Origin of the sequence: Fusobacterium sp., assembly GCF_029258315.1 — a bacterium.
Classification (GTDB): Bacteria; Fusobacteriota; Fusobacteriia; order Fusobacteriales; family Fusobacteriaceae; genus Fusobacterium_B.
This window is the reverse complement of record NZ_JARHZE010000041.1, coordinates 1-57,671: the sequence shown is the minus strand read 5'-3', so window position 1 is coordinate 57,671 and position 57,671 is coordinate 1. Positions and strand designations below refer to the sequence as shown.

The 57,671-nt window shown below is 27.7% G+C and carries 54 protein-coding genes and 1 pseudogene (1 of these 55 running past the window's edge); 15 read left to right on the top strand and 40 right to left on the bottom strand.

Annotation, left to right across the window (positions count from 1 at the left end):
* From Q1J48_RS03225 to Q1J48_RS03210, 4 genes are all read right to left on the bottom strand, one after another.
* Window positions 1–35, bottom strand: partial view of a hypothetical protein gene (locus tag Q1J48_RS03225; protein WP_300329365.1) — the start only. 244 nt of this gene lie to the left of the window's left edge; only the first 35 of its 279 coding nucleotides appear in the window; it begins with the start codon at window positions 33–35; the stop codon falls past the left edge of the window.
* 24 nt (window positions 36–59) lie between these two features.
* Complete coding sequence (locus tag Q1J48_RS03220) at window positions 60–947, bottom strand: YegS/Rv2252/BmrU family lipid kinase (RefSeq protein ID WP_300361170.1); 888 nt, start codon at window positions 945–947, stop codon at window positions 60–62.
* A gap of 162 nt (window positions 948–1,109) precedes the next feature.
* Window positions 1,110–1,895, bottom strand: a complete 786-nt coding sequence (locus tag Q1J48_RS03215; protein WP_300361167.1) for a type III pantothenate kinase — start codon at window positions 1,893–1,895, stop codon at window positions 1,110–1,112.
* Between the two features lie 23 nt (window positions 1,896–1,918).
* The gene (locus Q1J48_RS03210) at window positions 1,919–3,226 is read right to left on the bottom strand and encodes a hypothetical protein (protein WP_300329356.1); all 1,308 of its coding nucleotides are present in this window, start codon (window positions 3,224–3,226) and stop codon (window positions 1,919–1,921) included.
* Between the two features lie 192 nt (window positions 3,227–3,418).
* On the opposite strand from Q1J48_RS03210, the gene pssA reads away from it, so the two are divergent.
* Window positions 3,419–4,141: a CDP-diacylglycerol--serine O-phosphatidyltransferase gene (gene pssA / locus Q1J48_RS03205; RefSeq protein WP_300329353.1), complete on the top strand. Its 723-nt coding sequence runs from the start codon at window positions 3,419–3,421 to the stop codon at window positions 4,139–4,141.
* 124 nt (window positions 4,142–4,265) lie between these two features.
* Here the strand turns inward: pssA and Q1J48_RS03200 are convergent, their stop codons facing one another.
* The 12 genes from Q1J48_RS03200 to mutL all read right to left on the bottom strand — a co-directional run bounded on the left by Q1J48_RS03200 (window position 4,266) and on the right by mutL (window position 17,519).
* On the bottom strand, window positions 4,266–4,922 hold the full coding sequence (locus Q1J48_RS03200) for an amino acid ABC transporter ATP-binding protein (protein WP_300361165.1): 657 nt from the start codon (window positions 4,920–4,922) through the stop codon (window positions 4,266–4,268).
* Window positions 4,922–5,548, bottom strand: coding sequence for an amino acid ABC transporter permease (locus Q1J48_RS03195; RefSeq protein WP_300329347.1), 627 nt, complete (start codon window positions 5,546–5,548; stop codon window positions 4,922–4,924). Before Q1J48_RS03195 ends, Q1J48_RS03200 begins: the two co-directional genes overlap by 1 nt.
* Window positions 5,549–5,569: 21 nt before the next feature.
* Window positions 5,570–6,331: an amino acid ABC transporter substrate-binding protein gene (locus tag Q1J48_RS03190; RefSeq protein WP_300329344.1), complete on the bottom strand. Its 762-nt coding sequence runs from the start codon at window positions 6,329–6,331 to the stop codon at window positions 5,570–5,572.
* A gap of 161 nt (window positions 6,332–6,492) precedes the next feature.
* On the bottom strand, window positions 6,493–7,101 hold the full coding sequence (locus Q1J48_RS03185; RefSeq protein ID WP_300329342.1) for a copper homeostasis protein CutC: 609 nt from the start codon (window positions 7,099–7,101) through the stop codon (window positions 6,493–6,495).
* Between the two features lie 21 nt (window positions 7,102–7,122).
* Complete coding sequence (locus Q1J48_RS03180) at window positions 7,123–8,685, bottom strand: ClC family H(+)/Cl(-) exchange transporter (protein ID WP_300361163.1); 1,563 nt, start codon at window positions 8,683–8,685, stop codon at window positions 7,123–7,125.
* 112 nt (window positions 8,686–8,797) lie between these two features.
* A complete protein-coding gene (gene recJ / locus Q1J48_RS03175; RefSeq protein WP_300361160.1) occupies window positions 8,798–11,377 on the bottom strand; it encodes a single-stranded-DNA-specific exonuclease RecJ in 2,580 nt (859 codons plus the stop codon).
* 68 nt (window positions 11,378–11,445) lie between these two features.
* Window positions 11,446–12,942, bottom strand: coding sequence for a lysine--tRNA ligase (gene lysS, locus Q1J48_RS03170; RefSeq protein WP_300329694.1), 1,497 nt, complete (start codon window positions 12,940–12,942; stop codon window positions 11,446–11,448).
* Between the two features lie 19 nt (window positions 12,943–12,961).
* Complete coding sequence (locus tag Q1J48_RS03165) at window positions 12,962–14,392, bottom strand: tetratricopeptide repeat protein (protein ID WP_300361157.1); 1,431 nt, start codon at window positions 14,390–14,392, stop codon at window positions 12,962–12,964.
* 16 nt (window positions 14,393–14,408) lie between these two features.
* Complete coding sequence (locus Q1J48_RS03160; protein ID WP_300361154.1) at window positions 14,409–14,780, bottom strand: DUF1934 family protein; 372 nt, start codon at window positions 14,778–14,780, stop codon at window positions 14,409–14,411.
* Window positions 14,780–15,115 (bottom strand): DUF1292 domain-containing protein, encoded by a 336-nt coding sequence (locus Q1J48_RS03155; protein ID WP_300329704.1) that lies wholly within the window; start codon window positions 15,113–15,115, stop codon window positions 14,780–14,782. The genes Q1J48_RS03160 and Q1J48_RS03155 overlap by 1 nt, the downstream gene beginning before the upstream one ends.
* 25 nt (window positions 15,116–15,140) lie before the next feature.
* A complete protein-coding gene (rlmH, locus tag Q1J48_RS03150) occupies window positions 15,141–15,608 on the bottom strand; it encodes a 23S rRNA (pseudouridine(1915)-N(3))-methyltransferase RlmH (protein WP_300361151.1) in 468 nt (155 codons plus the stop codon).
* 12 nt (window positions 15,609–15,620) lie between these two features.
* Complete coding sequence (mutL, locus tag Q1J48_RS03145) at window positions 15,621–17,519, bottom strand: DNA mismatch repair endonuclease MutL (RefSeq protein WP_367181831.1); 1,899 nt, start codon at window positions 17,517–17,519, stop codon at window positions 15,621–15,623.
* 153 nt (window positions 17,520–17,672) lie between these two features.
* Here mutL and Q1J48_RS03140 point away from each other — a divergent pair, with 153 nt between their 5' ends.
* The 5 genes from Q1J48_RS03140 to Q1J48_RS03120 all read left to right on the top strand — a co-directional run bounded on the left by Q1J48_RS03140 (window position 17,673) and on the right by Q1J48_RS03120 (window position 22,158).
* Entirely contained in the window at window positions 17,673–18,332 is a 660-nt protein-coding gene (locus Q1J48_RS03140; protein WP_300329710.1) for a toxin-antitoxin system YwqK family antitoxin, read from the top strand.
* Between the two features lie 66 nt (window positions 18,333–18,398).
* Window positions 18,399–19,250, top strand: coding sequence for a KH domain-containing protein (locus tag Q1J48_RS03135; protein WP_300361149.1), 852 nt, complete (start codon window positions 18,399–18,401; stop codon window positions 19,248–19,250).
* Complete coding sequence (locus Q1J48_RS03130; protein WP_300361146.1) at window positions 19,243–19,665, top strand: phosphohydrolase; 423 nt, start codon at window positions 19,243–19,245, stop codon at window positions 19,663–19,665. The genes Q1J48_RS03135 and Q1J48_RS03130 overlap by 8 nt, the downstream gene beginning before the upstream one ends.
* Before the next feature lie 18 nt (window positions 19,666–19,683).
* Window positions 19,684–21,465 (top strand): TIGR03960 family B12-binding radical SAM protein, encoded by a 1,782-nt coding sequence (locus Q1J48_RS03125; protein ID WP_300361143.1) that lies wholly within the window; start codon window positions 19,684–19,686, stop codon window positions 21,463–21,465.
* An 18-nt stretch (window positions 21,466–21,483) separates the two neighbouring features.
* Window positions 21,484–22,158 (top strand): uracil-DNA glycosylase, encoded by a 675-nt coding sequence (locus Q1J48_RS03120; protein WP_300329721.1) that lies wholly within the window; start codon window positions 21,484–21,486, stop codon window positions 22,156–22,158.
* A 238-nt stretch (window positions 22,159–22,396) separates the two neighbouring features.
* On the opposite strand, the gene Q1J48_RS03115 is transcribed toward Q1J48_RS03120, so the two are convergent.
* The gene (locus tag Q1J48_RS03115) at window positions 22,397–23,068 is read right to left on the bottom strand and encodes a hypothetical protein (protein ID WP_300329724.1); all 672 of its coding nucleotides are present in this window, start codon (window positions 23,066–23,068) and stop codon (window positions 22,397–22,399) included.
* Window positions 23,069–23,124: 56 nt separating this feature from the next.
* On the bottom strand, window positions 23,125–23,931 hold the full coding sequence (locus tag Q1J48_RS03110; RefSeq protein WP_300361140.1) for a Cof-type HAD-IIB family hydrolase: 807 nt from the start codon (window positions 23,929–23,931) through the stop codon (window positions 23,125–23,127).
* A gap of 216 nt (window positions 23,932–24,147) precedes the next feature.
* Between Q1J48_RS03110 and Q1J48_RS03105 the strand changes: the two genes are divergently transcribed.
* Window positions 24,148–24,312 (top strand): hypothetical protein, encoded by a 165-nt coding sequence (locus tag Q1J48_RS03105; protein ID WP_300329728.1) that lies wholly within the window; start codon window positions 24,148–24,150, stop codon window positions 24,310–24,312.
* Between the two features lie 40 nt (window positions 24,313–24,352).
* Here the strand turns inward: Q1J48_RS03105 and Q1J48_RS03100 are convergent, their stop codons facing one another.
* The 10 genes from Q1J48_RS03100 to ylxM form a co-directional block, all read right to left on the bottom strand.
* Window positions 24,353–25,546: a coenzyme F420-0:L-glutamate ligase gene (locus tag Q1J48_RS03100; protein ID WP_300329730.1), complete on the bottom strand. Its 1,194-nt coding sequence runs from the start codon at window positions 25,544–25,546 to the stop codon at window positions 24,353–24,355.
* Between the two features lie 191 nt (window positions 25,547–25,737).
* Entirely contained in the window at window positions 25,738–27,807 is a 2,070-nt protein-coding gene (gene glyS / locus Q1J48_RS03095; RefSeq protein WP_300361137.1) for a glycine--tRNA ligase subunit beta, read from the bottom strand.
* Between the two features lie 44 nt (window positions 27,808–27,851).
* Window positions 27,852–28,727, bottom strand: coding sequence for a glycine--tRNA ligase subunit alpha (glyQ, locus tag Q1J48_RS03090; RefSeq protein WP_300329736.1), 876 nt, complete (start codon window positions 28,725–28,727; stop codon window positions 27,852–27,854).
* A 31-nt stretch (window positions 28,728–28,758) separates the two neighbouring features.
* Window positions 28,759–29,220, bottom strand: a complete 462-nt coding sequence (lspA, locus tag Q1J48_RS03085; RefSeq protein ID WP_498040966.1) for a signal peptidase II — start codon at window positions 29,218–29,220, stop codon at window positions 28,759–28,761.
* 13 nt (window positions 29,221–29,233) lie between these two features.
* Complete coding sequence (gene ileS / locus Q1J48_RS03080; RefSeq protein ID WP_300361131.1) at window positions 29,234–32,011, bottom strand: isoleucine--tRNA ligase; 2,778 nt, start codon at window positions 32,009–32,011, stop codon at window positions 29,234–29,236.
* A gap of 2 nt (window positions 32,012–32,013) precedes the next feature.
* A complete protein-coding gene (locus Q1J48_RS03075; protein ID WP_300329742.1) occupies window positions 32,014–34,413 on the bottom strand; it encodes an ATP-binding protein in 2,400 nt (799 codons plus the stop codon).
* Between the two features lie 27 nt (window positions 34,414–34,440).
* Window positions 34,441–36,609, bottom strand: coding sequence for a Tex family protein (locus tag Q1J48_RS03070; protein WP_300361127.1), 2,169 nt, complete (start codon window positions 36,607–36,609; stop codon window positions 34,441–34,443).
* 135 nt (window positions 36,610–36,744) lie between these two features.
* A complete protein-coding gene (rpsP, locus tag Q1J48_RS03065) occupies window positions 36,745–37,005 on the bottom strand; it encodes a 30S ribosomal protein S16 (RefSeq protein WP_300329747.1) in 261 nt (86 codons plus the stop codon).
* Window positions 37,006–37,058: 53 nt separating this feature from the next.
* On the bottom strand, window positions 37,059–38,411 hold the full coding sequence (gene ffh, locus Q1J48_RS03060) for a signal recognition particle protein (RefSeq protein ID WP_300361124.1): 1,353 nt from the start codon (window positions 38,409–38,411) through the stop codon (window positions 37,059–37,061).
* An 8-nt stretch (window positions 38,412–38,419) separates the two neighbouring features.
* Complete coding sequence (gene ylxM / locus Q1J48_RS03055; RefSeq protein ID WP_300329752.1) at window positions 38,420–38,731, bottom strand: YlxM family DNA-binding protein; 312 nt, start codon at window positions 38,729–38,731, stop codon at window positions 38,420–38,422.
* 312 nt (window positions 38,732–39,043) lie between these two features.
* Between ylxM and Q1J48_RS03050 the strand changes: the two genes are divergently transcribed.
* Entirely contained in the window at window positions 39,044–39,511 is a 468-nt protein-coding gene (locus tag Q1J48_RS03050) for a CAP domain-containing protein (RefSeq protein ID WP_300361122.1), read from the top strand.
* Window positions 39,512–39,632: 121 nt separating this feature from the next.
* On the opposite strand, the gene Q1J48_RS03045 is transcribed toward Q1J48_RS03050, so the two are convergent.
* The 3 genes from Q1J48_RS03045 to Q1J48_RS03035 are packed head-to-tail and all read right to left on the bottom strand — an operon-like array spanning window position 39,633 to window position 41,824.
* Entirely contained in the window at window positions 39,633–40,358 is a 726-nt protein-coding gene (locus Q1J48_RS03045; RefSeq protein WP_300329759.1) for a basic amino acid ABC transporter substrate-binding protein, read from the bottom strand.
* 31 nt (window positions 40,359–40,389) lie between these two features.
* Window positions 40,390–41,118 (bottom strand): amino acid ABC transporter ATP-binding protein, encoded by a 729-nt coding sequence (locus tag Q1J48_RS03040; protein ID WP_300329763.1) that lies wholly within the window; start codon window positions 41,116–41,118, stop codon window positions 40,390–40,392.
* Window positions 41,111–41,824 (bottom strand): amino acid ABC transporter permease, encoded by a 714-nt coding sequence (locus Q1J48_RS03035; RefSeq protein WP_300329765.1) that lies wholly within the window; start codon window positions 41,822–41,824, stop codon window positions 41,111–41,113. Before Q1J48_RS03035 ends, Q1J48_RS03040 begins: the two co-directional genes overlap by 8 nt.
* Window positions 41,825–42,358: 534 nt before the next feature.
* Between Q1J48_RS03035 and Q1J48_RS03030 the strand changes: the two genes are divergently transcribed.
* Together Q1J48_RS03030 and Q1J48_RS03025 are read left to right on the top strand one after the other, a co-directional pair.
* Window positions 42,359–43,396 (top strand): threonine aldolase family protein, encoded by a 1,038-nt coding sequence (locus Q1J48_RS03030; protein ID WP_300361120.1) that lies wholly within the window; start codon window positions 42,359–42,361, stop codon window positions 43,394–43,396.
* Window positions 43,397–43,405: 9 nt separating this feature from the next.
* Entirely contained in the window at window positions 43,406–44,047 is a 642-nt protein-coding gene (locus Q1J48_RS03025) for an NUDIX hydrolase N-terminal domain-containing protein (RefSeq protein WP_300361117.1), read from the top strand.
* 186 nt (window positions 44,048–44,233) lie between these two features.
* Here the strand turns inward: Q1J48_RS03025 and Q1J48_RS03020 are convergent, their stop codons facing one another.
* From Q1J48_RS03020 to Q1J48_RS03000, 5 genes are read right to left on the bottom strand one after another with little or no spacing between them, the layout of a single operon-like run.
* Window positions 44,234–44,995 (bottom strand): ABC transporter ATP-binding protein, encoded by a 762-nt coding sequence (locus tag Q1J48_RS03020; protein WP_300329773.1) that lies wholly within the window; start codon window positions 44,993–44,995, stop codon window positions 44,234–44,236.
* Entirely contained in the window at window positions 44,970–45,944 is a 975-nt protein-coding gene (locus tag Q1J48_RS03015; RefSeq protein ID WP_300329775.1) for an ABC transporter ATP-binding protein, read from the bottom strand. Before Q1J48_RS03015 ends, Q1J48_RS03020 begins: the two co-directional genes overlap by 26 nt.
* A gap of 7 nt (window positions 45,945–45,951) precedes the next feature.
* Window positions 45,952–46,767, bottom strand: coding sequence for an ABC transporter permease (locus Q1J48_RS03010; RefSeq protein ID WP_300329778.1), 816 nt, complete (start codon window positions 46,765–46,767; stop codon window positions 45,952–45,954).
* A gap of 10 nt (window positions 46,768–46,777) precedes the next feature.
* Window positions 46,778–47,677, bottom strand: a complete 900-nt coding sequence (locus Q1J48_RS03005) for an ABC transporter permease (RefSeq protein ID WP_300361114.1) — start codon at window positions 47,675–47,677, stop codon at window positions 46,778–46,780.
* A 13-nt stretch (window positions 47,678–47,690) separates the two neighbouring features.
* Window positions 47,691–49,157, bottom strand: a complete 1,467-nt coding sequence (locus tag Q1J48_RS03000; RefSeq protein ID WP_300345092.1) for an ABC transporter substrate-binding protein — start codon at window positions 49,155–49,157, stop codon at window positions 47,691–47,693.
* Between the two features lie 614 nt (window positions 49,158–49,771).
* Here Q1J48_RS03000 and Q1J48_RS02995 point away from each other — a divergent pair.
* Both Q1J48_RS02995 and Q1J48_RS02990 read left to right on the top strand, forming a co-directional pair.
* Entirely contained in the window at window positions 49,772–50,491 is a 720-nt protein-coding gene (locus tag Q1J48_RS02995) for a ParA family protein (RefSeq protein WP_300361112.1), read from the top strand.
* Window positions 50,492–50,493: 2 nt separating this feature from the next.
* Window positions 50,494–51,159, top strand: coding sequence for a hypothetical protein (locus tag Q1J48_RS02990; RefSeq protein ID WP_300329792.1), 666 nt, complete (start codon window positions 50,494–50,496; stop codon window positions 51,157–51,159).
* A gap of 153 nt (window positions 51,160–51,312) precedes the next feature.
* Here Q1J48_RS02990 and groL read toward each other — a convergent pair whose 3' ends face one another.
* Window positions 51,313–52,923: a chaperonin GroEL gene (gene groL, locus Q1J48_RS02985; RefSeq protein ID WP_300361109.1), complete on the bottom strand. Its 1,611-nt coding sequence runs from the start codon at window positions 52,921–52,923 to the stop codon at window positions 51,313–51,315.
* Window positions 52,924–52,938: 15 nt separating this feature from the next.
* On the bottom strand, window positions 52,939–53,211 hold the full coding sequence (locus tag Q1J48_RS02980; RefSeq protein WP_300329798.1) for a co-chaperone GroES: 273 nt from the start codon (window positions 53,209–53,211) through the stop codon (window positions 52,939–52,941).
* A 189-nt stretch (window positions 53,212–53,400) separates the two neighbouring features.
* On the opposite strand from Q1J48_RS02980, the gene Q1J48_RS02975 reads away from it, so the two are divergent.
* From Q1J48_RS02975 to Q1J48_RS02965, 3 genes are all read left to right on the top strand, one after another.
* Window positions 53,401–54,273 carry a YitT family protein gene (locus Q1J48_RS02975; protein WP_300361108.1) on the top strand — a complete coding sequence of 291 codons (873 nt, stop codon included), beginning with the start codon at window positions 53,401–53,403 and terminating at the stop codon, window positions 54,271–54,273.
* Window positions 54,274–54,282: 9 nt separating this feature from the next.
* On the top strand, window positions 54,283–54,474 hold the full coding sequence (locus Q1J48_RS02970) for a hypothetical protein (protein WP_300329804.1): 192 nt from the start codon (window positions 54,283–54,285) through the stop codon (window positions 54,472–54,474).
* A 63-nt stretch (window positions 54,475–54,537) separates the two neighbouring features.
* Complete coding sequence (locus Q1J48_RS02965; protein ID WP_300361106.1) at window positions 54,538–55,329, top strand: 5'-methylthioadenosine/adenosylhomocysteine nucleosidase; 792 nt, start codon at window positions 54,538–54,540, stop codon at window positions 55,327–55,329.
* 154 nt (window positions 55,330–55,483) lie between these two features.
* Here Q1J48_RS02965 and brnQ read toward each other — a convergent pair whose 3' ends face one another.
* Entirely contained in the window at window positions 55,484–56,758 is a 1,275-nt protein-coding gene (gene brnQ / locus Q1J48_RS02960; protein ID WP_300329809.1) for a branched-chain amino acid transport system II carrier protein, read from the bottom strand.
* Between the two features lie 306 nt (window positions 56,759–57,064).
* Window positions 57,065–57,671, bottom strand: a pseudogene (locus Q1J48_RS02955) (penicillin-binding protein 1C); the annotation flags it as partial.

Sequence of the window (57,671 nt, the reverse complement as noted above, 5' to 3'; positions counted from 1 at the left end):
TTATCTGTTTTTTTAAAGTTTTTTAATTTTCTCATTTTTCCTCCAAGTAAATCTTTATATTACACCCAACCTAATACTTTTAAACTATTTTTTTCACAAGTTATTTTTATTGGGAACTTAGGACCTTCTTCTCCATCTACATCTGTTACATATTCATCAGGATTTTTTACATCTATCTCTATCTCATCAGCCTTAAAATGAATTATCCCTTTTGGATAAGACACTGGATTTTTAGTTAAAAGATGAGGAAGAATTGACAATTTTTCTAAAAAATTATCCCCTGGTATTATCAATATATCCAATAATCCATCATCCACTGTTGAATCGTGAGCAAGTCTTAGATTTCCAGCTGTTCTTCCATTGAAAACGAAAAATATTATTGATGAACCTTCATAAACAAAATCCTTTGTTTTTATTTTTAAATCCAACATTTTAAATTTAGGCAACTCTTTTATACCTGTAAAATAATATGCTAATTTTCCAAAAGTATTTTTATACTCTGTAGGTGTTTTCTGTGAAACATCTGTAAAAAGTCCACAACTAAATATATTTATAAAATATTTTCCATTGGCTTTTCCTAAATCTATTGTTGATGGTTCACTATTTAGTATCATATCAATTGAGTATCTGATGCTTTGAGGCATACCTATTAAATGTGCAAAATCATTGGCCGTTCCTCCAGGGATAACCCCTATCGGTAAATCTATATTTAACTCTTTCATAAGATTTACTATCTGGTTTATAGTTCCATCTCCACCAGATGCTAATATATGATCATAAGTTTCATCTATATCATCAAATATATTTGTTATATCAGAATCAAAAGAAAGTCTATAAGGAATTATCACAAAACCTTTTTTCTGATAAGCATGAATAATATAATCTAAATATTTTAGGATCTCTTTCTCTCCTGAAAAAGGATTATATATAAATTTAACTTTTTTCATTTGACCTCCTAAGAAAATAAAATTTATAAATATTTATATTATTAATTATAACATTTTTTTTATAAAAATCAACTCTACCCTTTATAAATAGAAATTTTATAAATATTTAATAAAATATTTTTTAAGCTTAAATCAAAATAAAAAGCTAAAGGGTTTTCCCCTCTAGCTCTCTTTCTTACTTTTATTCATCTTATAAAGAGTGTATATACCTCTTATACTTAATTTTGAACTGCACTTGTCAATCTCTTCTACATGTTCTCCTATAATCTTACTATATCCACCTGTGGCTATTACAAAGCAATCTTCCCCAACTTCCTCTTTTATTTTTTGGATAAGATATTTTACCTGTCCTATATATCCATTAAAAGTGGCAGCTTGTATTCCATCAACTGTATTTTTTCCAAGTACAGTATTTTTTTCATCAAACTCCACTTTAGGAAGTCTTGCAGTTGTTCCAAAAAGTGAATTTATATAAGTTCTTGGTCCTGGAAATATTCCTCCACCTATATAGACCTCTTTTTTTAGCACCTCATATGTTGTTGCTGTACCAAAGTCAAAAATAACTAAATTTTTATCTGGATACTCTTTCAATGCTTGTACTATATTTATTATTCTATCAGCTCCCATATTTGAGCCATCAACTCCTCTTTTAAATTTAAAAGGAACTTTCTTTTTAATATTTACAACAAAAGCATCTAAATTAAAATATTTTTTTGCAAATCTCTGTAACATTGTTGTTATAACTGGTACAACTGATGAAATCATTATCCCTTGAATATCCTTAACTTCTATATTATGAATATCCATCATACTTTTAAAAAATCCCATAAACTCATCTTCTGTCATACGGTCATTGGTTCTATTTCTAAAAGTTTCTTGAACCATTCCATCTCCATCTAAAATACTTGTTACTATATTGGTATTTCCAACATCAAAAACTATATACATCTCTTTCTCCTTGCCCTGCTAGTTTAGTTCTTTTTAAAAACATTTATAAATTCTTCTAATTTATATTTTAACTCTTCTTTTTTCTGATTGATCTTCTCTCCATATTTATCTTTAAAATCATTTTTCATTTTTTCAAACTCACTTGAGTCCTCTCCTAAATAAAGAGCCACTTTTTTAGCTATATTACTATTTACAAATACCCTGTTAAAACTTGGATTATAATTATATTCAACTTTTAAATCTCTTATTGGTTCATTTGCATCTCCAACTATTACATTTAAAGCATCTCTATCTTTTAAGAAATACTCTGATACATTTTCTTTATTAATATCCATTTGAGGAATATCCAATCTACCTATAACACTTATTTTTTCCTCATCAAGAACTATTTTTTGTACAAGGTTTGCTTTAGCAGAGATTAAATCTTTTATCTCCATAAAACTATTTACATCAACATTTTCAAATTTTGCATCAATTTCACCTTTAAATGTTGCTATATTTAAAACTCCCTCTATTAAACTATTTTCCTCTCCAGCAACAGAAGTTAATTTAAAAGGAATATCTTTATTCATTTTTACCTTATCAGTTGTAATTCCTTTAACTACTCCCTCTAATTTTCTTCCTAATAATCCAGTTTTTACTGTTAAATCAGAAATTTCAACTACCCAGTCATCTTCTTTCATATTACTTTGTGTTTCTTTAAAGTTATTTTTCATTGAGTCATATTTTTTTACAATATCATTCATATATCCAGTGGCTATATCTGAAAGTTTATAATCTATATATTTATCAAGCATAGGTATAGTTGCTCCGATAAATATAGATTTTATTCTTTTATTTTTTTCTATATTATCACTACCTAAATTTTGTAAAAAGTTTTGATAATCATTTACTAAACTTTGGCTTATTCTTTGCATATCCTCTTGACTTATTTTTCTTTCATTTACTACCATTGCAGTTTCTTCAACTTGTTGATTTGAAATATTTGTATTTTTTCTCTTTGTTTTTTTATCTATCTCTATATCTTTTATCTCTAAATTTTGTAAAGATATTTTTTTATTAAATATATCCTTTAATTTTATATTTGTTGTTACTCTATTAATATATATTGCATCTAAAGAAGTATCATCTTTATTTTCTATCCCTATCCCTTTAAGTTCTAATTTCTCTTTAAAAATATAATAATCAACTCCATATATTCTTACTTTACTTTCAAGTGATGCTGATAATTCTTTTTCTAAAACTTTTTGAATCGCTATATCTTTTAATCCAAAAATTACTACTCCTATTAAAATTACAATAAACATCAATCCATTTACTACTTTTTTCATTAGCATTCCTCCTTCTTGTATCTCCCCTTCTAAATTATAACATAGAAGTTGAGAATCCCCAAAAATTTATTTTATTTAGACACAATTTTTTTATATTTTTTCTTGAATATTCAAAAAAAATTGAAAAAAATAAAGTTATATGTTAAAATATAATGTAATATCTAAACTTAAAAGAATTGGAAGTGATTTATAATGGTTGAAAAAAAATATCTAGCACCTAATGGAATTACAGCAGCAAATATGCTTCTTGGTTATCTAAGTATTACAGCATCAATTAGATCAAACTATACTCACGCTATTTGGTTTATCTTCTTAGCTATGGTTTGTGATGGATTAGATGGAAAAGCTGCTAGAAAATTCGATGCTTTTAGTGAGTTTGGTAAAGAATTCGATTCTTTCTCAGATGCAATTTCTTTTGGAATAGCACCTAGTATTTTAGTTTATTCTATACTTTCTGAATCAGCAAAATTTGCAACAATGGCAATCCCAGTAGCATTTATCTATGCTCTATGTGGAGTAATGAGACTTGTAAAATTTAATGTTGTTACTGTTGCTTCTGACAAAAAAGATGACTTTAGTGGAATGCCTATCCCTAACGGAGCTGGTTCTGTAATATCTTACTTACTTATCTGTGATTCACTAGGAAAGCATTTTGACTATCAGTTTTTAAATATTGAAGTATTTATTTCCATAACTATAATAGCTGCTATTCTTATGGTATCAACTATTCCATTCCTTACACCAGATAAGGTATTTAAAGTTCCTAAAAAATTTATGGTACCTTTCATTATCGGTGTTTTGATAACTTTAAAATATAGTATGTTTGTGATTTCTTTCTATTATATTATTTACAATTTAGTTCAATATCATTTATATAGAAAAGAAATTAAAAATTCTGAAAACGATTCTGAATAAAAATTTAAGCACGAGTCATCGTGCTTTTTTAATACCAAAATTGAATTATCTTTTAAAATAAAAAAACTGATCTTATAGCTATTGAAATTTAATCCAACTTTTAAGATCAGTTTTATTTTTTATTTTAATAATTTTTTCTATTTTCTAAATTATTAATTATATCTTTTACTTTTCCTTTTTCAAAAACAAATATTCTATCTGATACCTTGTTTACAAAATTCATCTCATGACTTACTATTATCATAGTTATATTTTTATTTTCTTCTCTAAGACTTTCTATAACATTTAATACTTCATTAACCATTTCAGGGTCTAAAGCCGAAGTTGGTTCATCAAATAATAAAACTTCTGGATTTCTTGCTAAAGCTCTAGCTATGGCAACCCTTTGCTTTTGTCCCCCTGATAAAGTTTTAGGATATACATCTGCTTTCTCTTTTAGCCCAACTTTTTCTAATAAGTTTTCTGCTATCTTTCTAGCCTCTTTCTTATCCATTTTATCTACAACCACCAAAGATTCCATAATATTTTGAGCTGCTGTCATATGTGGGAAAAGATTGAATGCTTGGAAAACCATTCCCATTTTATTTTTTTCTGGAAGAGTTATCTCTCCTTTATCTATTGTTTCTAAATCAATAAGGCATCTTAAAAATGTTGATTTTCCTCCACCTGATGCTCCAATTATTGAAACAACCTCTCCTTGATTTATATCCAAATCTATTCCTTTTAATATTTCATCTTGTCCATAACTTTTATGTAAATCTCTTACTGAAATATATCCCATTATATCATCACCTTTTGCTCTAATTTTTTAAATAACATTATTATAACAACTGACATCAAGAAATATAAAACTCCACAAATTGCAAATGGAAGTATAGAGAAATCTCTAGTTACTAACTCTTTTGAATTTCTTAATATCTCAGCCATTCCAATTACTGATACCAATGATGTATCTTTTACAAGTGCTATTGCTTCATTTGAAAGTGGTGGTATAGCTGTTATTAAAGATTGAGGAATTATTATTCTTATCATAGTTTGCCAATAACTTAATCCTAATACTTTTGAAGCTTCATACTGCCCTTTATCTATTCCTAATATGCTCCCTCTAAATATTTCACAAAAATAAGCTGCATAGTTTATAACAAAAGTTATTACAGAAGCTGAAAAAGCTGTTAGTGTTATTCCAACTATTGGAAGTCCATAATATACAAAGAATAATTGTAATAATAATGGTGTTCCTCTGAATACAGAAGTATATATTACTATAATATTATTTATTATCCCTTTATTTTTTAATCTTCCTAAAGATAAAATTATCCCAAGTGGTAATGATAGTGCTAAAGTAAGCACATATAATTTTATTGTAAGTCCCATACCTTGTAGTATAAATAAAATATCGTTTTGCATTGTTTCCTATCTCCTAATTTTTTATTTTCCAAACCATTTAGCTACGATTTGATTATATGTTCCATCATTTTTCATTTCATCTAATTTTTCTTGAACCTTATCTCTTAAAGCTTTGTCTTGTTTTCTAAAAGCTACTCCATAATACTCTTTTGTTAAAGATTCTTCTGAATAAGCTAAGACATCTTTCTTAGAATTATAATACTTTCCATTCACTGCGTCAACTACAACTGCATCTAATCTTCCAGCTTCTAAATCCATTAAAGCTTCAACATTTGTAGAATATTTTTTTATCTCTTTTATTTTTCCAAAGACTGAACTTTTTTGAACAGCTATATCCGCTGAACTTCCAAGTTGAACTCCAACTATTTTTCCTTCAAGTTCATTAACTTTATTTATTTTATTTTCTTTTTTAGAAAATATCATCTGTCCATCTTCGAAATATGGTTCTGAAAATAATGCTTGTTTTTTTCTACTATCAGTCATTGTCATTCCATTCCAAACCATATCTATTTTTTTACTTCTAAGATCAAATAAAATCCCATCCCATTCACAAGGTTTAAATTCTACTTGAACATTCATTCTCTTAGCTACTTCTTTTGCCAAATCTATATCAAAACCAACTAACTCTCCATTTTCATCTCTGTATCCCATTGGAGCAAAAGTAGCATCTAATCCAACTACCATTTTTCCATTTTTTTCTACATCTTTTAAAGAATTGTCAGCACCAAAACACATATAAGTCATACCTAATAATAAAGTGATAATTGTTAATAATTTTTTCATAAAATTTCCTCCCTTTTGCTTTCTCTCTCTATTTAACTAAAGTAATATTTTTTAAAAATAAACCATTTAGTAAAAACTAAATGGTTTTACTTTGTTACTTCAGTCTACTAAATTTTTTGTATGACATACTATAACACTTTATTATTCTTTTGTCAAGCTTTTTAGACAATTTTTTTCCCGTGATATTCAGAACTTACAATCTCTTTAGAAATTTCTTCTAAATTTTTAGAAGTTATTCCACCTGCTACAATAATTGTAATATCCTCTCCAGCTTCCTCTATCATCTTTTTTAAAACTTCTTTACCATCAATCGCCTTTGCTTTTGTTCCAGAAGATAATATTCTCTTTACCCCTGAATCAGCCAATTTTTTTATCTCTGATAAAGGATTTTCAAGTTCGTCTATTGCTTTATGAAAAGTTACTTCCATTGGAGATGCCAAATTAACTAACTCTTTTAGTAAAGGATAATCTATCTCAGAATTTTTATTAAGAACTCCTAAGACAATCCCCTTAACTCCTAAAGATTTACACATCTCTATATCTTGTTTCATTATCTCTATCTCATTTCTGTTGTAACAGAAATTTTCTCCTCTAGGTCTTATCATAACAAATACTGGTATTTTTATCTTTTCTAAAGTTGTTTTTATAGTTCCATAAGAAGGCGTAGTCCCTCCTTCTGATAAATTATCACAAAGTTCTATCCTATCTGCTCCTCTTTTTTCCGCTATGACAGCTTCTGAAAATGATTCTACACAAGCTTCTTTTATCATATAAACCCCTTTCTTTATTTTTTAAGCACCTTCTCCCATTTTCAAAAGAATAGGAGTTACTTTATTAGCTGTGTTTTCATTCATTAAAATAACTAATAAATCTCCACTTTGAATTATGGTATCTCTTGTTGGAGTTAAACACTTATCTCCTCTTTCTATATCTACAATGATACATCTTCCAGGCCATTTAATATCTTTAATATAAATATTATCAAATTCTGAATCTGGACCTATTGGTATTTTTACTAAAGTTTTCTTCTCTTCGTCCCCTGTGATTTCATCTTTTTTAGGTAACATATTCTCAAGAAGTAAATCATAAATCGGTTTTATTCCTATTAATTCTGACATTAAAAATGTTGCCATGCAAGCTGTCACTACTGGGAAGAAGTGGTAAAAAGATCCTGTCATCTCCAATATCAAAATTGTTCCAGTAAGAGGTGATTTTACAACAGTTGTCAGTAATGTTGCCATTCCTATTATAATAAAATATACATCATATGTTTCTGTTAATCCAAAAAGATCTATAACAAACATTCCATATATTTTTCCTATTATAGCTCCAATAACAAGCATTGGTAAAAATATTCCCCCAGGAATACCTGTCGAATAGCAAATCAATGTAAATATAAATTTTAAAACCAATAAAACTATCAATGTCTTATATGAAAAACTTTCATGTATTACTCTCTCTGCTAAACTATGTCCTCCACCTGTTACATCAAAGAAGAAAAGTCCCATTATAATTGTAATGGCTACTACAACCATCGGCTTTATAACTGGATTTATTTTTATACCTTTATATAATTTTTGAAAATATAAAATTCCATCACTAAAAAGTTTACCTATAAAAGTGATTATTATAGCCAAAAGAACTATTAGTAAATAATCTTTTAATTGATAAAATCCCTCTACTTGTATATTAAAACTTGGTGAAAATCCAAAGAAATTTTTAGATACAAACTCTGCTGAAACTGATGCTATCAGTACACAAGTAACAAGCAGTGGAGACATAAATTTATGTAACTCCTCAATGGCAAATATTGTTCCTGCAATAGGAGCACCAAAGGCTGCTGAAAGTCCAGCACTAGCTCCACAAGTTATCAAATATTTTTTATCATATTCTTTTCTTTTAAAAATTTTAAAAATACCACTTCCAACTTCTGCACCTAATTGAACTGATGGTCCTTCCCTACCAAGTGACATCCCTGCTACAATAGCAAGAACTCCACCGAAAAATTTAGCTCCTATTTCCCTAGCCCAATTAAAGTTCATTTGTCTAGCAATTATACCTTTAACCTGTGGTATTCCACTACCTTTAACCATTGGAATTTTTACAATTATCCAACCTAAAATAAGTGAAATTACAATTCCAAAGATCAATAACAATAATAAGACTTTAATTCCAAAATTTTCTCTAGCATAAGTATAAAATCCTCTTCTAAAACTGTCAGCATAAGAAAGAGAAACTCTATATGCAACAGCTACTACCCCAGAAAAAATTCCAACTAGGAAAGCTAAAAAATAAAGATCCATATGAGATTTCATATGGGATTTTAATGCACTAGCTCCCGTCTCTTTTTCCATAAAACTCTCCTTAAATTTTTTAAAAAAACTAATTAATTATACTCTATTTATATAAAAAAATCAAGTTCATTTATTACTCATTATATTTATATCTATCTTTATTTAGTTATAATTATAAAATTTCTTTTATATCTTCTGTACCAAAGATTTTCATCCCTTCTTTCATAAGAGATTTTAATTTTATCTTTCTTTCAAATGACATTTTTTTTGTCCAAAACATAGTAAAATCTTTAATTAAATCCATATCATTAACTATCTCTATATTATCTGGTATTTCAAAACTATCCTCTATTATTTTTATATTTTTTTCAAAATCTATTTTTTCTTTCTCATTAAATAAAATTAAATATTTTTCTGGCAATATTTTATCCATTTTATCTAGATAGATATAAAAATCATAATTTTCTTTATAATTTTTTGAAACCTCTATATAGTTTTCTATATCATTTTTTATATTTTTTTCTGTTATTAATAAAGATTTTTTACCAATAGTTTTATAAAATAATCCTATTGTTTTTATAATTGTTCCCACCCCTCTATTTTCTTTATAAAGTCCAATACAATTTATCTTATTTCTAAATACAGAGGCTAGTATTCTTTTTTGGAAACCATTATAATCTAATCTATCTATTAAATATTCTTTTATCTCTTTAAAGATCTCTCCCTCTTTTAACTTATATGATTCAAAAGAAAAATCTCTATAAATATTTATATAGATATTAAAATTTTCATCTGTTTCTTCTATATTTTCAACATCACAGATAAATTTATAATTAAATTTATTTTTTAAATTCATTAAAAGATAAGCTGTAGCCTCATCAATTTCACCAACTACTGTTTTTCCCTCTCTCACATAAATTTTATTCTCATAGAATGCTAAACTTAATTTTTCTTTTACCTTTTTTCTTGTATAAAAAATTGTTTTTATAGGAAAAATAGTATCATACATATCTATCTCTTCCAAAAGTTTTCTTTTTTCTTTATCCTCTTCTTCAGTTTTTAGTTTTATATCTTCTACAAATATTTTATACTGATATTTATCTCTAAAGACTTCCATTTTTAATTTAAAAGCCACATCGATTAGAGAAGATTTTGAAATTTCCTCAAAGGTATCTGCTCCGCTAAACCAAACACAGTTTTTTATCTCAACACCATTTTTTATAATATTCATCATAAGATGAGTCTGATCTTTTCCTATTTTTCTTATATTTGAAAATTTACAATCTTTCATAGAAAATATAGGGGTTGAATTTCCAAATCCAAAAGGCTCTATTTTTGAAATCTCTTCTAAAAATCCATAGGAAATTTTTTCAACTCTTATCTCTTTATCAATTTTTATAGGTTTTAAAAAATTATCCTCATTTAATTTTAAGTTAATATACTCTTCCAGTCTTTCTTTTAACTCTGGGATTCTATCTATCTCTATACTAAAACCAGCTGCTCCAGAGTGTCCCCCATATTTTGTGAAAACATCTCTAGTATAATTTAATGATTCTATTATATTAAATCCCTCTATACTTCTACAAGAGGCAACACCTATCCCCTCTTCTGGTTTTATATCAATTATTATTGTTGGTTTATAATATTTATCCACTATTTTAGAGGCTACTATTCCAATTACTCCACTATGAAGTTTTTCTTTTGCTACAATAATTATTCCTTTTTTATCCAGTCCTTTTTCTTCTATCTCTTCAGTTGCTAGATTTAAAATTTCATTTTGTATATCTTTTCTATCCTCATTTTGTTTTATAAGTTCATAGGATAAGACATCACAAACTTTATTATCCTCACTTATTAATAATTCAACACTTTTTTTAGCATCTTCTAATCTTCCAGCAGCATTAAAAATAGGAGCTATTATAAATCCTATATCATAGGTATCATAAGTTTTTTCCTTAAAATCTTGATACAATTTTCTTAAAAGTACATTAAGTCCATTCCATCTTGTTCTTTTTAATTGCTCCAAACCTTTTTTTACAATTATTCTATTATCTTCTATCAAAGGAACTAAATCTGCCACTGTCCCAATAGCCACAATATCTAAATATTTATAAGCCTTTATTTCTATATCTAGTTTTCTATATAAAGCAAGAACTAACATAAAAGCTGTTCCAACTCCAGAGATACCTGTAAAGTCATAAACATTATCTTTTCTTTTTACATTTATTACGGCTTTCGCTTCTGGTAATTCATTATTTATTTCGTGGTGATCTGTGATTATCATATCTATCCCAATCTCATTTGCATATCTTACCTCTTCCACAGAGGATATTCCACAGTCAACTGTTATGATAAGATCTCCACCCATCTCTTTTATTTTTTTTATAGCATCTTTATTTAAACCATACCCCTCATCTCTTAAAGGAATATAATACTCACACTCTATTCCTATTTCATGAAAAGCTCTATATAAAAGTGATGTGGAAGTTATACCATCTACATCATAATCTCCATATACCCATATTTTTTTATTTTTTTCCTTAAAATCTAAAATAATTTCAACAGTTTTTTCCATATCTTTTAAATCATATGGATCTCTTAAATCTTCTAAATCTCCATTTAAAAATTTTTCAATCTCCTCATCAGTTTTTATGCCTCTGTTTTCCAAAATTTTTATTAAATCCTTACTGTATTTAGAATTATTTTTTTCTGTTGATACTTCACCTTTGTACATCCATTTTGTATTTCTCAAATTCGCCCTCCTTAAAAACAAAATCCCTTCAGTTAAAAAACTGAAGGGAGATTTTTAATCATCTTAAATTATTTTAAATTTTTTAATGTTGGGAATAAGATTACATCTTTTATTGTAGGACTTCCTGTTAATAACATAACAAGTCTGTCAATTCCTATTCCTAATCCTCCAGTTGGTGGAAGAGCTGCCTCTAGAGCTTCGATAAATGAATCGTCTATTTCTGGAGTAGCCTCATCATTTCCTAATTCAGCCTCTTCTATTTGAGCTTCGAATCTTCCTCTTTGATCTGCTGGGTCATTTAACTCAGAGAAAGCGTTTGCATATTCTCTTGAATCGATAAATAATTCAAATCTTTCTGTAAATCTTGGATCATTAGGGAATCTTTTTGATAATGGAGAAATTTCTACTGGATGTCCATAAATAAATGTTGGTTGAGTTACTTTTGACTCACATTTATCTTCAAAGAATTGGTTTATAATATGTCCTACTCCAGTCATATGAGGTAAAACTTCAACTCCGTGCTCTTTTGCTATTGCTTTAGCTTCTTCGAAAGTCATCTCTTTCCAGAAGTCAACTCCTGTAACCTCTTTTATTATGTCAACCATATGTACTCTGTGGAATTTAGATAGATCTAAATCTTTTCCATTGTATTGTATTTGTAATGTTCCTAAAACTTTTTTAGCAACGTGTTGGAATATTGCCTCAGTTAAATCCATCATTGATTGATAATCAGCATAAGCCATATATAGCTCTATTGATGTAAATTCTGGGTTATGTCTTGTAGAGATTCCTTCGTTTCTGAAACATCTATTGATTTCATATACTCTGTCAAATCCTCCAACGATTAATTTTTTAAGATATAATTCTGGAGCTATTCTTAAGTATAGTGGCATATCCAATGCATTGTGGTGAGTTATGAAAGGTTTTGCAGCTGCTCCACCAACGATTGGGTGTAACATTGGAGTTTCAACCTCTAAGAAATGTCTTTCATTTAAGAAACTTCTTATTTCACTTATGATTCTAGTTCTTTTTATGAAAGTATCTTTTACTTCTCTATTCATTATTAAGTCTATATGTCTTTTTCTATATCTTGTTTCAATATCTGTTAAACCGTGGAATTTTTCTGGTAATGCTTTAACGTTTTTAGAAAGTAAAGTGAACTCACTTACTCTTAAAGTTTTTTCTCCAGTTTTTGTTACAAATAGAGTTCCTGTGATACCAACTATATCTCCAACTCCACATTTTTTTATTAATTCCCATACTTTTTCATCTTCAAAAGAATCTTTTCTAGCATAGAATTGAATTCTTCCTGTTTGGTCCTCTAAATGAGCAAATCCAGCTTTACCTTGGATTCTATATCCCATTATTCTTCCAGCAGTTTTATATACTGGTTTTACCTCTGCATCTTCAGCAGGAACATCTTGAGCTAAGATATCTCCTATCATAAATTCTTTGTCATATTTCTTTCCAAATGGATCAAATCCTAATTCTTTAATTTCAGCAACTTTTTGCCATTGTTCTGCTAAAAGACGATCTTCAGCAACCATATCAGCATATCTTTTCATTAATCTATCTCCTTTATTTTTATTTTATCTTTCTTAAATATATTATACTTCTTCTTCCCCAAATTGTAGAGCCATATTCTGCACTAACATCATTAAATATTTTTTCAGCTTTACTTTTATTTCCTTGTTTAAAAGCAATTTCTCCTAATTTATATGCAACCTCAGGATAATTTTTACTTTCTTTTGTAATAGCTTCAAAATTTTCTTGAGCTTTTTCATAATTATTAGTTAAGTAATATGAATTACCTAATAAATAATACAAGTTTTGATTCTCTGTCAAATCTCCTTTAAGTTGTTGTTTTGCTTTTTCTAAGACAAGTATTGCTTCTGCATAACTTTCTGTACCATAATAATCAAGTCCACTTTGATAAAGTCCTTTGAATCCATTACCAAGATCCCCTGTTATTATTTCTTCCACCTGTTTTGATTCATTTTTTATAAATCTATCTGTATAAGTATTTATCCTATCTTTTAAAGCCTTTGGTAAAACTCCCATCTTATTTTCTGAATAATGAGTTCCCTTGTCTATATTTCCATTTCTAAAATAGAAAACTCCCAAAGCATCAGCTAACTCTCTACTTGGTTTGTTTGCATAATACTCTTCAAGGAAAACTAATTCCTCATTTGTTGGTTTCCCTCTTTTTATAACATTATTTTTTATAATTTCATTAAGTTCAGGTCCATTTTCTGAAAAAGTTAAATATTTTTGACTTAAAACATAATCATTTTGTAAAGCCTGTTCTTTTCCTAAAACTAATTTTATTTTTTCTTCTGGAGATAAATTAAAATTTTCTTCTAAGAAATTAGCCTCACTATTTACTACTTGCTTATCACTGTTCATAACAGCTTGATTAAATAATAACATTGAAACATCTTTTATCTTTGGATTTTCAGGGAATAATATTTTAAATGCTTGAACACTATTTTTTAACTTCCCTAAATCTTTTTCCTCTGCATTTTTTAAAATAAGATTATTTAAATCAAAAGCAGATACTCTATAACGAGATTTATTATTTATAACAATAGTTTGTGCTGGCTCTCCATATTTCTCTAAAGAAAAACCATACTTTCCTTGATATAAACTTCTAAAATAAAAAACTCCACCTCTTATAAAAGCTTCAAAAGATTTTTCCTTTGGTGCTGTAAGTACTGAAACATTGTATGCCCCAGTTGGTATTGCTACATATTCACCTAGATAAATATCAACTGCATTTCCATTTAAATAACTTCTTGTAACATTATTTTTAACATTTCCAGAAACCATATCTAAAAAATATGCTACTCCTGTATCACTTAAAAAGAAACTTTCTTGAGTAAGTTCTTTATCCTTTTCAACTTGTGCATTTAATCCTGCATTATATGACTGTGTTCCATTATTTACTAATGGATTTAAACTTTGACAACTGTAAAAAAGATTTGCCAAAATAGCAATAAATATAAACTTTTTCATTTGTTCCTCCTACTTTTTAGGAAAGCTCTTCCACTGAAATAATAATTTTATTTATTATTTCTTTTCCTTGATAAATTGTATATTCAGTTTTAAATCCCTCATTATGAATATCTAATTTTTTAGTGAATATAGTTAATCTCATATCTAAATATTGATTCTTATACTCTAAATCTGTCTCACAATTTTTTTTCAATAAAACTGTACTTTTAACTTGTCCACTTCTTTCTATTATAACAGAATCTTTAAAAATTTTTATAATATTTTTTCCAAATTCGTCTACATAAATATAAGATATATATTCTCTCTCAATTTTTTTTAATGCTTTTACTATTTTATCTAACAACTCTTTTTGGTTCTCAAAAGTTTTAATTTTTAAAGAAACTTTCATTAATAATCCTCTTCATCGTGATAGTCTTCATTGTCATATCTATCTCTTGAGCTACGAGCATCATCTCTATCATAATATTCATCATCTTCCCAATCGCCTATATCTTCTCCACTATCATATTCATTTTCCCAATATTCAACGATTTCTTCAACTTGATCTTCATCATCTATATATTCTAAATCTTCTTCATCATTAGCTAAGAATACATATCTTTCTCCATCTCCACTTTCAGCAATAACATAATCATCATTGTCATAAGTTAATGTTGCCACTATTTCAAATTCAATTTCTTCTCCTAAAACCATTTGCCTAAAATAGTCCCCAGGTAAATACATAAAAAATCCCTCCTATTTACTTTTACTATTTATGATACTTTATATTATTTATTATACTAAACCATCTATAAATTTGTTCAGACAATATAAGTCTCATCAATTGATGAGGAAATGTCATCTTTGAAAAACTTAAAGATAAGTTTGATAACCCTCTTATCTCATCAGAAACTCCATAAGAACCTCCAATGATAAAATTTATTGTGCTATAACCTTTCACACATATCTCTTCGATCTCTTTAGCCATTTGCTCTGATGAAAAATTTTTTCCACCAATATCAAGTAGAATGTTATATCCTTTATTTTTATCCAAAGCCTCAATTATACTTTTAGCTTCTTTTAAAATAGATGAATTTCTATCCGAATCATTTCCAAACTCCTTTAATTCAACTATCTTGAATTTTCCAAAAGCCTGCATTCTCTTACTAAACTCTGCTATTCCATCTAAAATATATTTTTCTTTTATTTTCCCTACACAAATTATATTTATATTCAAAGTAACTCCTTATTATTTACTCCCTAGACGACCAAAATGTCTTTCTATGTCATTTAAAGACATTTTTAAAAGAATCGGTCTTCCGTGAGGACAAGTGTATTCTTCGATTTCAAATAATTTTTCTAATAATATTTTCATCTCTTCCATTGTAAGTTTTTGATTAGCCTTTATAGCTCCCTTACAAGATGACATTATTATACTTTCTTCCAAAAGAGTATTTCTTACTTTTGAATTTTTTAAATCCTCTATTATCTCTTTTACTAATTCTTCCACACTACAAAGAATTTTAAAATTAGGTATCCCTCTTATAAGGATATCATTTTTATCAAAAAAATCAATATCAAATCCAAAAGTTTTTAAAATTTCTATATTTTCCTCAACTAACTCTTTCTCTTTATTTGATATTCTAAACTTAACAGGAACTAAAAGTTGTTGAGTTGTGATCTCTTTATTATAATATAATTTTTTATATTTTTCATATAAAATTCTTTCATGTATAATATGTTGATCATAAATTTCAAGATTTTCATTTCTTTCAATTAAAATATAAGTATCTGCTAATTGTCCTATTATTTTAAAATTTTCCTTTGAAACATTTTTTGATATTATATCCCTTTTTTCAGAAAAATCAATTATTTTTTTTATTTCCTCTTCACTACTCTTTAGTTTATCAGTTTTTTCGTTATTTGCAAAGATTTTTTTTGTATTTTTTTCTTTTTCTTGAAAAAAATTATTAATTTTCAAAAGTTTGTCTTCTGCTTTTTCCTCTTCATTTTTTTCTTGAATTGGTTCTGCTACTTGAAAAATCTCTTCTTCTTTTCTCTCTTCCACCTCTTTTTTTGAAAAATTTTCAAAAAAATTATCTAAAGAAATTTTTTCAGCCTCTATTTTTTCTTTTTCGAAACTTTTAGCATTTTCTACTTTCTCTTCTTGTTCTTTTGGTTTTATAACTGGAGCTATAAAATCATCATCTCCAAAAAGTTTTTTATTAACCTCTTCAAAAATATAATTGTATATATAATTCTCATCTGAAAATTTAACTATTTTTTTAGTTGGGTGTACATTTACATCTACTTCTCTTGGATCTAGTTCTAAAAATAAAATGGCAAATGGATATCTTCCTTTCATAAGTTTTGTATAGTATCCATCTATCAGAGCATTCTCTATTATTTGAGATTTAACTGGTCTCCCATTTATAAATATAAAAATAAAATCTTTATTTGAACGATTTAAAGATATATTTCCAAGATAACCTAAAGGAAATGAAACTATATTCTCTAAAGTATTTTTTCCAAAAAGCTCAAGAATTGTATTTTTTATCCCCTTACCACTTGTTTTTAAAACCTCTTTATCATCATTTAACAAAGTGATAGATATATTGGGATTTCCCAAAGCCTCCATTAAAACAGCATCTTTAATTGCCCTAAACTCTGTTGTTTCTTTTTTTAAAAACTTAAGTCTTGCTGGTGTATTAAAAAACAAATCTTTTACTTCTATCTCTGTCCCAACTTCTCTCGAAACTTCTTGAATATTTGTAATTTTTCCCCCTTGAGACATAAGAATAGTACCCTTTTCACTTTCTTTATCTCTTGAGCTGATAGTTAATTTTGAAACTGCACCTATTGAGGAAAGTGCCTCTCCTCTAAATCCATAAGTCATAATATTAAAAAGATCATCTTTTGTAGAAATTTTACTTGTGGCGTGTCTTTCAATACAAAGTAAAAGATCTTCCTTTGACATTCCTACCCCATTGTCACTTATTTTCACATATCTATTATTTTTTTTTACATTGATTATAATTTTCGTGCTTTTAGCATCTATTGAGTTTTCTAAAAGTTCCTTCACCATATTAGCTGGTTTTTCTACAACCTCTCCAGCTGCTATCATATTAGAAACTTTTTCATCTAAAATATTTATAATTCCTATTTTCTTTACCTCCTATAAAAAATTATAGTGATACTAAATTATACTTCATATAAAAAAATTTTTCTATATTATTTTTTATTTTTGTGAAAAGTATGTTATAATATTCAAAGATTAAAAAAATATATGGGAGAAAAATTTATGAAAAAATTTTTTATTTTAGCCATAACAACTTTTATTATTTCTAGTTGTTCTTCGACACAAAAACAAACTGCTCCAATAACTCCTCAACTTACTGAGGTTGTTATGCAATCTGAAAAGGAACTTAATAAGGAACTTCGTGAAGTCCCTATAAAAAATAAAATTTATAAAAATAGACTGGCTTATGTTGAAGGGGAAGATGTTCCTTTCACAGGGGTTTTTACCAATAGATATATTGGACATCTACTTTATTTTGAAGAATATAAAAATGGACTTCTTAATGGATCTAAGATGTGGTTTGGTGATGATGGGTCTATCGGTATGAAAAAAAGTTTTATAGACGGGAAAGAAACTGGAGAGCAAATCACTTACTATCCAAATGGTAATATCCGTTCAGTTTTTCCTTATATAAATAATAAAATCGAGGGAGTTATTGAATGGTATACTCCTAGTGGTTTCCTTTTTGATTCCAGTGAAATTATAAACGGAAGTGGTAGATATGTAGTTTACTGGGATAATGGTAATGTAAAAATGACTGGTACTTTAACTAATAATTTAAAAACTGGTACTTGGAAAGAATTTAGTCCAAAAGGAGAGATTGAAAAAGAGATTACTTATTCAAATAGAGGAACTATACTTAAAGAAAAATGGTATAAATAGTTGAGTCTATTAAGTAATTATGATATAATTTAATTGTATGTAAATTTTATTTTTGAAAGAGGAAATATGGATATAAGATCTTTAGAAAAAACTAATAAAATAGGTTATATCTTTGATATATTTTATAATGGAAAATACTTTGATTCCTTTGATGAAATCAAAAATAAAGAAACTGTAAAAGGTAAATTTAAAACTATTATGAATTCCTTAGGTTTTACTTGGGCTAAAGGGATTCAACAAGGAGGAAGAACAGATGCTAAAGTTTCCGGAAGTAATTGTCTTTATGTTAGTAGTACTTTCAACAGAAATATTCAGAAAATAATTGATGAATTTAATATCTTAGCTGAAGGAAAGATGAAAATAACTCGTTATAGAAAAACATTTCCAAACCTTTCCTTTCCAGACTATGTGGAACAAAGAAAATATATTTATAAGTATCCTGAAAAACTAATAACTTCTTCTAAAGAGGAGATAGAAAAGCTTTGTAAAGAGCTTAGCGGGACTTATGATGTAAGTGTATTTTCTGATTCTAAGGGAGAGAAATTAAAAGAACATATAAGAACTGTTAACATTTCTTTTGAAAATAATGCTTTAACTTTTTTAGGAAATTCTTTTATGCCAAAACAAGTTAGAATAACAAGTGGTTATATCCTGACTGGAGAGAAAACTCCACTTCCTGGAAAATATCTAACTCTTGAAAGTGTTATTTTAAAAAAAGAGCTTCTCGATAATATTTTTGTTGAAGATGATTCTTTAAAAATTGAAAATGTTATTAAGATAGAAAAAAATATAGCCAATAATATCCATATACTTTATGTGGATCCTTTAAAAAGAGGAGAGGTTATTGGTAAAAGAGGAAGTAATATAAAAAAATTAAGACAACAGCTTGGAAATATTATAGTGAGAGATTATGATTAAATCTAGAATTAAACAAGTTTACACATATATTTTTTGCAGTTATTCTGATGAGTTTGATTTATTGGTAAAAAATATATTGACTGATGAAGAATTTAAAATTTTTAATGAAATGAGTGAATATGACAAACTTCACTCTTTTAATTTATATAAATTAGTTAAAGAGAATAAAACTCTTTCCACTGATATAAATTATTTAAAACTTGCTCTACTACATGATTGTGGAAAGGAAAACTTTTCACTTTTAAGAAGGATAAAAAAAGTTTTAATCGGTGATAAAAAAATAGAAAATCACCCAAGTCTAGCTTATAAAAAGCTTGAAAATATAAATAAAATTGTTGGAGAATTAGCTTTAAAACACCATCTTCCACCTTTTGATGAAAAGATGAAAATTTTTCAACAATTAGATGATAAATAAAATTTAAAGAGGTAATTAATGAAAGTAAATATAAACGAATATCTTTTATCTGTTGAGAAACCTGCTCAATATCTTGGAAATGAAATCAATAGTTGTCATAAGGAAAAATGGACTAGCAATATGTGTTTAGTTTTCCCAGATATTTATGAGGTAGGTATGTCTAACCTTGGTATAAAAATTCTTTACACTCTTATGAATAAAGTTCCTAACTTTTATTTAGAAAGAGCTTTTATGCCTATGGATGATATGGAAGAAATTATGAGAACAAACAATATTCCTATGTTCTCTCTTGAAACTAAAAGTGAATTAAAAGATTTTGACGTGGTTGGATTCTCTCTTTCTTATGAGATGTGCTATCCTAATATGTTAAACGCTCTTTCTTTAGCTGGTATTCCAATAAGAAGAGAGGATAGAGGAGAAAATGATCCTCTTGTTATGGCTGGAGGTACTTGTGTTATGAACCCAGCTCCACTTAAAAAGTTTGTTGACTTTTTAATGGTTGGTGATGGTGAAGAAAATATGCCTGAACTTGCAAGAATACTTGTTGAAACAAAAGGAAAGTCAAAGGCTGAAAAATTACAAGCTCTTTCAAAAATAGAGGGAATTTATATCCCTTCTCTTCATGATGAAAATCAAAAAATAAAAAGAGCCATTGTTCAAGATTTAAATAAATGTGACCTATATGATGAGCAACTTATACCTTATATGGCTATTGTTCATGACAGAGCTACAGCTGAAATCCAAAGAGGTTGCACAAGAGGTTGTAGGTTCTGCCAAGCTGGGATAGTTTATAGACCTGTTAGAGAGCGTAGTCTTGAAAAAAATATTGAACTTGTTTCTAAATTAATAGAAAATACAGGACACTCTGAAATTTCACTTTCATCTTTAAGTAGTAGTGACTATACAAATATAGATTCTCTTATTGAAGCTATAAAGTCAAAATATTCTTCTGACAGTGTTGGAGTTTCTCTTCCATCACTTAGAATGAATACTCACTCTGTTGAAGTTGCTGAAATTATCAGTGGAGGAAAAAGAACAGGATTTACTTTTGCCCCAGAAGCTGGTAGCCAAAGAATGAGAGATATTATAAATAAAGGTGTTACTGAACAACAAATAATGGATACTGCTGAAGCTGCTGTTAAAGCTGGTTGGATGTCTTTAAAATTCTATTTTATGATAGGACTTCCTTTTGAAACAATGGAAGATGTTCAAGGAATTTATGAGCTCGTTAAAAAAGTTTCTATTATGTGTAGAAAAATTGATAAGAGAATAAATATAACTGCCAGTGTTTCTAACTTTGTTCCAAAGCCTCATACCCCATTTGAATGGTGTAAACAGATGTCTATGGATGAAATGGTTGAAAAGCATTCTTTCTTAAGAGAACTTTTCTCAGGATTAAAAGGAGCAGCTTTAAAAATTCACCCACCTAAGAAATCTTTACTTGAGGGACTTATTTCAAGAGGAGATGAAAGAACTGGAGATTTAATAGAACTTGCATTTAAAAAAGGTGTTAAACTTGATGATTATAGAGATAACTATAATCTTTGGATGGAAGCACTTTCTGAACTTGGAATGGATGTAAACTATTATTTAGGTGAAAGAGATTTTGATGCAACTCTTCCTTGGGATATTATAGATATTGGAGTATCTAAAGAATTTTTAAAGAGAGAATACCATTTAGCTGAAAAACAATCTCTTTCTCATGATTGTAGACTTGGTTGTCTTGGTTGTGGAATGAAAAATAGAATCCCACAATGTGGTTCTATTGTTGATAGCAAAAAAGATTTTTGTGCAAAATAATTAAGAGGTGATTAGCTCATGATAAATATTGGAAATGATTGGGACGAACTATTAAAACCTGAATTTGATAAAGAATATTATCAAGAATTAAGAAAATTTTTAGTCAATGAATATAAGACTCAAAAAATTCATCCAGATATGGACGAAATTTTTTCTGCTCTAAAACTTTCGAGTTATAAAGATACAAAAATTTTATTACTTGGTCAAGATCCATATCATGGAGAGGGGCAAGCTCATGGATTAGCTTTTTCTGTTAAACCGGGAATAACTCCTCCACCATCTCTAAAAAATATGTATAAAGAGATTGAAAGTGAACTTGGAATAAAACCACCAAACAACGGATATTTAGTTTCTTGGGCTAAACAAGGTATACTTATGATAAATACTGTTCTAACTGTTAGAGATGGACTTGCTAACTCTCACAAGGGAAGAGGTTGGGAAATTTTTACTGATAGAATTATTGAGCTTTTAAATGAAAAAGATGAACCTGTAATATTTATTCTTTGGGGAAATAATGCAAAAACTAAAAAAAAATTAATAACAAATAAAAATCATTTTATAATTGAAGGGGTACATCCTAGCCCTCTTTCTGCCAGTCGTGGATTTTTTGGTTGTGGGCATTTTAAAAAGGTTAATGAAATTTTAAAATCTCTTGGAAAAAAAGAAATTGACTGGAGTATTCCAAATTTATAATTAAAGGGGGACAGTTATGAATAATAAAATCTTATTAATTATGAACATTGTTTTATTTCCAATTACTCTTGGAATTATATTTTGGTTTCTTACAAAAAGGAAAAAATAATTAGATTACACCTTTAATGGTGTAATTTTTTTATTTTAATCTTTTTATTTTTAATTCCCATTTAATTTATAATTCTTAGACAATAATAAAAGAGGAGAAAATTATAAATCTCTCCTCTTTTTTATCATTTTATATTACTTCTTTCCAAAACTTTTTATTTCCTCTGAAAATATCCCTTCTATAAATTAATAGAATAGCTATATAATACATTAAACTTTTCTTGTAATCCTTAAAATATTTGTCTAAATTTAATGGCTCTTTTGTAAATCTCTGTAATCTTAATATATCTTTATAAAGTCCTAATTTGCTAAAAAATGATCTCCTAAACTTACTATCGATCATTACCATTCCAGAATAAGTTTTCACAAAATTTTCTGGTTTACAATCACCATGATAGTGTTTTAATTTATGAAGCTTTAATAAAGTTTTCATAATCTCTTCATAATCTTTAGCAGTCTTAGGCTCCTCACCTTTTATATAATCAGTTATATATATCATTTCTGACTTAAAAAGTCCTAGTTTTTTTTCTATTATAACTTTTATATTATATGTATTATAAAATCCTTTTGAATTTAAATCTTTTATATTCTTATACATCATTTTTATATTATTATTTAAACCAAAGAAGTTCTTAGAAATCTCTCTTTTTACTACATATTCTTTTCCATCAATATTTACTAAGGTAACTTCTCTATTGTATTTTTTAGTAAGAACAGCTTCTTTGATATATTTATTTTCTAATAATTTACTTAAAATATTTTTATTCTCTTCAGTTTCATCATAAAAAATCTTAAATTCCATAACTCTCTCCCCTCTATTATAAAATATAAATTTTTTATTTAAACAAAAATCCATTCTTAATTAAAAATTTTTTCTAAATATTTTGCTTCAGCATCTTCATCATTAGTACCAATTACTTCTAAATTTGGTAACGCTTTTTTTAATTTTTCACTAGCATTTCCCATTATCAATCCTTTTCCAACTGTACTTAGCATCTCTGCATCATTTAATCCATCTCCAAAAGCTATAACCTCTGAAAGATCTATTCCCTCTTCATCCAATATCTCTTTTAAAGTTTTCCCTTTTGTAGTATTCTTTTTCATTATCTCCAAACAAATATCCAATGATGCTGTTATTTCTATATTTTCTGCTAAAAATTTATTATTTTTAATTTCTTTCTCTAAATCCTCAATCTTTTTAGGATCTCTTGCTATATAACAAAATTTTAAAATATCATCTCTTTTAAAATTTTTAAAATCTACAACTTCTGGAGCAAATCCAGAATCCTTATGATATTCCTTAAATTCTGGTAATAATTTATCTACACACCACCCATTACTTGTAAAAACATTCACTGATATATCCTTATCTATATCCAATTTTAAAATACCATCTATATATTCTTTTTCAAGATAGTGTTCTGTTAAAATTTTTCCAGTATTTGTGTGAGCATTAGCTCCGTTTGAAGATATTAAATAAGTTTCTGATTCAAGTTGTTTCATAAAACAAGAGGCATCTATATAATGTCTTCCTGTTGCAATTATAAATTTTACACCCTTAGTTTTTATAATATTTTTTATAACTTCTTTTGTATATTCTGAAATTCTATGATTTGAATTTAATAGAGTTCCATCTAAATCACTTATTATTGCTTTATATTTCACTTTCCCTCCTAATTTTAAATTTGATAAAATTTCTTTATATATGATATAATAATATAAAAAAGAAAGGAGGATATTATGGCAGAGATTAGTATTAATAAAAAAATAATTAACCATATTAAAGAAAATAATTTAATTGGTATCGCTTTAAAAAGAGAATCTTTAAACTTTGGCTGAGCTGGATGTCGTGATGTAATTCAGGGTGAATTCATAAAAGATATGACTCAAATAGAAGCTAAAACTCTTGAATATGATATTCAAGAAATTGAAGGAATAAAAGTGTTTATTCCAACTTATTTAAAAAATTTAAAAACAATAAATATTAAATCAAATTTCTTTAGCCTATTTGCTAAAAAAATGATAATTGATATTGAAGCTGAATAAATTTTTAGAGGATAATCTTAGATTATCCTCTAATTTTTAATTAGTCATCTATGTAGTTATCAAAGTAACCTTGAATTAATATAATTGGTGTTCCTTTATCTCCACTTCCTGAAGTTAAGTCACAAAGTGATCCGATAAGGTCAGTTAATCTTCTTGGAGTAGTTCCTTGAGTTATCATTTGTCCTTTTAAATCAGAATCTTTACTTTTTATTGCTTCTGCAACAGCTTTATTTAATTCTTCACCTTTAAGATCAGCAAGATCATTATCAGCTAAGTATTTTAATTTTATTTCGTTTGGTGTTCCTTCTAATCCATCTGTATATCCAGGAGATACTACTGGGTCAGCAAGTTCCCATATTTTTCCAACTGGATCTTTGAAAGCTCCGTCTCCATATACCATAACTTCTATATTTTTTCCTGTAGCTTCTTTTAACATAGATTGGATTTTTACAACTATATCTTTACAGTTACGAGGGAATAATTTTACTGTATCTTCAGTAGCTTTATTAGATCCTAATAATCCATAAGCTTCATTATATCCACTTCCATTAACAGATGCTGTTAATATTTCGTCCATTCCATAAACTATTTTAGCTCCAGCATTTTTTAATAATTTTTTAGTTCTCATACGAGTATGAATATCACAGTTTAATACACAGTCAGTATATTTTAAGATAGCTGTTGGATTGTTTGCAAAAATAACTTCTACTTCTGCTCCTTGCTCTCTGATTAATTCTGAATAGTATTCGATATAATTTACTCCAGTGAAAACGTGGATTGGATTTCCAAATTTTTCAGTGAATTCTTTTTCTGTAAGAACATCTGTCCAAGGATTTACCCCTTTTTCATCTAATAAATCATAATCTATAAAGTGATTTCCTACTTCGTCTGAAGGGTAGCTAAACATTAAAACTATTTTTTTAGCTCCTCTTGCAATTCCTTTTAAACAAACAGAAAATCTGTTACGGCTTAGAATAGGGAACATTACTCCTATTGTATTTTCTCCATATTTAGCCTTTACATCAGCAGCGATATCATCTATGCTAGCATAGTTTCCTTGTGCTCTTGCAACAATTGATTCTGTTATTGCTACAACATCTTTATCTCTTAAAGCTATATTTTCACTTTTTGTAGCTGCTAAAACTGCATCTACTGTAAAAGTAGTTATATCGTCACCACTATGTATAATTGGTGCACGAAGTCCTCTTGAAATAGTACCTACTAATCTTCCCATATTTTTTCTCCTTTAACATAAGTTTTTCTATTAACGTTTAATTATAATATTTTTTAAAGCATTTGTCAATAAAAAAATATTAACTAACAACTTGCATTTTTTCTTTCAAGATATTTTATTTTAAAAATAAGAGAGAGCTATCTTGTGATAGCTCTCTCCCTAAAGTGTTAAAAGGTTATAAACTATCCCTTTTATCCTTCTATACAGTTTAAATCAGCCATTTTTTCATAAATATCATCTAATCTCTTCATTTGAGATAATCTGTTATTTTTAATAGCTTCATCTTTATCATTAATCATTACTGTATTAAAGTAATTATTAATAATTTCTTCTCCCTCTACTATTGCTCCTAAATATCCTTTATAATCTTTTTCAGAAAGTAATTTTTCAGTTGCTTTATCTAGATCTTCAACATAAGAGTATAATGCTTTTTCAGCATCCTCTTTAAATAAATCAGAACTTATAGCTATGTCTTTATGATCTTTAACTATATTTCCAACTCTTTTTATAATTCCTATAAGTTTTTTGAAGTTTTCCTCTTGAACAGCTTCACCTAAAACTTCTATTTCAGCCTTAGTTTCAATTACATTATCCCAAGATTTTTCAACAACAGCAGAAATTATATCTCTTCTATATCCTAAATCTGTAAACACATTGATTACTCTTTGTTTTAAGAATTCTAGAACTTCTTTTTTTAGTTGAGCTTCATCTTTCTTTAATACTCCATCTTCTCTTAAAACTTCTATACTCTTATCAACTAAAGCTTCTAATGAAAGATTTAAGTTTGAATTTATAATAACATTTACTATTCCTAATGCTGCTCTTCTTAAAGCAAATGGGTCTTTAGAACCAGTTACTTGGATTCCAACACCTAGGCATCCTACTAATGTATCTATTCTATCACAGATTCCTGTAACTATTCCCTCTTTAGTTGTTGGTAAGTTATCTCCTTTAAATCTAGGGAAATAATGTTCTTGAATTCCTAAAGAAACAGTTTCTTTTTCTCCAGATTTTAAAGCATAGTTTGCTCCCATTAATCCTTGTAATTCAGTAAATTCTTTTTCATTTATCATATTTGTAACAAGGTCTGCTTTACAAAGAGTTATAGTTCTTTGAATATCTTCTCTTTCAGCTTGATATCCTAAAGTATCTATTAAAGAATCTGCAACTTTTGAAACTCTTCTCATTTTTGCAGCTATTGTTCCTAAATCTTTTTGGAATACAACAGTTTCTAATTTTTTAACATTTTCTACTAAAGGTTGTTTTAAGTCTTCTTGATAGAAGAATCTTGCATCTGCAAGTCTAGCTGATAAAACTTTTTCATTTCCAGCTTTTACTTTATCAGAATACTCAATACCATTTCTTACAACTACAAATTTTGGTAATAATTTTCCATTTTTATCTAAAATTGGGAAATATCTTTGGTGAACTTCCATTGATATAATTAAAACTTCTTGAGGTACTTCTAAGAAATCTGAATTGAATGTTCCAACTATTGGATATGGATACTCTACTAAGTTAGTTACTTCGTTTAAAAGATTTTCATGAATTAATACAACTTCATTTTCTCCTGTACAATTCTTATCGATCATCTCTCTTATCATTCTTTTTCTTTCTTCTATATCTATGATAACATTGTTTTCTCTTATTTTAGCAAAATAATCATCTACACTAGAAACAGTAAATCTTTGTCCAAAGAATCTATGTCCTCTTGATTCTAATCCACTTTCTATTCCTTCGATTTCAAATTTTACTAATTCGTTATCAACAACTGCTAAGAACCATTGAATTGGTCTTGCAAATCTGAATTTTCTATCTCCCCATTTCATTGATTTTGGGAATTCTAATTCTAATACAAGATTTTTTAATATATCTGATAATAAAGATTTTGTAGCTACCCCTTCAGAGAATTTTCTAACAGCTATATATTCTCCTTTTGGTGTATCTATTATTTCTAAATCTTTAGCTTCTACTCCTTGAGATTTAGCAAATCCAAGACCTGCTTTTGAAATCATTCCATCTTCACCATAAGCAACTCTTTTTGCTGGTCCCATATTTAACTCATTTAAGTCATTTTGTTTTTCAGCTAATCCCTCTACTAAGATTACTAATCTTCTTGGAGTTCCAAAAGTTTTTATACTATCAAAATCTATTCTTTCATCTTTTAATTTTTTTGTTAAATTATTTTTTAAATCATTTAAGGCATTTACTAAAAATCTTGCTGGATTTTCTTCCATTCCTATTTCAAATAACAACTTCATATTTTTTTCTCCTTTTTCACTAATTTAATTTCCAATTATTAAAATTATATTTTTTTCTTTAATAAAGGATATCCTAAGTTCTTTCTATTTTCTACATAAATTTCAGCACATTTTTTTGCTAATTCTCTTACTCTTAAAATATATGCCATTCTTTCTGTTGTAGAAATAGCCCCTCTTGAATCTAGGACATTAAATGTGTGAGAACATTTTAAAACATAGTCATATGCTGGTAATACTAATCCTGCATCTAATATTTTTTTAGCTTCTGCTTCATACTCATCAAACCATCTAAAGTGAGATTCTAAACTTGCTAATTCAAAAGAATATTTTGAATTTTCATATTCATATTGATATCTCATATCTCCATATTTAACTTCTTCTGTCCAATCTAAATCATAAACATTTGATTTATTTTGAATGTAAAGAGCTATTCTTTCTAACCCATATGTGATCTCAACAGGAACTATATCAAGTTCTAGTCCTCCAACTTGTTGGAAATATGTAAATTGAGTTATTTCCATTCCGTCTAGCCATACTTCCCAACCAAGTCCCCAAGCTCCTAAAGTTGGTGATTCCCAGTCGTCCTCAACAAATCTTATATCATGTTCTTCAGGTATAATTCCTAAAAGTCTTAAACTTTCTAAGTATAATTCTTGAATATTATCTGGAGAAGGTTTCATTATAACTTGAAATTGATGATGTTGATATACTCTATTAGGATTTTCTCCATATCTTCCATCTTTTGGTCTTCTTGATGGTTCTACATATGCAGTCTTCCAAGGTTCTGGTCCTAAAGCCATTAAGAATGTATTTGGATTGAAAGTTCCTGCTCCTGTTTCAATATCATATGGATTTCCTAAAACACATCCTTTAGACCCCCAATATCTTTGAAGAGTTGTTATTATCTCTTGAAATGTCATTTTTTTCCTCCAATTTATTTATAATTATTTTTTAATTTTGAGATTTATTATTTTTTGATTTTAATAAAATTTCTATTAAGATTAAAATTACCCCAAAATTTATATACACATCAGCCATGTTAAAAACATAAGCCCAAACTCCTCTAAAATCTAACATATCCACTACATATCCTCTGAAAATTCTATCTATAATATTTCCTATGGCTCCAGCTATAATAAACATAAAAGATAGTCTTTCCAAAAAATTAGATTTTTTAAAAGTTTTAAAAAAATAAATAATAAGCATTACAATAGCTACTATGGTAACTATACTAATAATATTTATTTTTCCTTGAAAAACACCAAAAGCAATTCCACGATTTTGAACATAAGTTATATGAAAAAAATTTGAAATTACTGGTATTGTATCTCCTATAAAGAGATTATTTTCTATTTTTAATTTAGTTAGTTGGTCAAAAATGACCAAACTAACTATTCCTATTATATAATATATCATGTTGTCTACCTTATTTTAATACAGCAGCACATCTTGGACAAAGAGAAGTTTCTTCATCTAAATCTGTTGTATATTTCCAACATCTATCACATTTAACTCCATCTGCATGAAGTACTTTTACTTTTAATTCCATCTCATCATCTGCTACAAATCCTTCGTCTGCTACATCTGAATATTCTAATTGAGATATGATGAATACCATTTCAAGTAAATCTTTATTAGTATTTATAAATTCTTTTAATTCAGCGTCAGAAGTATTTAGAATTACTTTTGCATCAAGTGCATTTCCTATTATTCTATTTTCTCCTTGTCTCGCTTTTTCTAAATATTTATTTACAGATTTTCTTAACTTGATTACTGTTGACCATTTTTTGTCTAACTCTTCATTTAGATACTCATCTTTATTTTCAAACCATTTTGTTAAATGAACTGATTCAGCATCTCTATCTTGTTCTGGTAATCTATTCCAGATTTCTTCAGCTGTAAATGATAAGATTGGAGCTATCATTTTTACTAAGCAAACTAAGATTTCGTTCATAACTGTTTGAGCTGATCTTCTAGCTTTAGAATCTTCTTTTTCTGTATATAATCTATCTTTGATTATATCTAAGTAGAATGCTGACATATCAATTCCTGCAAAGTAATGAACTGATTGGAATAAGTTATAAAACTCATATTTATCATACCAAGCTGTAACATCTCTTTTTAGTACTTCTAATTTATGTAATGCCCATTTGTCAATCTCTTCTAATTCTTCATATGGAACTGAATTTACTGTTGGATCAAAGTCATAAGTATTTCCTAAAATATATCTAGCTGTATTTCTTACTCTTCTGTAAGCTTCGGCCATTTGTTTTAAAATGTTATCAGAAATTTTTACGTCGTCTCTATAATCAACAGATGCACACCAAAGTCTTAAGATATCGGCACCATAAACTTTTATTACATCATCTGGAGAAACTGTGTTTCCAATTGATTTTGACATCTTTCTTCCTTGTCCATCGTTAACAAATCCATGTGTTAAGATTTTTTTATAAGGAGCGTCAAATGTTGAACCGATTGATGTTAATAAAGAAGTTTGGAACCATCCTCTGTGTTGGTCTGATCCTTCTAAGTATAAATCAGCTGGTCTACGTAATAAGTTTCCTCTTGTTTCTAATACAGATCTATGAGAAACTCCAGAGTCAAACCAAACGTCCATTATATTTTTCTCTTTTACGATTTCTTTTCCAACTAAATCATATTTAGCTAGTAATTCATCTCCGATTAATTGTTCAGCTGAATATTTTACCCAAGCTGCTGATCCTTCTTTTTTAACTATTTCGATTACTCTATCTAATATTTCTTGATTAAATACAACTTCTTCATCTACGTAGAATACAGGAATTGGTACTCCCCAGCTTCTTTGTCTAGAGATACACCAGTCAGGTCTTCTCTCTAACATTGAACCTATTCTGTTTCTTCCCCAATCAGGTACAAACTCAACATTATCCAATGCTTTTAAAGCTCTCTCTCTTAAATCTGATCCTTCAGCCTTTACGAACCATTGTGAAGTTGCTCTTACGATTATTGGAGTTTTAGATCTCCAGTCATGTGGATATGAGTGAACAAATTCATTGTATGATAACATTATTCCTCTTTCTAATAATGTTTTACAAATAACTTTGTTTGCTTCTTCATAGAATAATCCTGCAAATTCTCCAGCCTCTTCAGTTAAAATTCCTTTGTAGTTGATTGGTGAAAGGATTGGTAAACCATATCTTACTCCTACTACATAGTCATCTTGTCCGTGTCCTGGAGCTGTATGAACACATCCTGTACCAGCATCAGCTGTTACGTGTTCTCCTAATATGATAGTTCCTGTTCTCTCGATAAATGGATGTTGATATGTAAGTTTTTCTAAATCTTGTCCTTTAAATTCTTTTATTAACTCACACTCTTTTATTCCAATTTCTCCCATAGCTCTTTCAGCTAACGCTTTAGCAAATACTAAGTTTCCTAATTCTGTTTTATAAACTCCATATTCAAATTCTGCATTTAAACAGATTCCTACGTTTGCTGGTAAAGTCCAAGGAGTTGTTGTCCAAATTACTATATATGTTTCTTCTGTCATTCCAAGTTTATCTAAAACATCTTGGTTTGCTTTCATTTTTACATAAACAGATGGAGATTTTATATCTTTGTACTCAATTTCTGCTTCAGCTAGAGCTGTTTCAGTTACTGGAGACCAGTAGATTGGTTTTGATCCTTTGAAGATATATCCATTTTTATATAACTCTCCAAATACCTCTAATTGTTTTGCTTCGTACTCTGGATTTAAAGTTAAATATGGATTATCCCAGTCTCCTAAAATTCCAAGTCTTATAAATTGTTCTTTTTGGATTCCTACCCATTTTTTAGCATATTTTGTACATTTTTCTCTTATCTCTAATGGAGACATAGTCTTCATTTTTTCTCCAAGCTCTTCACTTACTTTTAATTCAATTGGAAGACCGTGTGTATCCCATCCAGGAACATAAGGTGCATTAAATCCTCTAGCTCTTTTATATTTTAAAATTATATCTTTTAAAACCTTGTTTAATGCATGTCCAATATGGATATTTCCATTTGCATATGGTGGTCCATCGTGTAATATAAAACTAGGTTTAGTCTCATCGATGCTTTTTTCATATATTTTGTTTTTTGACCACTCTTTAATCATTAATGGTTCTTTGTTTGGTAAATTAGCTTTCATTTGAAAACTAGTTTTTGGTAGATTCAGTGTTTTTCCATAATCCTTATCTTCCATAGTTATTTCTCCTCCTTAAATATATTTAATGTTATTTTTATTTCAGTTCCCTTTTGAGGATTAGAATAAAACTTAATTACTCCTTTACAGTCTTTTATAACTCTTTCTACTAAAGGTATTCCTAATCCTGGTGTGTCACCTTTATAGGTCATAAATGGTTGAGAAATATATTTTAATTGCTCCTCATCCATCCCTATTCCATTATCTTTAATCTCTATTTTAATTTTATTTGCAATTTTATCCCTAGTTACTATAATTGTAATCTTTTTATCACTTTTTTCGTTAGCTAAAACTGCATCATAAGAATTCTTTAAAAGTTCTAAAAAAGCCCTTTTTAATCTTTCTCTATTTCCTAAAACATCTTCTGTATAACTAATAAATGATGCTATTGTTACTTTATCTTCATTTCCATCTTCTTTTAAAATTCCTCTGAATACACCTATCACTTCGACCATAAAATGTTCTATATTAACAGGTTCTAATTTTTTTCTATCAGACGGATTTGAATATTGTTTTAATATTTTATTTGAATATTTTATATTTTTAACTTTTGACTTAAATTCTTGTATCTCATTTGCTAATTCTTCTAAGTCAATATTATCTTTTTCTTGCATTAAACTAACCAATTTATTTAAAGCTTCTTCTCTGGTTGTTAAAAATCTCTCAGTTATATTATTTATTGTCCTATTTCTTTCTTCCTCTATTCTTTCTTTTTCTTCAACTTTATTTTTTAACTTAGTTGTAACATTTAGAACAAGAATTTTAATAAGCTCTATGTCCTCTTCTGTTATTTCTTTATCTTTAGTATAATAATCAAAAAGCATAACTCCAGAATAGTAATCTATATTATAAATAGGAATTGCCACAAAGTTTTTAAGTCCAATTGTATTAAAAAGATCATTTCCTAAATTGTATTTATAAGCCTTATCATTTACATAATTACTTTGTTTTTTCTTAAAAGATTCAGAAATGAAATTTTCTTCCGAGAATGGTATTTTTATTAATTTTATTACATCTTCTAACTGTGTAGTTTGAAATTCAAAACCATTTTTTCTTTCTTTTAATATATCGTTTCTTATCTCTGTTATATGATTATTCAACAAACACATTTCACCAATAAAAACATTTTTTTCACGACTATATCTAAAGAACATTCCTCTCATAAATCCTAAATCCGCTTCGGAAACAAAAGTTTTCATTATTTTTCTCACTATATTTTTTATATCACTTTCTGTCTCTAAAGATAATATTAGTTCTTCAACCGATTTCATCTTCTTTAAGTTTTCTTTTAGTTTTTTATTTCTTATCTTTAAGGTTCTTTGGTTATCCTCTAATTTTTTTAACATTCCCTTTAAAGATACTTCTAAAAGTTTAACTTCACCTATTCCGTCAAAATCTATTATAGTATTATAATTTCCATTGCTTATTTCTTCTGCAGCATTTGATATTTTATTAAGTGGTAGAAGCATACTTTTTAAAATTTTACTAAAAAAAGTAGTCGCTATTGTTACAAAAGATAATACCATAATTCCTATAAAAATAGCAATAATAATTTTAGTTTTTAAAAAATTTTCTCTAGAAATCCCTACCCCTAAGTATCCAAGTACATTTTTTTGATCAATATCATTTAAGGTACTTGTAACTATGTAGTAAGGTTTTTCGTTTATTTCTATATTTCTATAAGAATATTTATATACATTGTCACCTTGATTTTTCAATAAAAAGACTTTTTCTTTAGGTTTCTTTTTGAAATCACCATATAAATAATCTGTGCTTGATAATATGAAAATCTTATCTGAACTTGAAAGTTCTATGTATTCTCTCATATATCTTAAAATATTATTATTTAATGGTACTGATAATACTATATAACCATTATCTTTTTCCTCTTTAAACATATCATTATGAAGTATAATTCTAGAATAAAGTTCATTTCCTGATTTTACAGTATAATATTTTTTAGTTTTTATTATTCTATCAAAATCTTCAGAAGTAAAAAGTAACTCATCCTCAAAAATATTATCTCCACTATATCCTAAAATTCTTCCTTTTTTATCAAAAAGAGCTATTTCTATTTGATAGTATTTTCTAAAATCATTTCTTATTAATTCTTCTTTTAATATCCGACTAAAACTTTCATAATTTACTTTTTCTAAATTTCTACAAAAGTCTCCATTTTTTAATAAAATCTGAGTTATATCTCCCCTCATATTAAATATATAATTCATATGAGCTTTTTCCAGAATAAAAACTTTTTCTTTTGCCGTATTTAAAAGTTTAGCTTCCATATCTTGAAAAGTAATAAAAGTTATTATTGAAGCTACAACTATGGAAGACGAAATTATAGCAATATTGGTATAAAATATTATTTTAAAAACTATTGAGCTTTTGTCTATCTTCATATTTCACTCCTTGCCAATATTACCACATTACTTAGTTTTTCTAGTTAAGCCAACTCTTTGTCTAGCAGTATCAATTTCTTTAACCTTAACTTTTATTATCTGTCCAACTGATAAAACCTCACTTGGATCTTTTATAAATTTATCAGAAATTTCAGATATGTGTAAAAGAGCATCATTTTTTAATCCAATATCAACAAAAGCTCCAAATTTTACAACATTTCTTACTGTTCCTTCTAATTCCATTCCTATTTGTAAATTTTCCATTTTTAATATATCTGATTTTAAAAGAGGTCTTTCTAATTCATCTCTAGGGTCTCTTCTATCTCTTATTAGAGCCTCATATATATCTTTTACAGTTTCTTTTCCATAACCTTTTTCATTAGCAAAATTCTCATATTTAAAAACTTTCAACTTTTCTCTACTATCCGCTAAATTTTCTTTATACTCTTTTAAAGAAATATTGTTTTTCTCTAAAATTTCTTCAGCTATGCCATATGACTCTGGGTGAATTATTGTATTATCCAATACATTTTCTCCATCCTCTATTATTAAAAATCCTGCCATTTGTTCATAAGCTTTATTTCCTAAACCTTTAACTTTTAATAGTGACTTTCTATTTTTAAAATTTCCATTTTCTTTTCTGTATTCTACTATATTTTTAGCTATATTTTTCTTAACACCAGAAACATGTTCTAATAATGCCCAAGAAGCTGTATTGACATTTATACCAACACTATTTACAACAGAAGCTATAACTTCTTCTAGAGATTCAGCTAATCTTTTTTGATCTACATCGTGTTGATACATTCCAACACCTATTGATTTAGGGTCTATTTTAACAAGTTCTCCTAATGGATCTTGTATTCTTCTAGCTATTGATATAGCTCCTCTAACTGTAACATCTAAATCTGGAAATTCTTCATTAGCCAACTTTGATGCCGAATAAACTGATGCCCCAGCTTCATTTGTTATAACATACTTAGCTTTTTTGCTATTTTCTTTTATAACATTAGCAACAAAACTTTCTGTTTCTCTTGAAGCAGTTCCATTTCCTATTGAAACTATATCTATCTCATATTTATCTAAATATTTTAAAAGTTTCTCACGAGATATTTCCAATTGTTTTGGACTATCCATTCCTTCGACAAGATGGAACACATCGTTAGTTACATAAAAACCATTTTTATCTACAACAGCTACCTTACACCCTGTTCTATACCCTGGATCAAGTCCCAAAACATTTTTCTCTTTTAATGGTGGTTGTAATAATAAATTTTTTAAATTTTCTTTAAATATATTAATAGCTTCTTCTTCACTTTTATCAGTTAAAATATTTCTTACTTCTCTTTCAATAGAAGGAAGTATTAATCTATCTAATGAATCAACTATTATTTCTAAAAGGAATTCTTTTATTTCTAAATTGTTAAATTCTTTTTTAAGAATACTATTTTCTATTCTTTCTCTTACAATGTCATCAACTTTTATTGAAACATTTAGTATGTCCTCTTTTTCTCCTCTATTTAAAGCTAATATTCTATGAGATAATATTGTTTTTATATTTTCACTATACTCATAATAATCTCCATAAACTTTTTTCTCATCAAGTTCAGCAGATTTTTTAGTATTTTTAGAAGTTATAATTCCGTCTTTTAATAATATATTTCTTATCTCTTCTCTGTAACTAGCATTTTCTGATATTCCTTGAGCTATTATTAATTTTGCTCCTTCTATAGCTTCAGTTATAGAAGTTACCTCTTCAGTTATATATTTTGTAGCCTCTTTTTCTATTTGAGTAAGATCTTTCGTTAAATAAACAAATTGGGCTAATGGTTCCAATCCTTTTTCAATAGCAATATCAGCTTTTGTTTTTCTTCTTTTTTTATAAGGTAGATATAAATCTTCAACCTCTTGAAGTTTTGAAGAATCCATTATACTTTTTCTTAACTCTTCTGTTAGCTTTCCCTGCTCTTCAATAAGACCAATTACTTCCTCTTTTCTTTTTTCAAGATTTCTTAAGTAAGTAATTGATTTTAAAATATCTCCTATTTGATTCTCATCAAGGTTTCCAGTAACTTCCTTTCTATATCTAGATATAAAAGGTACTGTTGCTCCTTCATCTAAAAGTTTTACTGTATTTTCTATTTGAGGGACTTTTATATTAAGTTCTTTACTAATAATATCGAAAATTTTTTCCATTCTTTCCTCCATAATATACTTTAATAAACTTTTATAATTATAGCATATTTTCTTTTAAATTTCTATCTTGTGCTTTTATAAAAAAAGGCAACCTTAAGGCTGCCTTAATTTAATTCAAATTTTTTGAATTTGAAACTATTTTTTTAATTCTTCAAATTTTGCCCAAACTCCAGCTTTAACTAATAAAGATTTTACAGTTCTTGTAGGTTGTGCTCCATTTTTTAAGAAAGTTAAGATTTCTTCTTCTTTTAATTCTACTTTAGAATCTTCTAATGGATAGTAGTTTCCTAAGTAAGCTACTGCTTTACCATCTCTTTTTGATAAGTTTTCCATAGCAGCTAATCTGTAAACTGGGTTCTTTTTGCTTCCTAATCTAGTTAGTCTTAATTTTAACATTTAATCACTTCTCCTTGTAATTTCTATATTTTAATTTTATTTTTTATAATTTTTTAAAAAAATCTTTTTCCATTTTTTCCCATTGGCATTTTTGGAAATCCTGCTCCAAAATTAGGCATCTTTCCAGAGCTTAACATTTTCATCATACCCTTCATCTGTTCAAACTGTTTTAAAAGTTTATTAACATCAGATACATCTGTTCCGCTTCCCTTAGCTATTCTTTGTTTTCTTTCAGCTTTAAGGATTTCAGGTTTTTTTCTTTCTAGTTTTGTCATTGATTGGATAATTGCTTCTACTTTTTTCATTTCTTTTTCAGCAGGAGCTAAATCTCCAATATCTCCCATTCCAGGAATCATTTTTAATATACTTCCTAGAGGTCCCATTCTTTTTATTGTTTGTAGTTGTTTTAAGAAATCTTCTAAATCAAATTTTTGTGTCTTGATTTTTTCTTCAAGAGATTTCACATCATCAGCACTTATACTTTCTTGAGCTTTCTCAACTAAAGAAACAACGTCTCCCATTCCTAAGATTCTTGAAGCTAATCTTTCTGGGTGGAAAAGTTCTAAGTCTCCAATTTTTTCTCCTACTCCAACAAATTTTATTGGTTTTCCAACGACAGCTTTTATAGAAAGTGCAGCTCCACCTCTTGTGTCTCCATCAAATTTTGTAAGAACAACTCCATCTATACTTATTTTATCATTGAAATTTTTTGCTAAATTAACAGCATCTTGTCCTATCATAGCATCCACAACTAATAAAATCTCTTGTGGTCTTACTACTTTTTTAATCTCAGCAAGTTCTTCCATTAAACTTTCGTCTACGTGTAATCTTCCCGCCGTATCTATTATCATATATGTATAGTCTTGGGATTTTGCATTAGCCCAAGCTCTTCTACAAATATCAACTGCATCTTTATTTGTTTCATCTATATAAGCTGGAACATTTATTTGATTAGCTAAAACTTCTAATTGTTTCATAGCTGCTGGTCTGTAAACGTCAGCTGCAACTAAGTATGGTCTCTCTCCATCCTTTTTTAATTTATTAGCAAGTTTTGCTGCAAAAGTTGTTTTTCCGGCTCCTTGAAGACCTGCAAGCATTATTACAGTAGGATTTTTAACTCCCTTTGTAAGTCTTGAGTTTGTTCCACCTAAAAGCTCAACAAGTTCATCATTAACAATTTTTATAAATTGTTGTCCTGGATTAACTCCTATTAAAACTTCTGTCCCAATAGCTTTCTCTTGTATCTTCCCTATAAAATCTTTTACAACTTTATAGTTAACGTCAGCCTCTAACAAAGACATCTTAACTTCTTTTAATGCTTCTTTAATATTACTTTCAGTTAATTTTCCTTGCCCTCTTACTTTTTTGAATATACTTTGAAATCTATTTCCTAAATTTTCTAACATATTCTCTCCTAACTTAATTTTTCTATAATTTCATCAAGTTTTTCTATTCTAAAGTTTTCCTTTAGTTCTAAAAGCTCTTTACGAAGTTCTTTATCTCTTTCGTAAAATTTTAACTTTTCTTCATAATTTCTTAATATTTTTATTCCTCTTTTAACATTATCATATACAGCCTGTCTACTAATTCCATAATTTTCTGCTATCTCTGTAAGTGATAAATCCTCTTCAAAGTATTCTATCAAATACTTACTTTGTTTTTCTGTTAAAAGTTCTTTATAATAATCCAATAGAATTCCTATTTCAATCATTTCTTTTAATTCCATGTATATCACCAAACTATTATATAAGTTTTTCAAAAGTTTGTCAAGTATTTTTTCTTTACTTTTATTTTTTTTACTCTTTCAACTTTTAATACAGTTCATACTATATTTTTATATCAGTACTATTAATTATTTTAATATCTTCCCATGGTTCTACTGCAAATGTTTTAAATAAAATTTTTGTAGAGAATTTTTACCACTTAGAATTTATTAAAAAATAATTTCTATTTTTTTATTTTAATGATATAATAATTTCAGATCCCTTTATCTCAAAAGATATAGGGATTTTTTTATATTTTTTTAAGGAGGACTTTAATGAAAAAAATAAAATCACTTTTTATATTTTTTATTATTTTTACGCTTAATTTTTCTTTAACTTTTTCAAAAAATCAAAACTTTGAAAAAGAAATTCTTAATCTTGTAAACATCGAAAGGGAAAAAGTTGGAATTGCCCCTCTTACTCTTGATAAAAATTTAAATAAAGTTGCTCAACGTAAAATTAAACTTGTTATCAGAGAGGGAAAACTTAATCACCTAGCTGGAGGTTATCGTTCTTTCGGGGATTTTATAAAAGATAATAAAATTTCTTACTCCACTGCTGGAGAAAATCTTGCTAAAAAAACAAAAACTCCAGAAGAAACAATGAAGCTTTGGATGAATTCAAAGGGACATAGAGCTAATATTCTAAATCCTAAATTCACACATTTAGGTGTTGCTCAGGGATTGGATAAAAACGGAGATTTCTATTGGGTTCAAATTTTTATAAAACCTTTGGAAAAATAAAATATAAATTTCTTGAGAAAATAAAAAATGCTGACTAAAATTGTACTGCACCCAAAATCTTAGACAACTAAGAAAAGGGGTGCAGCACACTAAAATATCAGCATTTTTTATTTATTAATTTCTAGTTAAAATATTTTTTTAATATTTTATCAAATTCTCCATTTGATTTTAAAGTAACAATAGCTTTATTTATATCTTCTAATAATTGTTTATCATCTTTTCTTATTGCTATTGCATAATCTTCAGATTCACCTTTTCCTTCAGCTAATTTTAACCCTTTATTATTTTTTACATAGCTTGTAGCTGTTTCAGAATCTAAAACTACTGCATCTAATTTACCATTTTGTAATGCCATTATTCCTGCATAAGCAGCACTGAATTTTTCTGAAGGAAGCCCCATCTCTGTAATAACTAAATCTCCAGTAAATCCTAGCATAACCCCTATTTTTTTATCTTTTAAATCTTCAAAATCTTTAATATCTGTATTATTTTCATTTAATACAATTACTTGATTTGCTGAATAATAAGGTTCAGAGAAGTTAACAGCATTTTTTCTTTCCTCACTTGCTGTCATTCCAGCTATAACTATATCAACTTTTTTAGATTGTAATGCTGGTAAAAGTCCATCAAAACTCATATCTTTCATAACTATCTCTTTTCCTAATTCTTTTCCTAAAGCATTTATAAAGTCTATATCAAACCCAACCATTTGATCTTTCTCCAAATATTCAAAAGGAGGAAACTCAGCATTTGTTCCCACATATAAAACTTTTTTCTCCTCTTTTCCACAAGCCACAAACATAAACATTGCTAATAAAATTCCACATACCTTAAAAACTTTTTTCATAAAATTACCTCCATTTATAATTATTATATTACTAACGATTTAAAACTTTATTTAAAAATTCTTTTGTTCTTTCATGTTTTGGATTATTAAATATAACCTCTGGCGAGTCATCCTCTAAAATATTTCCTCTATCCATAAAGAAAACTCTATCTGCAACATTTTTAGCAAATCCCATTTCGTGAGTTACTATTATCATTGTCATTCCCTCTTCAGCTAGATCCTTCATAACATCTAAAACTTCTTTTATCATTTCTGGATCAAGAGCTGATGTAGGTTCATCAAAAAGTATTACTTCTGGATCCATAGCAAGGGCTCTTGCTATTGCTATTCTTTGTTTTTGTCCTCCAGATAATTGATCTGGATAAGCATCTGCTTTATTTGCAAGTCCAACCTTTTCTAAAAGCTTTATAGCTTTTTTGTTAATTTCATCTAAATTTGCATTTTTTACTTTTAATGGTGCTATTGTTAAATTTTCTAAAACTGTTTTATGTGGGAAAAGATTAAAATGTTGGAAAACCATTCCCACATTTTCTCTTATCTTATTTATATTTGTACTCTCATCCATTAAATTTTTCTCATTGATATATATATTTCCTTTTGTAGGCTCTTCAAGTTTATTAAGACATCTTAAAAAAGTTGATTTTCCACTTCCTGATGGTCCTATTACTGCTATAACTTCCCCTTTTTTTATCTCAACTGAAATATCTTTTAATACTTCCACTTTTCCATAATTTTTATATAAATGCTCAACCTTAATCATTTTTCAACCCCTTTTCAACTTTTCTCATAAATTTAGTAAATATTCCTGTCATTATTAAATATATTAAACCAACTGCTAATAATGGTTCTACACCTCTATAAGTTTGGCTTGTGATTATATTTGCTGAACGTAATAAATCTACCCCTCCAATAAATCCAACTATCGAAGTTTCTTTTAATAATGTAATAAATTCACTTACAAGTGCTGGTAAAATTTTTCTTACAGCTTGAGGAATAATTATCTCCTTCATAGCTAGTGAATATGGCATTCCTAAAGCTCTTGCTGCTTCCATTTGCCCTTTATCAAGTCCTTCGATTCCTGCTCTTATAATCTCACAAACATAAGCACCTGAGTTAATTCCAAAAGCTATTCCTGCTGTTAAAAATGCTGGCATATCTCTAAATCCTGCAAAAATTATATTTGCTAATATCATAAGTTGTACAACTGCTGGTGTTCCTCTTATTAAATCTGTGTATACAATAGAAATATCAGATAACGGATTGCAGTTTCTCCATTTTTCATTTTTACTATTTTTAAATGGACGAAAATCTGAAATTCTCATAATAGCTAATAAAACTCCCAATATTATTCCTAATATTGCTGAAAATAATGTCACCCCCACAGAAAAAGAAAGTCCTTGTAATATATACTTATATCTTTCTCCCCCAATAAAAATTTCCTGTAATGTGTTTAAATAATCTAACATTTTCCCTCCTAGTAATCTTTATATATAATTAAATTTTAAACAAGTAATAAAAAAAGCTTAATTTCCTCTGAAACTAAGCCTCAACATCTCTCTAGTAATAAAAATTATTACAAAATCTATGCTCATAAAAACCCTCTTTACAGGGTTTCTAATCTTTACAAAGAAAAAAGGATATTTTTAGACAAGCTCAAAGAAACGATATTAAATTCGTTAATTAATTCTATTCCTTTCTTGCCTGATTTTGAATACCATTTTTTTATCTCCTAAATACTAATTTTTTTATTTTAAGTAATGATAGCAAATTAATTCTATTTTGTCAACCTTTTCTTTTGCTTTTTTTATTTTTTATTAAAATTATTTGTTTTTCTTTGAAATAAAAATTAAATAATGATATAATTTTTTTATTAAATAACTACTATGATTTAACTATCCTAAAGAGATTGATAATTATAATTTTTTATATTTAGTCTTTAAAAGTTAAAAAATAAATTAAATATTTTAGACAATAAAATAAAAAAATTGAGGAGGATTACTATGATAAGTTTTAATAATGATTATAGCGAAGGGGCTCATTCAAATATTATTCAAGCTTTAACCACAACAAACTTAGAACAAACAGACGGCTATGGAGAAGATATTTACACTCTTAAAGCTTATGAAAAAATTAAAAAATCTCTAGATTGTGAAGATTGCCACATCAGATTTTTAGTTGGGGGGACACAAACAAATTTAGTTGTTATCTCTCACATATTAAAACCTTATCAGGCTGTTATCTCTTCTGATATAGGGCATATAAATGTCCATGAAACAGGAGCTATTGAAGGAAGTGGGCATAAAGTTTTAACAGCTAAAGGGATTGATGGAAAATTAACTCCAGAACTTATTCAAAATATTTTAGATATTCATACTGATGCTCATATGGTTCAACCTAAGATGGTTTATATTTCAAATCCAAATGAGATTGGAGCTCTATATACAAAAAAAGAATTAGAAGAAATTTATTCTTTTTGTAAAAAGAAAAACTTATATTTTTATATTGATGGAGCTAGACTTTCTTCTGCTTTAGCATCTATAAAAAATGATATAAATTTATCTGATTACAAAAATTTATGTGATGCTCTTTATATTGGTGGAACAAAATCAGGAGCTTTATTTGGAGAAGCTGTTGTTTTCTTTAATAAAACTTTAATAGATGGTTTTCAATTTAGTATTAAATTAAGAGGAGCTTTACTTGCTAAAGGAAGACTTTTAGGAATTCAATTCAACGAACTATTTACAGATAATCTTTATATTAAGTGTGGAGAACATGCAAATAAAATGGCTCTTAAATTAAAAGAAGTTTTTGTTAAAAATAATATAAAACTTATCACTGATTCTTATACAAATCAACTTTTCTTAATTTTTTCAAACAAGATGATTGAAGAGATTGAAAAAAAATATAAGTTTAGCTTTATAGAAAAATATGATGATAAGCATTCCGTTGTAAGATTTGTTACTTCTTGGGCTACTAAAGAGGAGAATGTAGATTTATTTATAAAAGACTTTGAAGAAAATTATAAATTTATAAGATAGGTGATAGATATGGAAAATAAAACATTATTAGAATTAATCAATCTGGTAAAAAGAAATCTAACTCTTAGTGATTTAGGTATTCTTTATGCCCATAATGGATATGATGATGAAAGATATAGAGAACTTAAAGAGATAAATTTAAGAATTTTAGATATTTTGACTGATGAAAATATCTCCCTTGAAAAACTACATAATTTTTATTTACCTATAAAAGAGTATCCTACACCTAAGGTTGAAGTTCGTGGATTATTACTTAATGAAAATGATGAAATTCTTATGGTAGAAGAAAAACTTGATCCTGGTAAATGGTCTATCCCTGGTGGATGGTGCGATATTGGATTTTCTCCTAAAGAAGTTATGGTTAAAGAAATGAAAGAGGAAACTGGACTTGATGTTGAAGTTGTTAGAGTTCTTGCTATCTTGGATAAAAAATTCTACAACCACCCTAGTGAGCCTTTCTATACATATAAGATAGTATTCTTGTGTAAAAAATTAGAAGGAAACTTAAAAACAACTTTTGATATTACAAATGTTAAATACTTTAATATAAATAGTCTTCCCCCTCTTTCAACAGCTAGAATTTTAGAAGAACAAATTAAAATGTTATTTGATAGAGCTACAAATAATATCATTGAAACTTACTGTGAGTAAAAATAAAATGGCTGATGCATTTTTAAAAGTTCATATAAAAGTGCTGAAAAGAAAAATTTCTTTTCAGCATTTTTTATTTAAATCAACTTGTCATATAAAAATAATTTCTATTTTTTCTCTAAAATAAAAGGAGTTGAGGAAATTAATAAAAAAAATATCAATTTACAACAACCCCCTTTTATTTTTCTATATATTTTCTAGTTCTTTTTCAAATTCATAAGAACCTGGAAGCGCTTTTAATAAAGCCTTCGTATATTCATGTTTTGGATTTCTATATATCTCCTCTGGTGTCCCCTCTTCTACAATTTCACCATTTCTCATAACCCCTATCTTATCACACATATGATAAACAACTCTTAAATCATGAGATATAAAAAGATATGAAACTTTTAATTCAACTTGTAGTTTTTTAAAGAAATTTAAAATACTAGCCTGTCCAGATAAATCTAGAGATGAAACAGCCTCATCAGCTATTAATAGCTTTGGATTTGAAAGCAGTGCAAGGATTATAGCTATTCTTTGTTTTTGTCCACCACTTAATTCATAAGGATACTTTCCTAAAATATCCTCATTTAAATTTGCTATTGTCAACATCTCTTTTATTTTTTCATCTACATTAACAGACTTTATTTTATTAATTTTAAAAGGCTCTTCCAATATCCATTTTATTTTTTTCATAGGATTAAGAGATGAGTTCGGGTCTTGAAATACCATTTGTATATCTCTAAAACCACTTATTTTTTTACAGTCCACTCTCTTTCCTTGAAAAATTATCTCGCCACTTTTAGCTGGAGTAAGTCCTGTTAAAACTCTTGCTGTTGTAGATTTTCCACAACCAGACTCCCCTACAAGTCCATAAACTTCTCCCTCTTCTATTGAAAAAGATATATTTTTCAGCACATGTTTTTCACCATAATACTTATTAAGATTTTTTATTTCTAGCAACATCTTCTATCACCTTTTCACAAGCTACAAAATGATTTTTTTCTACCTCAACCAAATCATTTTCTTTACAATTATTGTAATACTTACATCTGTCACCAAAATAACATTTTTCTCTTTTTCTTACAAGGGGAGAAATCACTGTACCAGGTACATATGGTAACATTCTATTTTTATCATCCATACTAAAAAGCATACTATAAAGGGCTCTTGTATAAGGGTGTTTAGCATTTTTAAGACTTCCTTCTAAAATCTCCACACTTCTTCCCCCATACATTACCATAACTCTATCACAAATAGATTCTATAAGAGCTATATCATGAGAAACAAAAATTATTGCCATATTTTTTTCTTTGTTTAATTTTTTTAAAAGTTTTATTACTCTAAGTTGAGTTCTTAAATCCAGAGCTGTTGTTGACTCATCACAAATTATCAGATCCGGCTCACAAATAACAGCCATAGCTATCATTACTCTTTGTCTTTGTCCACCTGAAAGTTCGTGAGGAAATTTTTCAATAGCTTCTTCCGGTTTATATATATCACACTCTTTTAAAATTTCTAAAACTTTTTCCTTTCTTTCATCTCTACCAAGGTTTTTTTTGTGAATTTTTAAAGTTTCTTCCACTTGTTTACCTATTTTTTTCAGAGGATTTAATGCACTTAAAGCATCTTGAAAGACCATACTTATTTTATTTCCTCTAATTTTTTTCATCTCTTTTTCACTTAGCTCTAATAAATTTTCCTCTTGAAAAATTATATTTCCTGTTGGATGAAATCTATCTTCCAAAATTCTTATAATACTTTTCGAAGATATACTTTTTCCACAACCAGATTCTCCAACTATTCCAAAAATTTCACCTTTTTTTACATTGAAATTTAAATTTTCTACTAAAGATAAAAGAGAGTCGTTATAATCAACAGATATATTTAAATTTTTTACTTCTAATAAATTCATCTTTATCCTATCCTTTTGAATTATATTTTTCTCTTGCATATTCCCCTATTAAATTAATAGAACAAATGGTAAGAGTTATAAAAAGTCCTGGAAATATAGCATACCAAGGAGCTGTTAAGAAATATATCTGAGCCTCTCTAAGCATCGAACCCCAACTTGGGTATGGAGCTTGTATTCCCAAACCTAAATAACTTAGTGATGCCTCAGTTAATATTGAAACTCCTAAAGAAAGCGCTGTTGATACTATTAATTTTCCTCTTATATTTGGAAAAATATAGTGTCTTAATATCCATAAATCAGATGCTCCTCTTGTTTTAGCAGATAAAGTATAATTTTTTTCCTTCTCTTTTAATGTTTCACCTCTAGCAAAACGAGTAAAATGAGGTATGTTCATTATACCAATTACTAATATTGTATTATAAGTCCCTGAGCCAAAGGCTGTTATCATCATCAAAGCAAATAATATTCCTGGAAATGACATAAAAGCATCTATTATTCTCATTATGATTTCATCTACATAACCACCTGAATAGCCAGAATACATTCCCAAAATACTTCCCACTGAAAGTCCTATCCCTATAGAAGAGATTCCAACACAAAGGGCTATCTTTCCCCCTTCCATTATTCTTGTAAAAATATCTCTTCCAAATTTATCAGTTCCAAATAAATGATTTAAGGATGGACTAGCTAATTTATTCTCAACATCTATTGTTGTTACTCCATAAGGACTAAATAATTTAGTTAAAATTATTGCCAATATCAATATTGAAAAGAAACTTACTCCAAATAAAAGCCTCTTATCTATTTTTTTAATTTTATTCATTTTTATACCCCTAAGAAATTTTTACTCTAGGGTCTACATATGAATATAATAAATCTGTAAATAAATTTATTACAATAACGACCACTGCACTGTATAACACTAGAGCTTGAACTACTGGATAGTCTCTATTTTCTACTCCCAATACCATTAAACTTCCTAGTCCTGGTATATTAAAAAGACTCTCAACTATAACACTTCCAGCTAATATTTTTATAAAAAGTCCAGATACTATTGTTAGCATAGGAAATAAAATATTTCTTAAAACATCTGTCACTATAACTTCATTTTTACCTCTTCCTCTTGCTATCCCAGCTTTCACATAATCTTTATCCATCTCTTCCAAAATAATATTTTTTAAATATATGGAAGTTATCGAGATCTGTGAAATTGCCAAAGTTATAGCTGGTAAAAATTGATTTACTACTTTAATGGGAAGTTTTAAATATACACCAAATATCATAAGAAGTAAAAGTCCTATCCAAAAAGATGGAACTGATATCCCTATCATATTAAATATCGATAAAAATTTATCTCCCTTTTTCTTATTTCTCATAGCTGATAAAAGTCCTAGAGGAAAACCAACTAATATTGTAATAACCATTGCAGAACTAGCTAGGTTTAAAGTAACTCCCATTCTCTTAGATATCAGTTTATTAACAGGAGTGGAATACTTTATTGACTGTCCCATATCTCCTTTGACATCATCTCCTAACCATTCTACATAAGCAATATATTTCGGTTTATCTAATCCATATTCTTTTTTTAATGCAACTATCTGTTCCTTTGTAGCATCTACTCCAAGTTTTGATAAAATTGGATCCCCTGGAATAACATTTAAAATAGTAAAACTTATTACTGTTACTAAAAAAAGTGTTGTTATTGATGTACAAATTTTTTTTATTAAAAACACTTTTTAACTCCTTTTATTTTTTTATTACTAAAGAACTTAAATCCAAAACATATAATGGATAAATTTTAAATCCATCTATATTTTTATTTATAGCAACTATATAGTTTGGTGCTTGTAAAAATACTGCTCCTACATTTTCAGTTAATACTTTTTGAGCATCTCTATATAACTGTGCTTGTTTTTCTTGATCTATTTCTGTTGGTATTTTTGCTATAATTTGATCATACTCTTCATTTGAGAAGTTAACCATATTTCTTGGGTCTTTTGTTCTATATCTATCAACAGTTGCATATGGAGATGGTTTTCCTTCAAATCCAATAACTGTCATTTGATAGTTTCTATTTTTATAAACATCACTTAACCAAGTTCCCCACTCAATCTCTTCAATTTCTACATCAATTCCAACTTTTGCTAACTGTTCTTTTATTATTTGAGCTGCATCTACATGAACTCTATAATTTGCTGGAGCTCTTAAAACTAATTTTAATCCATTTGAATATCCAGCTTCTTTTAATAACTCTTTAGATTTTTCTAAATCAGTATTGTATAAACTTTCTGTTTCTTTATTATAGATAGATTTTACAGAAGGACTTACAGCTCCACCAGTGATAGCTCCTTTTCCTAAAGATGCTCCATCTATTATTTCTTTTTTATTAATAGCATAATTGATTGCTTGTCTTACTTTTAAATTATCCAATGGAGCAACACTATTATTTAGAGCTAATAATTGAACCATATTTTGTTCTCCCTCTAAAATATTTCCAGAGTTTTCTACCATACTTACATATTCTGCTCCCATTCTATGAATAATATCAACATCTCCCATTTGGAAAGACATAACTCCACTTTGATCGTCTTTAATAACTCTAAATTCTGCTTCTTCAACATTTCCTACATTATCTTTATTCCAGTAATCAGCAAATTTTTTAAGAGTAACTCTTTCTCCTGGTACATATTCTTCTAAAGCATAAGGTCCTGTTCCATAAATTTTGTCCCCATCTTCATAGATTATTCCATCTAAAAATGCTGCAATTCCCTCTCCTGTTACATTGTTTAATGTGAATACGACATTATCTCCATCAACTACAACAGATTTTATTAATTTTTTAAACTCTGTTGTTGATAGATTAGTTGGGAAATCTTTTAATAAAAATCTATCATAAGATGCTTTTACTAATTCAGGAGTAAGTTCTACCCCATTTTGAAATTTTATACCTTTTTTAATTTTAAAAGTGTATGTTAAAAAATCTTCTGATACTGTATAGCTCTCTGCTAAAGCTGGTTTAATACTTCCATCTGAATCAGGTTTTACTAATCCTTCAAAAATATTAAAAATTATCTCTCCAGTAGCTGCTGCTACATATTTGTGTGGATCTAAGTAGTCTGGGTCAGCTGAAATTTTTACTACTACTTTGTTTTTCAAAGAAGTATTATCTTTGCTCTCTTTTTCTCCACAACTAACAAATAAAAATAAAACCATCAAAAACGCCAAAAATCTTTTTTTCATAACTTTCGTATTTAATATTTTTTGATACAACAAAAAAACTTAAATGTATAAGATAACTGTCCACTACTCTAAAAGCTACCCAGCAGACTTCTCGGAGTACAAAATAATTTTTCTTAAGTTCTTTATTTTTATTCTCGTGACTTAAGTTATAGAACTCTTTAATCTAATAACTTTTATCGAAATAAAGAAAGTTAAGTTCTTTTCACTTGAAAAGATTTAAAACATACAAAAATATTACCACCTATCGTAATTTTTTTATATTAATCACTTAACTACTCGTAAGCTTAAAAAAGCCCCCTAAGAAAAGATAATATTTTTTAACTTAAATATATCCATACATTTTTGATATTAAATACTTCCTCCTTTTTATTTTTAAAAATTCTTTTGTAAACTTGTCAAAAGGATTTTTATTTAAACAATCTATTTTAAATCTATCACTTTATTTTTCTTTTGCTTAATACTGTAAGATTATATTATGAAAATTAAATTAAATCAAGTCTTATTTCATAAAAAATATTTTTATATAAACTTTTCTTACCATTTGTGATACAATAGATTGATAAAATTATTTTTTATAGGAGTACATTATGGATAACAATAAAGGAAAAGTTATAATTATAAAAGTTAATAAAGGTGGAGTTGGAAAAACTTTCTTAACTGTACAACTTGGGGCTGGACTTGCTTCTATTGGAAAAAAAGTATTGATTCTTACTTCTGACTCTCAAAATAATATTTTACACTATACATTTAAAGATGGTGAAGTTCCATCTTTTAAAAATGGATTAAAAGTTTGGGTAAGAGGTAAAAAAGGAGAACTTATAAAACTTAGAGATAATCTTTATTTTATACCTCTTGAAAACAGTAAATTTTCTTCTGTGTTCTCTAAAAAATTAGAACCATTTTTAGATAGAATGAGAGAGGAATATGATTATATTCTTATTGATAGTATGCCTCTTTTAAAAATAGATTCTGAGTTTGTAAGATGCTCTGATAAAATTATTATTCCTGTATTTTGTGACAGAGCTACTATTGAAGGGGTAGCAAATGTTATTGAAGAAGCTGGAATTGAAAAAATCCTAGCTGTTATTCCTAATAAATATAGAAGTACTGTAACTCAAAATGAAAATCTTGAAAAATTAAAAAATCTTTTAAGAGATACTGATATTCTTTTCCCAGAACCTATAAGAGAGCTTTCTCAAGTTGAAAATCTTTTAGGAAATGGTAAAACTATTTGGGAAACTAAATCAAAACTTTTAGATGATGCAAGAAAAACTTTAGCTGATATAATGATTGAACTAGGTGAATAATAATGGAAAAAAAGATTGATGAAAAATTAAAAGATTTATTAAACTCTCGTAAACAAAAAAAAGTTGAAGAGAAAATAGTAAAAGGAAAAAATAACTTTTTAATAAAAAATATAAATGAAGATGTATTTAAATTAACTCTTGATAATGAAGTTAATGATTTTTTAAAAGAAAAATCTTTAGAGGTTTTAAATTTACAAGCTCAAACTTCTCTTACTTTAGGAAAAATATTTACTGAAGTCGAACTAAAATTAAGTGGAAATAGATATACTGGTTGTTATGTAAAATGGCTTGAATTAAATGGATATAATAAAATGACAGCTCTTAGACATAGAAACCGTTATAAACTATATTCTCTTTGTTCAAATGATTTTTCTAAAGAAACAATTGCAAAATTAGCTTATGCTAAGATTGATAAAATCTGTAAAACTCCTAACCCTAAGGAGATCATTGAAAATTTAGAAAAAGATAATTCAATTGATTACTTAGAGGAAATTTTTTCCGAGAAGAAAGCTATTATCCTAGAAGATAATGATATTTTAAATTATGATATTAATAATTTTGTAAATCATTTTCCTAAAAAAGAAAATTTTAATAAGCTTCCTTTAGAAAAACAAAAAATGGTTGTTAATCTACTTAAAAAAATTGATAAAATTTTTAAAGAGATCTAAGATAAATAATGAGTCTTTTTTAAGGCTCATTTTTTATTTAAAATAAAAATAGAGGATAGTATTTCTATCCTCTATTAGTGAAAGTTTTTTGTTTTTGAAAGTTTTTATCAATATATTTTCTGTTTCTTATTAAAATTTTATTGTTTTATGATTTTACATCATTTCTGACATTTGTTGTTGAGGAATATTTGCTTTTTCCTCTTTTTTATCCGCTATAAGCACCTCTGTTGTAAGTATTAAAGATGCTATTGATGCTGCGTTTTGTACTGCTGATCTTGTTACTTTAGTTGGATCTATTATTCCCTCACTTACCATATCTACATACTGCTCAGTTGAGGCGTTTAATCCAAATCCATCTTGAAGGCCTTTTACCTTTTCTACTACAACTCCTCCATCAAGACCTGCATTTATTGCTATTTGTTTTATTGGTGAAAGTAGAGCTTTTTTTACAATTTCTACCCCCATTCCCTCTTCTCCTTCAAGTTTGAAATCTTCAATAGATTTTGCTATTTCAACAAGTGCTACTCCACCACCAGGAACTATTCCTTCTTCAACTGCTGCTCTTGTAGCATTTAAAGCATCCTCTATTCTTAATTTTTTGTCTTTCATCTCTGTTTCTGTAACAGCTCCAACCTTAATAACTGCTACTCCACCAGAAATTTTAGCTATTCTTTCCTGCATTTTTTCTTTATCATAATCAGAAGTTGTATTTTCTAATTGAGATTTTATTTGAGCTATTCTTTCTTTTATTTGTTCTTTATCTCCTAATCCATCAACTATTGTTGTACTATCTTTATTTACTTTTACTTTTTTAGCACTTCCTAGCATTTGGAGAGTAGTTTCTTCTAATTTCATTCCTCTCTCTTCTGATATTACAGTTGCTCCTGTTAAAACTGCTATATCTTCAAGGATAGCTTTTCTTCTATCTCCAAAGGCTGGAGCTTTTACTGCCACAACATTTAATGTTCCACGAATACAGTTTACTACTAAAGTTGTTAGAGCTTCCCCTTCTAATTCATCAGCTATTAATAAAAGTGGCTTTGATGTTTTTACAACTTTTTCCAAAATAGGCAATAGTTCTTGGATATTTGTTATTTTTTTATCTGTTATTAATATAAAAGGATTCTCCATATTAGCTTCCATTCTTGTAGGATCTGCCATATATGGTGAAACATATCCCTTATCAAATTGCATTCCTTCAACTATCTCCAATGAAGTTTCAAAAGAACGAGCTTCTTCAACTGTAATAACTCCAGTTTCTCCTACCTTTGACATAGCCTCAGCTATTAATTTTCCGATCTCTTTATCTCCAGCAGATATTGATGCAACTTGTTCTATCTCTGAGTTTGACTCTACTTTTTTAGATTTTTCTCTTAATTTTTCAATAACTTTTTCTACTGCCTTCTCAATCCCTTTTTTTACAAACATAGGATTAGCACCGGCACTAACTATTTTTAATCCCTCTTTTACAATAGCTTGAGCCAATATTGTAGCAGTTGTAGTTCCATCTCCTGCCACATCATTTGCTTTAGTTGCTACTTCTTTTATAAGTTTTGCTCCCATATTTTCAAAAGGATCTTCTAAAGTTATCTCTCTTGCAATAGAAACTCCATCGTTTGTAATTAATGGAGATCCGAATTCTCTATCTAATATTACATTTCTTCCTTTAGGTCCTAAAGTAATTTTAACTGCATTTGCTAAGGTATCTACACCTTTTTCTAATTTTTTTCTAGCTGTTTCATCAAATAATAAAATCTTAGACATTTTTTGCCTCCTAAACTACTCTACTTTTCCTAATATATTTTCAAAATCAATTATTAAAAATTCTTCATTATTATCTTGTACTTTAGTAGCGGAATATCCTGTAAAAATTATTTTATCCCCTACTTTTATCTCTTTTGTTACTTTTTCTCCAAGTCCCACAGCTACAACTTCAACAGTATTTGGATTTAATTTCACAGAAGAAGTTGTTAAAATAATTCCACCTGCTGTCTTTTCCTCTGCTTTAATTGCTTTTGCAACAACTCTCTCTCCAATAGGTTTTATACTCATTTTAAAAATCCCCCTTCTATATTTTAGCACTCTATCAAGTAGAGTGCTAATAATTTCATAATGTAATGTTAACACTTATTAATATTTTTGTCAAGAATTTTTTATATTATTTTTCATTCAACTTGCTAATTTAAAAAAAATAGATTATAATTAATTTGGTACTAAGATAATAATCGAGGTTGAATAATTATGAAAAAATATACAAAAAATTTATTTTCAGATGTCAGTTATAAAGATGTATTTAAAGATATACTTCTTATAACTATTGGAGCTTTTATCTATGCCTTTGGAGTAAACTATTTTTTTGTGGCCAACCAAATGGCCGATGGTGGTATAGCTGGTATTGCCACTATTTTATATTTTCTATTTAAATTTGATATTGGAGTTACTTATGCTTGTTTAAATATTCCTTTAATTTTTATCGGATATAAATTAATTGGCGGAAAATTTATTATAAAAACTTTTTATGGAACTTTGGCAACTTCTATCGCTTTTAAAATTTTAAAGAATTATCTTGGACCTATGAATGATAAAATAATGGCCTCTCTTTTTGGAGGAGTTTTAATTGGAATAGGTTTGAGCCTTATCTTTGTTGCTGGTGGTTCTAGTGGCGGAGCCGATATCTTAATAAAAATTTTAAATAAATATTTTAATCTTCCAATAGGAAAGGGATTTTTAATTTTAGACACAATTGTTCTTTCTCTTTTAGGTTTTCTTTTTGGAAAAGAGATTTTTATGTATACTCTTGTGGGATTATTTACCTCATCAAAAGTTATTGATGTTATTCAAGATGGTTTTAATTCTTCAAAATCTGTAAGTATCATCTCAGAAAAAAGTTTTGAAATAAAAGAGGCTATTATGAAAGAACTTGATAGAGGTACAACTCTTATTTGTGCTAAAGGTGGTTATCAAGGAGATCCTAAAGAAATTGTACAATGTTTAGTCAGCAGGTATGAAGTTACCACTATAAAAAAAATTGTTAGAAATATCGATAAGAATGCTTTTATTTTTATAAGTGATATTTCTGAGGTTCTTGGAGAAGGATTTAAAAATATTGAATAAGGAGTAACTATGACAAAAGAAGAAATTTTAGCTTTAGATACTGAGTGCGTTACAAAAGAAGTTTTTGAAGAGATATTTAATAGTGACTGTATTATTGGATTTCAAAATGCAGGGAGAAGTGGACTTTTTGAAAATTATAATTGGTACATTTTAACTCTTATTGATGGTACTGATATAAATTTATATTGTAAAGAAATATAACCATATTAAAAACTATGTCAAAACATAGTATACTATAAAATTTTTTATTAAGGAGATGAGAAATTGAAAAAATCATTAAAATTATTTTCTTTAAGTGGATTATTTTTACTACTTATGGGAGCAAACTCTTTTGGAGCAACTAGTACAAAAGAAACATCTAAAATTGGAATTATAGGAGCTATGGATTCTGAAATAGATCTTTTAAAAAAATCTATGACTGATATAACTTCTAAAAAAATAGGAAAAATAACTTTCTACCAAGGAAAACTTCAAAATAAAGATGTCGTTCTTTTTAGAACTGGAATTGGAAAAGTAAATTCTGCAGTTGGAACTGATATCGCTATTAGAGAGTATGGAGTTAACAAAATTATATTCACTGGTATTGCTGGGGCTGTTGATCATAGTCTAAATGTTTTAGACTTAGTTATCTCTGATAAGTTAGCTCAGCATGACTTTGACCTTACAGCTTTTGGTTGTCCACTAGGACTTATTGATGAAGAGGAGTCTCCATTCTTCTATGCTGATAAAGATTTAGTTGAGGTTGCTAAAAAATCTGCTGTTAAAGTTTTAGGAGAGGATAAAGTTCATATTGGAACTGTTATTTCTGGAGATCAATTTATTGCTGATAAAGAAAAAGTTGTTAATCTTGGAAAAGCTTTTGAGGCAAAAGCTGTTGAAATGGAAGGAGCTTCTGTTGCTCAAGTGGCTGGTTCTATGTATAAAGTACCTTTTGTTGTACTAAGAACTATATCTGATAAAGCTGATGGATCTGCTCATATGAGTTACGAAGATCTTAAACCAGTTGCTTCAGATCACTCTGCTAAAATAGTTTTAGAGATGTTAAATAATTTATAATTTTAATAAAAAAAGAAACCAACAAAATGGTTTCTTTTTTATTATATATTTTATTTCTTAAGCTGTTTTAATAAAAATATTGGTTTGAGAAATTTAAAAATTTTAATACATAAACAAAGAAGGAACTAAAATAAATCAGTTCCTTCTTTTTATCTTAATTATTATTTGTCTTTTTTGAAAGAATAAATCCTATTACAGTTGCAACTAAACAAGGTAATAACCAAGCAAATCCATCTTTCCCTAGAGGTACTCTTTGAACTAAACTTGTTAATCCTTCTATTTTGAAAGTTGATCCTAAAACTTCAATAACACTGATAATTAGTGTAATATATACTCCTGCTTTGTAAGCTAATTCATTTCTTATTCCCATAACATTGAATAAAATTAATACTATTGTTATTGGATATAAAATGCATAATACTGGTACTGATAATTGAATGATGAAATCTACTCCACCTATTGCCATTACAGAAGAAAATACACAAGTTGAAATTGCAATTGTCTTGTATGAGAATGGAGTAATTCTTGAGAACCAGTCACTTGTTAAAGCTACTAATCCAACTGATGTTGTCAAACAAGCTGCTGCAACACAAATTCCAAAAGCTGTTTTACCAATTGAACCTAAAGTAACCTCTGCTATATATAAAGCTGCTGATGTAGTAACTGCACCATCTTGAACTCCACTTATTCTTGCTCCTAGATACATTAATGAAAAATAGATAAGTCCTAATCCTGTTGCAGCAATAATTCCTGCTACTGATAAGAAACGTCCTTGCTCTTCCGGATCTTCAACACCTTTACCTTTTAATCCTTTAATAATTACAACTCCAAAAAGTACTGATGCTAAAGCATCCATTGTTTGATATCCTTGGATAAATCCAAATGAGAACATTCCAGAATCAACTTTATGGATTGGAGTTCCAATATCTCCAACAATTCCTAAAGCTGTGATAGCTAATAAAATTATTAAGATGATTGGTGTTAAAAACTTTCCAACGATATCAGTTATTTTAGATTCTTTTATTACAAGCATTAATGTAACTCCAAAGAAAACAATAGAACTTACGATAGTTACTGTTGTTTTATCAACATTTGAAAGCATTGGTAAAACACCCATCTCAATTGTTGTTGATCCTGTTCTTGGAATAGCAAATAATGGTCCTATTACTAAAACAAGTACGCTACAATAAATATTATTAAAAACCTTAGAAACCTTTGTAGAGAAATTTTCTAACTCTCTAACTTTTATAAAAGCTATAACTCCTAGTAATGGAAGTCCAACTCCTGTAATTAAAAATCCAAGTCCTGCTAAAAACCAATTGTCCCCCATATTTATTCCTACAGATGGTGGAAATATTAAATTTCCAGCTCCGAAGAACATTGCAAACAATGCAAAACCAAGTACTAAAGCTTCTTTTCCTTTATTCATTTTCCCTCACCTCTATTAAATATTTTCAACAGTCTTTTCTTTTTTTATAAGACCGTTATTAACTAAAAATAATAATTTTCATATAGATTTTTTCTATATGAAAAAGATTTTATCAAACAAATTCCCTTCTGTCAATAAAATTTTATATATTTTTATATATATTATCACTTAATCTTAAATAAAATTTAAAATTAAACAGGTACTATTTTTTATTATTCTTATCTTATTTTTTTGTTATTATATCTATTTCAGATAAAATTATTTTTAATAAAAAAGCTATTATACAAAATTTATAATAGCCCTCTTCTATTTTTTTATAATTTCAAAATTTATTTTTTCATTTTCACCAGCTTCTGAAACGATGGTTAATTGATATTTTCCAGATCCTAAATTTAATTTTTTTTCATTAACATTATCCTGTCCTAAATATTTTCCATTTAGATACCAATATAATTTTTCATTTTTTAAATTTGCAATTTTTATTATTATATTTTTTTCTCCATCAAAATCTCTGGGTATAGATATTTTTAAATTTTTAGTTGGATATATAAATTTCAAATTTTTAGTTTTCTTTTTAAAAATTTCTGGAAGGTTAAAATTATTTCTTACATAAAAATTTATCACTTCTATTGGATAATTTAGTATAATTTTTTCTTTATGATTTAAAAATCCTTTATCTCTTGAATCAACCTCTTTCCCCTCTTCATTTACAAAAATTTTTTTATAATAAGGGGATATTCTTAAAGGCTTAGCTTCACTTGGATATAATATCTCTTTTGTTTGTACAGAATATTTAGCCCTATATCCAGTTTCTTTATCAACTTTTATTTTTATAATCTCTTTTGGCTCTTTAAATTCTAAACTCTTTTTAGGTAAAATCTTCATTATATTAAATAATAAATTTCCAGCACTT

Excerpts from the sequence above, each read along its gene's own strand:
- Q1J48_RS03220 (WP_300361170.1), bottom strand. The coding sequence starts at position 947 with ATGAAAAAAGTTAAATTTATATATAATCCTTTTTCAGGAGAGAAAGAG.
- Q1J48_RS03215 (WP_300361167.1), bottom strand. The coding sequence starts at position 1,895 with ATGTATATAGTTTTTGATGTTGGAAATACCAATATAGTAACAAGTATT.
- Q1J48_RS03210 (WP_300329356.1), bottom strand. The coding sequence starts at position 3,226 with ATGAAAAAAGTAGTAAATGGATTGATGTTTATTGTAATTTTAATAGGA.
- pssA (WP_300329353.1), top strand. The coding sequence starts at position 3,419 with ATGGTTGAAAAAAAATATCTAGCACCTAATGGAATTACAGCAGCAAAT.
- Q1J48_RS03200 (WP_300361165.1), bottom strand. The coding sequence starts at position 4,922 with ATGGGATATATTTCAGTAAGAGATTTACATAAAAGTTATGGACAAGAT.
- Q1J48_RS03195 (WP_300329347.1), bottom strand. The coding sequence starts at position 5,548 with ATGCAAAACGATATTTTATTTATACTACAAGGTATGGGACTTACAATA.
- Q1J48_RS03190 (WP_300329344.1), bottom strand. The coding sequence starts at position 6,331 with ATGAAAAAATTATTAACAATTATCACTTTATTATTAGGTATGACTTAT.
- Q1J48_RS03185 (WP_300329342.1), bottom strand. The coding sequence starts at position 7,101 with ATGATAAAAGAAGCTTGTGTAGAATCATTTTCAGAAGCTGTCATAGCG.
- Q1J48_RS03180 (WP_300361163.1), bottom strand. The coding sequence starts at position 8,685 with ATGGAAAAAGAGACGGGAGCTAGTGCATTAAAATCCCATATGAAATCT.
- lysS (WP_300329694.1), bottom strand. The coding sequence starts at position 12,942 with ATGAAAAGATATGCTGATATGGTTGCTGAAGATCGTCTTTTAGCAGAA.
- Q1J48_RS03165 (WP_300361157.1), bottom strand. The coding sequence starts at position 14,392 with ATGAAAAAGTTTATATTTATTGCTATTTTGGCAAATCTTTTTTACAGT.
- Q1J48_RS03160 (WP_300361154.1), bottom strand. The coding sequence starts at position 14,780 with ATGAAAGTTTCTTTAAAAATTAAAACTTTTGAGAACCAAAAAGAGTTG.
- Q1J48_RS03155 (WP_300329704.1), bottom strand. The coding sequence starts at position 15,115 with ATGTATTTACCTGGGGACTATTTTAGGCAAATGGTTTTAGGAGAAGAA.
- Q1J48_RS03140 (WP_300329710.1), top strand. The coding sequence starts at position 17,673 with ATGAAAAAATTTTTTATTTTAGCCATAACAACTTTTATTATTTCTAGT.
- Q1J48_RS03135 (WP_300361149.1), top strand. The coding sequence starts at position 18,399 with ATGGATATAAGATCTTTAGAAAAAACTAATAAAATAGGTTATATCTTT.
- Q1J48_RS03130 (WP_300361146.1), top strand. The coding sequence starts at position 19,243 with ATGATTAAATCTAGAATTAAACAAGTTTACACATATATTTTTTGCAGT.
- Q1J48_RS03125 (WP_300361143.1), top strand. The coding sequence starts at position 19,684 with ATGAAAGTAAATATAAACGAATATCTTTTATCTGTTGAGAAACCTGCT.
- Q1J48_RS03120 (WP_300329721.1), top strand. The coding sequence starts at position 21,484 with ATGATAAATATTGGAAATGATTGGGACGAACTATTAAAACCTGAATTT.
- Q1J48_RS03115 (WP_300329724.1), bottom strand. The coding sequence starts at position 23,068 with ATGGAATTTAAGATTTTTTATGATGAAACTGAAGAGAATAAAAATATT.
- Q1J48_RS03105 (WP_300329728.1), top strand. The coding sequence starts at position 24,148 with ATGACTCAAATAGAAGCTAAAACTCTTGAATATGATATTCAAGAAATT.
- Q1J48_RS03100 (WP_300329730.1), bottom strand. The coding sequence starts at position 25,546 with ATGGGAAGATTAGTAGGTACTATTTCAAGAGGACTTCGTGCACCAATT.
- glyS (WP_300361137.1), bottom strand. The coding sequence starts at position 27,807 with ATGAAGTTGTTATTTGAAATAGGAATGGAAGAAAATCCAGCAAGATTT.
- glyQ (WP_300329736.1), bottom strand. The coding sequence starts at position 28,727 with ATGACATTTCAAGAGATAATAACAACTCTTCAAAGATATTGGGGGTCT.
- ileS (WP_300361131.1), bottom strand. The coding sequence starts at position 32,011 with ATGGAAGATAAGGATTATGGAAAAACACTGAATCTACCAAAAACTAGT.
- Q1J48_RS03075 (WP_300329742.1), bottom strand. The coding sequence starts at position 34,413 with ATGAAGATAGACAAAAGCTCAATAGTTTTTAAAATAATATTTTATACC.
- Q1J48_RS03070 (WP_300361127.1), bottom strand. The coding sequence starts at position 36,609 with ATGGAAAAAATTTTCGATATTATTAGTAAAGAACTTAATATAAAAGTC.
- rpsP (WP_300329747.1), bottom strand. The coding sequence starts at position 37,005 with ATGTTAAAATTAAGACTAACTAGATTAGGAAGCAAAAAGAACCCAGTT.
- ffh (WP_300361124.1), bottom strand. The coding sequence starts at position 38,411 with ATGTTAGAAAATTTAGGAAATAGATTTCAAAGTATATTCAAAAAAGTA.
- ylxM (WP_300329752.1), bottom strand. The coding sequence starts at position 38,731 with ATGGAATTAAAAGAAATGATTGAAATAGGAATTCTATTGGATTATTAT.
- Q1J48_RS03050 (WP_300361122.1), top strand. The coding sequence starts at position 39,044 with ATGAAAAAAATAAAATCACTTTTTATATTTTTTATTATTTTTACGCTT.
- Q1J48_RS03045 (WP_300329759.1), bottom strand. The coding sequence starts at position 40,358 with ATGAAAAAAGTTTTTAAGGTATGTGGAATTTTATTAGCAATGTTTATG.
- Q1J48_RS03040 (WP_300329763.1), bottom strand. The coding sequence starts at position 41,118 with ATGATTAAGGTTGAGCATTTATATAAAAATTATGGAAAAGTGGAAGTA.
- Q1J48_RS03035 (WP_300329765.1), bottom strand. The coding sequence starts at position 41,824 with ATGTTAGATTATTTAAACACATTACAGGAAATTTTTATTGGGGGAGAA.
- Q1J48_RS03030 (WP_300361120.1), top strand. The coding sequence starts at position 42,359 with ATGATAAGTTTTAATAATGATTATAGCGAAGGGGCTCATTCAAATATT.
- Q1J48_RS03025 (WP_300361117.1), top strand. The coding sequence starts at position 43,406 with ATGGAAAATAAAACATTATTAGAATTAATCAATCTGGTAAAAAGAAAT.
- Q1J48_RS03020 (WP_300329773.1), bottom strand. The coding sequence starts at position 44,995 with ATGTTGCTAGAAATAAAAAATCTTAATAAGTATTATGGTGAAAAACAT.
- Q1J48_RS03015 (WP_300329775.1), bottom strand. The coding sequence starts at position 45,944 with ATGAATTTATTAGAAGTAAAAAATTTAAATATATCTGTTGATTATAAC.
- Q1J48_RS03010 (WP_300329778.1), bottom strand. The coding sequence starts at position 46,767 with ATGAATAAAATTAAAAAAATAGATAAGAGGCTTTTATTTGGAGTAAGT.
- Q1J48_RS03000 (WP_300345092.1), bottom strand. The coding sequence starts at position 49,157 with ATGGTTTTATTTTTATTTGTTAGTTGTGGAGAAAAAGAGAGCAAAGAT.
- Q1J48_RS02995 (WP_300361112.1), top strand. The coding sequence starts at position 49,772 with ATGGATAACAATAAAGGAAAAGTTATAATTATAAAAGTTAATAAAGGT.
- Q1J48_RS02990 (WP_300329792.1), top strand. The coding sequence starts at position 50,494 with ATGGAAAAAAAGATTGATGAAAAATTAAAAGATTTATTAAACTCTCGT.
- groL (WP_300361109.1), bottom strand. The coding sequence starts at position 52,923 with ATGTCTAAGATTTTATTATTTGATGAAACAGCTAGAAAAAAATTAGAA.
- Q1J48_RS02980 (WP_300329798.1), bottom strand. The coding sequence starts at position 53,211 with ATGAGTATAAAACCTATTGGAGAGAGAGTTGTTGCAAAAGCAATTAAA.
- Q1J48_RS02975 (WP_300361108.1), top strand. The coding sequence starts at position 53,401 with ATGAAAAAATATACAAAAAATTTATTTTCAGATGTCAGTTATAAAGAT.
- Q1J48_RS02970 (WP_300329804.1), top strand. The coding sequence starts at position 54,283 with ATGACAAAAGAAGAAATTTTAGCTTTAGATACTGAGTGCGTTACAAAA.
- brnQ (WP_300329809.1), bottom strand. The coding sequence starts at position 56,758 with ATGAATAAAGGAAAAGAAGCTTTAGTACTTGGTTTTGCATTGTTTGCA.